Source organism: Okeania hirsuta (assembly GCF_003838195.1).
Lineage (GTDB): Bacteria > Cyanobacteriota > Cyanobacteriia > Cyanobacteriales > Microcoleaceae > Okeania > Okeania hirsuta.
Window position 1 is genome coordinate 1 of the sequence record NZ_RCBY01000046.1, and the last position, 41,739, is coordinate 41,739.

29 protein-coding genes and 2 pseudogenes are annotated in these 41,739 nt (G+C 36.0%); 21 read left to right on the forward strand and 10 right to left on the reverse strand.

Translation table 11 applies throughout. The annotated features are described in order from the left end of the window. Nucleotides 1-1,007: 1,007 nt before the first annotated feature. The 9 genes from D5R40_RS10405 (at nucleotide 1,008) to D5R40_RS10445 (ending at nucleotide 11,565) form a co-directional block, all read left to right on the forward strand. Nucleotides 1,008-1,247, forward strand: coding sequence for a helix-turn-helix domain-containing protein (locus D5R40_RS10405; protein ID WP_124143329.1), 240 nt, complete (start codon nucleotides 1,008-1,010; stop codon nucleotides 1,245-1,247). A 91-nt stretch (nucleotides 1,248-1,338) separates the two neighbouring features. Further along, complete coding sequence (locus tag D5R40_RS10410) at nucleotides 1,339-2,610, forward strand: 3-dehydroquinate synthase family protein (protein WP_124143328.1); 1,272 nt, start codon at nucleotides 1,339-1,341, stop codon at nucleotides 2,608-2,610. A 307-nt stretch (nucleotides 2,611-2,917) separates the two neighbouring features. Further along, nucleotides 2,918-4,117, forward strand: a complete 1,200-nt coding sequence (locus tag D5R40_RS10415) for an MFS transporter (protein ID WP_124143327.1) — start codon at nucleotides 2,918-2,920, stop codon at nucleotides 4,115-4,117. 148 nt (nucleotides 4,118-4,265) lie between these two features. Continuing rightward, nucleotides 4,266-5,102 carry a sugar phosphate isomerase/epimerase family protein gene (locus D5R40_RS10420; RefSeq protein WP_124143326.1) on the forward strand — a complete coding sequence of 279 codons (837 nt, stop codon included), beginning with the start codon at nucleotides 4,266-4,268 and terminating at the stop codon, nucleotides 5,100-5,102. A 476-nt stretch (nucleotides 5,103-5,578) separates the two neighbouring features. Next, nucleotides 5,579-6,346 (forward strand): SDR family NAD(P)-dependent oxidoreductase, encoded by a 768-nt coding sequence (locus D5R40_RS10425; RefSeq protein WP_124143325.1) that lies wholly within the window; start codon nucleotides 5,579-5,581, stop codon nucleotides 6,344-6,346. A 166-nt stretch (nucleotides 6,347-6,512) separates the two neighbouring features. Beyond that, entirely contained in the window at nucleotides 6,513-6,770 is a 258-nt protein-coding gene (locus D5R40_RS34990) for a hypothetical protein (RefSeq protein ID WP_124154612.1), read from the forward strand. A 477-nt stretch (nucleotides 6,771-7,247) separates the two neighbouring features. Continuing rightward, nucleotides 7,248-8,459, forward strand: a complete 1,212-nt coding sequence (locus D5R40_RS10435; RefSeq protein ID WP_205127229.1) for an MFS transporter — start codon at nucleotides 7,248-7,250, stop codon at nucleotides 8,457-8,459. A 606-nt stretch (nucleotides 8,460-9,065) separates the two neighbouring features. Beyond that, the gene (locus tag D5R40_RS10440; protein WP_124143324.1) at nucleotides 9,066-10,058 is read left to right on the forward strand and encodes a quinone oxidoreductase family protein; all 993 of its coding nucleotides are present in this window, start codon (nucleotides 9,066-9,068) and stop codon (nucleotides 10,056-10,058) included. A gap of 313 nt (nucleotides 10,059-10,371) precedes the next feature. Next, nucleotides 10,372-11,565, forward strand: a complete 1,194-nt coding sequence (locus tag D5R40_RS10445) for an MFS transporter (RefSeq protein WP_124143323.1) — start codon at nucleotides 10,372-10,374, stop codon at nucleotides 11,563-11,565. Nucleotides 11,566-11,604: 39 nt separating this feature from the next. Here D5R40_RS10445 and D5R40_RS39425 read toward each other — a convergent pair. Then, nucleotides 11,605-11,835: pseudogene (locus D5R40_RS39425) on the reverse strand (zinc ribbon domain-containing protein); the annotation flags it as partial. A gap of 105 nt (nucleotides 11,836-11,940) precedes the next feature. Between D5R40_RS39425 and D5R40_RS10455 the strand changes: the two are divergent. Together D5R40_RS10455 and D5R40_RS10460 are read left to right on the forward strand one after the other, a co-directional pair. Further along, nucleotides 11,941-12,951, forward strand: a complete 1,011-nt coding sequence (locus tag D5R40_RS10455) for a sulfotransferase domain-containing protein (RefSeq protein ID WP_240038777.1) — start codon at nucleotides 11,941-11,943, stop codon at nucleotides 12,949-12,951. A 195-nt stretch (nucleotides 12,952-13,146) separates the two neighbouring features. After that, nucleotides 13,147-13,983 carry a sugar phosphate isomerase/epimerase family protein gene (locus D5R40_RS10460; protein WP_124143326.1) on the forward strand — a complete coding sequence of 279 codons (837 nt, stop codon included), beginning with the start codon at nucleotides 13,147-13,149 and terminating at the stop codon, nucleotides 13,981-13,983. A 537-nt stretch (nucleotides 13,984-14,520) separates the two neighbouring features. Here the strand turns inward: D5R40_RS10460 and D5R40_RS40920 are convergent. Together D5R40_RS40920 and D5R40_RS10465 are read right to left on the reverse strand one after the other, a co-directional pair. Continuing rightward, a complete protein-coding gene (locus D5R40_RS40920) occupies nucleotides 14,521-14,643 on the reverse strand; it encodes a hypothetical protein (protein WP_282433620.1) in 123 nt (40 codons plus the stop codon). Nucleotides 14,644-14,860: 217 nt separating this feature from the next. Then, nucleotides 14,861-16,624: a serine/threonine-protein kinase gene (locus D5R40_RS10465; RefSeq protein ID WP_124154613.1), complete on the reverse strand. Its 1,764-nt coding sequence runs from the start codon at nucleotides 16,622-16,624 to the stop codon at nucleotides 14,861-14,863. 482 nt (nucleotides 16,625-17,106) lie between these two features. Here D5R40_RS10465 and D5R40_RS10470 point away from each other — a divergent pair, with 482 nt between their 5' ends. The 4 genes from D5R40_RS10470 (at nucleotide 17,107) to D5R40_RS39430 (ending at nucleotide 23,524) form a co-directional block, all read left to right on the forward strand. Next, nucleotides 17,107-17,754 (forward strand): DUF3386 domain-containing protein, encoded by a 648-nt coding sequence (locus D5R40_RS10470; RefSeq protein WP_124154614.1) that lies wholly within the window; start codon nucleotides 17,107-17,109, stop codon nucleotides 17,752-17,754. Between the two features lie 105 nt (nucleotides 17,755-17,859). After that, nucleotides 17,860-18,096 carry a NifU family protein gene (locus D5R40_RS10475; protein WP_124143321.1) on the forward strand — a complete coding sequence of 79 codons (237 nt, stop codon included), beginning with the start codon at nucleotides 17,860-17,862 and terminating at the stop codon, nucleotides 18,094-18,096. A 789-nt stretch (nucleotides 18,097-18,885) separates the two neighbouring features. Beyond that, nucleotides 18,886-21,051 carry a response regulator gene (locus D5R40_RS10480; protein ID WP_124154615.1) on the forward strand — a complete coding sequence of 722 codons (2,166 nt, stop codon included), beginning with the start codon at nucleotides 18,886-18,888 and terminating at the stop codon, nucleotides 21,049-21,051. 46 nt (nucleotides 21,052-21,097) lie between these two features. Continuing rightward, nucleotides 21,098-23,524 (forward strand): PAS domain S-box protein, encoded by a 2,427-nt coding sequence (locus D5R40_RS39430; RefSeq protein ID WP_240041574.1) that lies wholly within the window; start codon nucleotides 21,098-21,100, stop codon nucleotides 23,522-23,524. A 129-nt stretch (nucleotides 23,525-23,653) separates the two neighbouring features. Here D5R40_RS39430 and D5R40_RS10490 read toward each other — a convergent pair whose 3' ends face one another. Beyond that, entirely contained in the window at nucleotides 23,654-25,444 is a 1,791-nt protein-coding gene (locus D5R40_RS10490; protein WP_124154616.1) for a CHAT domain-containing protein, read from the reverse strand. A 434-nt stretch (nucleotides 25,445-25,878) separates the two neighbouring features. Between D5R40_RS10490 and D5R40_RS10495 the strand changes: the two genes are divergently transcribed. Then, entirely contained in the window at nucleotides 25,879-27,066 is a 1,188-nt protein-coding gene (locus D5R40_RS10495; protein WP_124154617.1) for a hypothetical protein, read from the forward strand. Then, complete coding sequence (locus tag D5R40_RS10500; protein WP_124154618.1) at nucleotides 27,048-27,983, forward strand: AAA family ATPase; 936 nt, start codon at nucleotides 27,048-27,050, stop codon at nucleotides 27,981-27,983. The genes D5R40_RS10495 and D5R40_RS10500 overlap by 19 nt, the downstream gene beginning before the upstream one ends. Before the next feature lie 325 nt (nucleotides 27,984-28,308). Here the strand turns inward: D5R40_RS10500 and D5R40_RS10505 are convergent, their stop codons facing one another. Continuing rightward, nucleotides 28,309-28,545: an RpnC/YadD family protein gene (locus tag D5R40_RS10505; protein ID WP_124143314.1), complete on the reverse strand. Its 237-nt coding sequence runs from the start codon at nucleotides 28,543-28,545 to the stop codon at nucleotides 28,309-28,311. Between the two features lie 64 nt (nucleotides 28,546-28,609). Next, entirely contained in the window at nucleotides 28,610-29,410 is an 801-nt protein-coding gene (locus D5R40_RS10510; protein WP_124143313.1) for an Rpn family recombination-promoting nuclease/putative transposase, read from the reverse strand. Nucleotides 29,411-29,582: 172 nt separating this feature from the next. On the opposite strand from D5R40_RS10510, the gene D5R40_RS39435 reads away from it, so the two are divergent. Then, the gene (locus tag D5R40_RS39435; RefSeq protein WP_240041575.1) at nucleotides 29,583-34,355 is read left to right on the forward strand and encodes an SUMF1/EgtB/PvdO family nonheme iron enzyme; all 4,773 of its coding nucleotides are present in this window, start codon (nucleotides 29,583-29,585) and stop codon (nucleotides 34,353-34,355) included. A 171-nt stretch (nucleotides 34,356-34,526) separates the two neighbouring features. Next, a complete protein-coding gene (locus tag D5R40_RS10525; protein ID WP_124143312.1) occupies nucleotides 34,527-36,074 on the forward strand; it encodes an SUMF1/EgtB/PvdO family nonheme iron enzyme in 1,548 nt (515 codons plus the stop codon). A 141-nt stretch (nucleotides 36,075-36,215) separates the two neighbouring features. Here the strand turns inward: D5R40_RS10525 and D5R40_RS42530 are convergent. Beyond that, nucleotides 36,216-36,355: pseudogene (locus tag D5R40_RS42530) on the reverse strand (IS701-like element ISPlag1 family transposase); the annotation flags it as partial. A gap of 244 nt (nucleotides 36,356-36,599) precedes the next feature. Here D5R40_RS42530 and D5R40_RS34995 point away from each other — a divergent pair. Further along, the gene (locus D5R40_RS34995) at nucleotides 36,600-36,926 is read left to right on the forward strand and encodes a hypothetical protein (protein ID WP_124154619.1); all 327 of its coding nucleotides are present in this window, start codon (nucleotides 36,600-36,602) and stop codon (nucleotides 36,924-36,926) included. 99 nt (nucleotides 36,927-37,025) lie between these two features. Here D5R40_RS34995 and D5R40_RS10535 read toward each other — a convergent pair whose 3' ends face one another. Then, nucleotides 37,026-37,379, reverse strand: coding sequence for a Dethiobiotin synthetase (locus tag D5R40_RS10535; RefSeq protein WP_124143311.1), 354 nt, complete (start codon nucleotides 37,377-37,379; stop codon nucleotides 37,026-37,028). 398 nt (nucleotides 37,380-37,777) lie between these two features. On the opposite strand from D5R40_RS10535, the gene D5R40_RS35000 reads away from it, so the two are divergent. Next, entirely contained in the window at nucleotides 37,778-38,020 is a 243-nt protein-coding gene (locus D5R40_RS35000) for a hypothetical protein (protein WP_124143310.1), read from the forward strand. Nucleotides 38,021-38,113: 93 nt separating this feature from the next. Here the strand turns inward: D5R40_RS35000 and D5R40_RS10545 are convergent, their stop codons facing one another. Next, a complete protein-coding gene (locus D5R40_RS10545; protein WP_124154620.1) occupies nucleotides 38,114-39,217 on the reverse strand; it encodes a pentapeptide repeat-containing protein in 1,104 nt (367 codons plus the stop codon). A gap of 201 nt (nucleotides 39,218-39,418) precedes the next feature. After that, a complete protein-coding gene (locus D5R40_RS10550) occupies nucleotides 39,419-40,885 on the reverse strand; it encodes a carotenoid oxygenase family protein (protein ID WP_124154621.1) in 1,467 nt (488 codons plus the stop codon). Nucleotides 40,886-41,739: the final 854 nt, after the last annotated feature.

Below are 41,739 nucleotides of genomic sequence, written 5' to 3' on the forward strand. Positions count from 1 at the left end.
TGACGGCCACACTTGACACAGATATAATTTTGCTTACCTTTTCACGTGACCATTTTTATGGATGTGGTGACTGTGGTATTCTGGACATTCAATTACATTCCTCCTTGAACTTTACACGCTGATCATTCTCTGAATCATCTTCTTTTCTGACAACGCCGCATTTCAGCATTGGTAATTGGTAAGATGATTTTCTGGTAAGGGTCATTTCAGTATTTGCCCGAAATATAGTGTATGTAAGTCTTGGAGCTGCTTTTATCGGAGAAAAGTGTATTGAAAAATACATTTTTTTGATAACTGTAGACAAGATTTTTGCCCCCCACACTCCCCATACTCCACACAAAGAACATTCCATGATAATTGAGAGTATTTAGAGACAATACTTATCCGATCGTTTCCCAACTTTTTTGTTTATTGTAACTAATTAAACAGACATGATATAAAACTGCTGCTAAAAGTTTGACTTGCGATCGCAGACTATTCTTAATAAACCCCAAAGTTATCAATAAAATTGATAACTTAAAAAAATATTGAGAATATATCTCAATTAGTAGCTCCGGTTCTAAACTAAGTTTAAGTAGGGTTTGTTGAAAAAGTCTTATGGGTAAGGGTAGGAGACAGGAAAAATGGAAATTATAGAGGAGGTAGGAGGAAGAATAATCAAGGGATTATTCTGCGCAACTATGCGCCTAAAATGCTAATTTTTTGAACCATTACGACCATTAAGCTTGCACTTTTTTTAACTAAAAAAATGCGCTCAACCTTTATACGTCAATGCTTTTAGATTTAATCAGCAAACCCTAAGTAGAAAATTTCAACAAAATAATGATTTATTTAAGTCGAAGTAGCTTGGAAAAACTTGCTATTAGCAAATCCCGCTTAATAACTTTTTTTATTAATAATTTATCCCTAAGTTTGAGAAAGCTAACTTTGTAGCGCTCGCCGTTAAGGTTTGGAGAAGGTCATTTGAGTTGATTTACCAATGTTGCAAACAAAAGGAAATTGAGATAATGCCTAAAACAATATTCAATTTAGCAAGAATACAAGTATCTGATTATAACCCAGTTCAACTACTCTTTGAACTACAGGAGAAGTTAGAAGGTTTTAACAGAGATGATTTTGCTGAGTTGATGGGAGTGCAACCCCAAACTGTTCGCCAATGGTGTAGTAAACATGGTAATCCCAATCTTCAAGCTAGACAATTAGCTGGTGAAATTAAGGTCAGACTACAACGTGATCGGATATTGTAGGAAATTGTAGATTGAATCTACTGACATTTTATCTTAATTAGTTCACTATCTAAATATAAGCAATTAATACTTTATCAACAAAGGAAAAATCATGGTTGACTATAACATTACACAAGAATGGACTCCAGGAAAAATGGTTGAACTCAGCACCGAGCTGGAAAAACCCAGTCCATTTTATTTCGGATACGATATTAAAGAACATTTTCTCAAAGAATTGTCAAAACACGAGATAGACAAAATCTTTTTCTTTTGTGAGCAAAATATGTTTGGACTTTACGGAGAGGAACTGTTCCACGAACTGAATTCGGAATACAGATGTCTTCTAGAAATGGTTCCCGCTGGTGAGAAAAGTAAGTATTTCTCAGTCTTAGAGCAAATATGTGAAACATTAGTTAATGAAGGTGTATCTAAAAAATCTCTATTAATTGCCTTTGGTGGAGGAACAGTAGGAAATGTCGTCGGTTTGGTTGCTGGATTAATTTATCGTGGAATTCACTTTGTCGAAGTATCTACAACCATGACTGGTATAACTGATAGTACCCTCAGTAATAAACAAGCGGTTAATGGTTTAAGTGGTAAAAATCACTTTGGTATTTATCATAGTCCTCTGTTTATTTGGGCAGATACAAAATACCTCAAAACAGAGCCTGCTTTCTCCAAGCGATGTGGCATTATTGAAGGGATTAAAAATGGTTTTATTGCTGAACCTACCTTCTTGGATTATTTAGACAAAACTCTTAATCCTGAGCTTAATTTTTCCCAGCAGGTGTTAACTGACCTAGCTTATAAAATTATTCTTTCCAAGCTAGAAATACTTAAAAAAGACCCGACGGAAAAACATTATGGAATTATTCTAGAGTATGGTCATACCTTTGGTCATGGTTTGGAATGGCTGCTAAAAGGAAAACTGTCTCATGGAGAAGCAGTTTCTTATGGTATGAAAATAGTAGCGGAACTAGGGCAAGAACTGGGCTTTATGTCACAAGCAGATGTAGATTTGCACCACCACTTTATTGATGACAAACTTGGATTTAATCATCCTTGGCCTGAGCATGTAACTACTGATTTATTGATGAAGGCGATGATTGCAGATAATAAGAAAACAGGAGACGACCTTCGGTTTGTTATGTTAGAAAAAATCGGTCAATGTTATAATCCAGAAGGAGATTATTTGATGACAGTTGATAATAAAACTGTAGAAAAAGTTCTGGATAATTATATTAAAAAAGCAACTGGAAAAGTTGCAGTCTCAACTGCAATTATGGAGCAATCTAACTCTACCAGGAAAGTTGCAGTTGAGACTGCAATTATGGAGGAATCTAACTCTACTTCTCCTCAACAGAAGTCAAAAGTCAAAATTTAAAATTCATGCATTAAGACTTTGTAGACTCAAAACTTTGATACTAACGAAATTCAAATGGACTGTTTCAGCTAAAATAGTGCATTATGGTAGGGACGTTCCATGGAACGTCCCTAGGGGATATGGAGAGATGGGGAGCAAAATTGTTGTTGGGTTACTCTGACGGGATCTTGCTACGTTATAGCTATTAATCCCTATATCCGTGGCATAATTGGTGTGAGCACCTCAACCTAACCTACACTTATTGCAACATTTTAGCTGTGTCAGTCCACTACATTAATGCACTGACAACTGTAAAAAAGGTCGAGCAATGGAAAACAGTAAATTTCTGAGTCACAGTACAAAAATTTACTTAGACAGAAACCTGCAAATCATCATTGGGATAACATTGATAGCAGTCTTAGGTTCAGCAGGTAGTATTGGACCAGTATTGCCAACAATGGCATCAGCACTGCAAATTCCTCCAGAAAAAATAGGATTAGTGATTACAGCATTTGTTGTACCCATCGCCATTGGAACTCCCATCTTAGGAGTATTAGCAGATCGCTTTGGGAGAAAACAAATACTCATTCCCTCATTATTATTATTTGCCATCGCCGGAGTTGCTTGCAGTTTTGCTCCCAATTTTCGCACATTGCTAGAATTGCGGTTTCTCCAGGGTGTAGGAGCTGCTAGTTTAGAATTCCTCGCACTTACATTAATCAGCGATTTGTATGCAGGCAAAAGTTTAACATCAGCAATGGCATTCAACGCTAGTATGATTGGTATAAGTTTGACAGTGTATCCTCTAATAACTGGATGGTTAGCAACATGGGGATGGCGCTATCCTTTTTTACTGCCATTGCTCGCAGTTCCAGTTGTACTTGCTGTTATTTTTTTCCTAGAATTACCCTCCTTTAAAAAAACACCAAAATTCCGTTTGAGAGTATATTTAAGAAATATTTGGCATAGTGTTAATAATAGGCAGGTATTAGGATTGTTGTTTGCAGTAGTTGCTTTATTTATATTACTATTTGGTGCTTATTTTACTTATATTCCGATTTTAGCTGCAGATATTTTTGCAGGTTCTAATGTGGCAATTGGAATTATTTTAGCAACTATGGCGCTATCTTTAGCATTTGTGTCTTCTCAGGTAGCATTATTTTCCCAATCTATATCAGAGTTTACCCTAATTAAAATTTCATTTGTACTTTATACTTTGGCAGTAATAGTTACTCCATTCCTACAAAGTATGTGGTTATTATTAATCCCTAGTATTTTGTTTGGAGCTGCTCATGGAATGTGTTATCCTGCTACTCAGGCATTGTTAGGAAAACTCGCTCCTCCAGATTATCGCGCTGGTTTTATGGCTGTTAATGCTACGGTTTTATCTACAGGACAAGCATTAGGTCCGTTGTTAGCTGGAGTTGCTTTTGGAATTTGGGGAATGGCTGGAGTTTTTTATGCTGCGGCTGGTTTTTCTGTTTTGAGTTTGGGGTTAATTAGTAAACTTTTTGTGACTATTGAATAAGCATTCAGCGGTCGGCATTCAGCTATCAGCTTTATTACCTTTAGTGGACAATTTAAGCTCGTTGTTCTTGTGCTTCAATGTTCAAAAATGTAGTAGAAGTTAAGCAAATACTTTGAGTATTTTTTCATATATTTAGCAATACAAAAAAATGAGTATAAGTATACAGAGAAAAATCGGCGTTACTACCTGGATATTTGGTCATAATAAATTAGAAAAAACTGCCAATATTATTTCAGAGATGGGTTTTGATGGAGTGGAATTATATGTAGATATTAATCAAACTCAACCTCAAAATGTGAAAAATATTTTGGCAGATAATGGGTTAGAAATATTTTCCATGACTCCTAGTAATGTGGATTTGGGAAGTAGCGATCGCCAAACAAGAACAGTAGCTCTAGATTACTATAAAAAGTTAATTGATTATGGAGCGGAATTAGGAAATCCCATCATTACTTGCCATGAATATATTCAGAGTCAGATGGGAACTACTTATGCAGGTTCAAGAGATAATTTAATTGCTTCTTGTCAAGAATTAGCAGTTTATGCAGAAAAAGCCAAAATAAAATTAGGTTTTGAACCCCTGAATCGTTATTTATGTCGTTTCATTATGAATAGCAATGATGTTTTATCTTTACTGGCAGAAATTAAGGAGCCAAATATGACTGTTATTCTAGATACCTATCATGGCAATTTAGAAGAAGCAAATTTAGTTGAAGCTATTCAAAGATGTGGGGATAAACTGAGTGTTTATCAAATCGCTGATTCTAACAGAAAAGGCATTGGTTTTGGCCATACTAATTTTGCCGAACATTTCGACGCACTTGATGAGATCAAATTCTCCGGTCCGATAATTCTGGAATGTGCTAAACCTCGACAAACACCAGGTTCAAAAGAAGAGATAGATTTGGATGAATTAACATTTCATTTGTCAGTCAGTAAAAAATGGATTGTGAATCAAACAAAAGTATTAGTTGCTAATAGTTGATTTATGGTTAGTAGTTTTGCTCTAGCCCTAAATTAATGTTAGGATATTCCCTCTATTTTCTTTTTATACAGTAATGCTGCGCAAATAGTCTAAACTTATTGTACTAACTAAAAAAACGTACTGCTATATTAAGTATTTGAGGAGCCAAAGCCCAACTACTTGTCCTGACCAAAAAACATACTGCTATGTTAAGTATTTGGTAAGCATTCAGCCGTCAACTATTGCTTTTAATTTTAGATAAAAGCTTTACTAATTGAGTCAGAATTTATACTTACTATAAAAGCTGCCTGAAACAGTCTATATTCATTAAAATCCTCTTTTTTTTGCTGAAATATGACTGCTAATAGCTGAATGCTTAAAGTATTTGAGGGGCTAAAGCCCAACTACAAACAATTTTTGTTGGGTTTCCTACGTCTACCCAACCTACGCTTATTGTTTCCTTTAAATACTACGAATTAAAATTAGGATAAAACAAAATGAATCCCATCTATCAAGACTTAAAAGAAAAACATATTTTAATCACTGGTGGTAGTAATGGAATTGGCGAAGCTTTAACTAAAACATTTGCCGAACAAGCAGCAGAAGTTACAATTTTAGATAAAGATTATGAAAGAGGTTTAAAAGTAGCTGAAGAATGCCAACAATATCATTGTAAAGTCAACGTCTATGGAATAGATTTAACTGATAGTGAAGCTTTAACAGAAACTTTAGCTAAAGTTAAAAAAGACAAACCAGTAGTAAATGTTTTAATTAACAATGCTGGTTACGACCCCCGATGTAATTTGCTAGAAATGTCAGCACAACAATGGAATGATTTATTTCAATTAAATGTTGTACATTATTTTATTACCTGTCGAGAATTATTACCAGAAATGATTAATGCTGGTGGCGGTAGTATTATTATGACAAGTTCTCACCTAGTTTGGATTGCCAAACCAGATATGGTTGCTTACAATGCTACAAAAGCAGCAATAGTAGGTATGGTTCGGACTTTAGCAGAAGCAGTAGGCAAACACCATATTCGGGTAAATTCTGTAGCACCAGGTTGGATAATGACAGAAAGGCAACTCCAACAGTGGGTGACACCAGAAGCAAAACATAAAACTGTACATGAGTTACAATCAATTCCCATAGAATTAACACCCCAAGAATTAGTCGGAACATATTTATTTCTCGCTTCCGATACATCCAGAGCAATAACTCGTCAGACCATAGTTGTAGATGCAGGGTATGCACAGACTTAATACACAAGTCAAAAGTCAAAAGTCAAAAGTAAGAATCTGACCAGGTTCAGTTATTCTTCAGTTTTGGCTTTGTTGCATGAAAGTCGCGTTCTTAACATCCATTCCGCACCTATATTGCTCTGTTTCGCAATTATTAATGTTCTATTGATCTATTGTCCAATAGTTATTGCTCTGCACAGAAAGCGATCGCTATACACAAGTCAAAAGTCAAAAGTCAAAAGTTAAAAGTAAGAATCTGACCAGGTTCAGTTATTCTTCAGTTTTGGCTTTGTTGCATGAAAGTCGCGTTCTTAACATCCATTCCGCACCTATATTGCTCTGTTTCGCAATTATTGATGTTCTATTGATCTATTGTCCAATAGTTATTGCTCTGCACAGAAAGCGATCGCTATACACAAGTCAAAAGTCAAAAGTCAAAAGTTAAAAGTAAGAATCTGACCAGGTTCAGTTATTCTTCAGTTTTGGCTTTGTTGCATGAAAGTCGCGTTCTTAACATCCATTCCGCACCTATATTGCTCTGTTTCGCAATTATTGATGTTCTATTGATCTATTGTCCAATAGTTATTTGTCTGTCTATCAAACCTCAAAGCTTTTACCTGTAAAAGTTTCAGCGTTTTTTTGTTAAGCATTGATGTTCTATTGATCTATTGTCCAATAGTTACAGCAGTTTCCGCGCGTTATCAAGTACATATGCGGAGCAAGTGCGACAGCTATATACTTTCATGCAACAAAGCCTTATTTAATTATTAATTATTAATTATTCGGTAAATATATCTATAGCGCTACCCATTAAGGTTAGGATATGAATAGAAGCTGAAACCCTTTTTTATTCCCCTGTTGCCTGTTGCCTGTTGCCTGTTGCCTTGCGCGTAACGCTAAAGCGCAACTACAAACAAAGACTATGTCTCAAAAATCAACTATGGGTATTAACAAAACTTTATTAATTATGGCAATGGTCGGTGGAGCTGCAGTTGCCAACTTATATTACAATCAACCCCTATTAGCAATAATTGCCGAAAGCTTCCATGCTCCCACTCAGCAAGTTGGGTTAATTCCCATGATGACACAAATAGGTTATGCCTTGGGATTACTGCTATTTGTGCCCTTGGGCGATATCATAGAACGACGACGCTTAATTGTGACAATGCTGATAGCAACTGCTCTAGTTTTACTAACAGCAGCTATCTCTCCTAATATTAGTTGGTTAATTGTTGCAAGTTTACTTATTGGTATGACTACAATAGTGCCCCAACTTGTTGTACCGTTTGCTGCTTTTTTAGTAGAACCGGGAAAACGTGGCAAAGCTGTCGGAACTGTGATGAGTGGTTTATTCATTGGGATTGTTTTAGCTAGAATGACTAGCGGATTCGTCGGAGCAAATTTTGGTTGGCGAGCAATATATTTCTTTGCTAGTGGGTTGATGATATTAATAGCAGTAGTATCAATATTTGTACTGCCAAAAGCAAAACCTTCTGTCACTCTCTCATACCCTAAATTAATTCTTTCTTTGGGGCAAATAATTCGAGAACAATTATTATTGCGACAAGTAGCTTTAATTGGGGCAATGTCTTTTGCTGCTAATAGTATTTTCTGGAGTACAATGGCATTTTTCCTGAAAGCGCCACCCCTAAACTACAGTAGTAAAGTAGCAGGAATGTTTGGTTTGGTTGGTATTGTTGGAGCTATAACAGCGATAATTGCTGGTCGAATGGCAGATCGAAAAAATCCTAGATTGATTTCTATGTTAGGTGTTGTGATTTCTAGTTCATCATTTTTAGTATTTTCTTTAGCAAGATATGAATTATGGGGTTTAATTTTGGGAGTGATGTTGTTAGATTTGGGAGTACAAACAACTCAAATCTCTAACCAAGCACAAATTTATAGTTTGCCTGCCAAAATACATAGTCGTCTGAATACAGTTTATATGGTTTCCTATTTTGTAGGAGGAGCTATGGGTTCTTACTGTGGTAACTATGCTTGGAGTAATTGGCAATGGAACGGAGTTTGTGGCGTTGCTTTATTTGTTCTCGTTTCAGCTTTGAGTATTTTATACTTTACAATTTTCTGGAAAAAACCAAAGCAACAACTTTTGAGTCTTAGATCGACAAGATGAAATTTTTGTGCAACCCCCTATAGCTCCAGTAGTGGATTGTTTGATCTTAAATGGTGCATTAGGGAGTAGGGGAGTAGGGGAGTGGGGGAGTAGGGGAGAAAAATTGCTGTTGGGTTTATCCTGCGGATAAGCTCCGAAGATCGCACTTCCTCAACCTAACCTACGCCTATTGCACCATTTTAGATGTGTCGCTCCAGTAGCTTTCGTAGTTGTGCTAAAGCACTCCAAATATCTCTAGCAGCGCTAAAGCGCAACTACAAACTCAGACTTTTTTATAATTATTGCAACCAACTTTACCGAAAAAAGGAGAGGTAATTCTAAATTCTAAATTCTAAATTCTAAATTCTTGAAATCCTATCCGTTTTAAAGGAGAAGTAATATCATGTCCGCTGGTATCGTTTGTGTAAAATCAAGGGTGAATATCTACAGGAAATTTACGTTTTTTCAAGCTTTTAAGCCTTCTTCCCTCTTCCCTCTTCCTTCTTCCTTACTTCACTATACAATACCGATGCTACCGGACATGATATAATTCTAAATTCTAAATTCTAAATTCTAAATTCTTAAAACCTACACTTTTACACAACAAAATAAATAGGAATTTTAACTATGCGTGCTATACGTGCCATTCGCTTTTATAATTTTGGCTCTCCGACGACTCAACTCAAACTTGAAGAACTTCCCACTCCTGTTTTGCAACCAGGTGAAGTGTTGGTTGAAGTTCATGCAGCATCTATTAATCCCAGTGACGTGAAAAATATTTTGGGAGTTATGGAAAATACTACTCTTCCACGCACACCCGGTAGAGATTTTGCTGGAGTTGTCGTCGCAGGTGAGCCAAATCTAATTGGTACTGAAGTTTGGGGAACAGGAGGCGATATTGGATTTATCCGCGATGGTTCCCACGCTTCTCATTTGGTATTACCTGTAGCAGCAATACAACCCAAACCTCAAAATATATCCATGATACAAGCAGCAACTATCGGAGTTAGATATATTACCGCTTGGTTATCTTTGATTGAAGCAGCAAATTTACAACCAGGAGAAACTGTTTTGGTAGTGGGAGGAACAGGTGGGGTTGGCAAAGCTGCAATTCAAATAGCAAAATGGAAGGGAGCTAAAGTTTTAGGTACAGTGCGACGGGAATCAGATTATTCAATAGTTGAAACATCTGGTGTTGATATCGTTATTAATTTGGCAACGGAAAATCTTAATTCTGCTGTTTTAGCTGCTACTGGAGGTAAAGGTGTGGATGTTGTATTGGATACAGTGGGGGGTTCTATGTTGGAAAATAGTATGTTGACCCTCAGTCCTAGAGGTCGTTTGGTCGCTATTAGCGCTCCACCAAAAGAAGCGAAAATTTGTTTTGACCTCCGGGATTTTTATCACCGGGAGTTGCGCTTGTTTGGGGTAGATAGTCGAGCTTTTGACGTAACTCAATGTGGGGAAATTTTGGCAGAACTCAATCCCTTGTTTGAAACAAATGCTATTTTACCACCAGAAGCGATCGTTACTTACCCACTTAGGGGAGGAATAATTGCCTACGAACAAGTACACAATAGAACTAATGTTTCTCAGCTAGTTTTAACTACTAATATGTAGTAATATCATGTCCGGATAATTAGTAGACATCTCCAGAAAAGAGGCAGTAGGCAGTAGGGGGAAAGAATTGATAATTTCTGTATGATAATTGATTTGATTTTTGATTATTGGAGATGTCTAGTGATGAAAAAACTTTCTCCTTTTTTTTCCTTCTTCTTCCCTCTTTTTTTCTCCTGACTCCTGAGTTCCCCTCCTGGGAGGGGGAGGGGCGAGGGGTGGGTTGACTCCTGACTCCTCCGTCGTTAAATTTTTATACCTCCGAGACTCGAAAACTGTTGTAAGATGAGACAGTTTATTGATTAATCAAGGAAAAGTGTCTCAAAGCACAAAAAATTCTATCAAAATTTACCAAGATTCTAATTTTCAGATTATTATTGGAATCACTTTAATCGCACTTTTAGGCAGTGGTGCTATAAGTCCTATTCTACCTTCAGTAGCTGAAGATTTGAATGTTTCTCCCGAACATATTGGTTGGGTAATCTCAGCATTTGTTATTCCTATTACTATTGGTAGTCCAATCTTTGGAATATTAGCTGACCGTTATGGCAAAAAGCAAATTTTGATACCTGCTTTACTCTTATTTGCAATTGGTGGAACCATTTGTTCATTAGCTCCCAATTTTCAGACCTTAATAGAGTTTCGTTTTGTACAAGGAATTGGTGCAGCACCACTAGAATCATTAGTTTTAACATTAATTAGTGACTTTTATCGCGGCAAATTACTGACAGTAGCGATGGCTTTTAATGCCATGAATATCGGTCTTGCTTTAACTATTTATCCTTTAGTTAGTGGTGGGTTAACTACCTGGGGATGGCGCTATCCTTTCTTATTATCTTTGATGGCTATTCCCTTAAGTTTTTGGGTTTTATTTTATTTAAAAATTCCGGCAAGACCTAAGCAAAAATCATTTAACTTAAAAAAATATTTGAGAAACATTTGGCAAAGTATTAATAATTATCAAGTAGGGGGTTTGTTAATAGTAATTGTTTCTATTTTTATTCTCTCATTTGGTTCTTGTTTAACCTATATTCCTTTATTTGCAGATCGCCAGTTAGGAGCAACTCATATTGTAATCGGAATTATTTTAGCAAGCAGAGCTCTTGCCTTTGCATTTGTTTCATCTCAATTAGGGCTATTTGCCAAGTCCTTATCTGAAGTTACTCTAATCAAAGTTGCATTTGTTATTTATTGTATTGCTTTTATAATTATTCCAACAGTTAATAATATTTGGCTGCTATTTATACCTTCCATTTTATCTGGTTTTGCTCATGCTATGATATTTTCCTCAACTCAGTCTTTATTAGGACAATTATCTCCTGAAGAATATCGAGCAGGTTTTATGGCAGTTAATGTAACAGCTTTATCTTTGGGGCAAGCTTCAGGTCCAATTTTAGCAGGAACTATGTTTACTATTTGGGGAATGTCGGGGGTCTTTTATAGCAGCGCAATTTTTTGTTTGGTTATTCTTTTTCTGATTAGTTACTTGCTGATAAATACTGCTTCATAAAACCGATATAAAACGTCATAATTAGTGACATTTTAATGTTTACTTCCTGCTTCCACCGGAACTGTCGGCAGCACTCCGTACACAGGCACCCACGGTCAAGCCGACCGCATTTCTTGAGTGTGTCTTACATTCCAAGGTTTCCTCAGAATTACACACTCGCTTTCTTAAATTAATTGAGGCATTCAAGTCTCGGTCTATTGATAGGCCGCATTCTGGACAGTCATAAGTTCTGATGTTTAAAGGCATATCCTGTACATGACCACAATTCGTTGATTAAGTCAATGCTCCCTCCCTAAAAAGTTGAAAGCAGTTCAAAAGTGTAAGTATTTAACGAGACATGGTATAAGTTGCTAAGTTCACTTATCCCGATATACTATGTCTGTAAATTTATCTCAAACTTCTGAACCACAGATTTCGGCAAATTTATCTCAAACTTCTGAGCCAAAAATGAACTGTATACCTCGTTCATTTGATGTAAATGCAATAGAAAATTTTTACACCTGCACTATTATTACCAAGAATGGGATGGAAAACGTATTTAATCATTTTTTGCCTAGAGATGGTGATATTTATGTAGCAACTTATCCAAAGTCTGGTACAACTTGGACTATATCAATACTTGAACATTTAGTAAAAAAAGTTTGTGAAAAAGGTATTTCACTAGGCTTTTGTACAGAAATTTTTTGTCCTTGGTTAGATATGGCAGCAAGTACAGAAAACTGGCATTCAATATTTTCAAAGTTTGAGGGGGCGACATCCCCACGATTTTTTAAATCCCATGCTAGTGTAGGTTTAATCAAACAACCAGCAAGAATAATTCAATGTTTAAGACATCCTCTAGATACATTTGTTTCTGCATGGCATCATGTGAGAGGAAAAGAAGTTTTTGACTATAACGGATCTTGGTATCATTTCTTTTCCAAAGTAGCGCTAGAAGGAAAATTTGAGTGCGGTGATTGGTTTGACTATCACGAAGAATTTCTGAAAGCTTCTAAAGAAGGAGAAATTGAGGCATTATTTTTAAGGTATGAAGACATGAAAAAAGATAATGCTATTTCCGCTATACATGAACTTGCTAAGTTTATTGGGGTTGAATCCTATGATGCTGAAGAAATATCTAGAGCTACTAATTTTACAAAGATGAAAGAAAAATCTAATCAGGGACACATTGAGAAAGATGGAAATTTATCTGATGTTTTGGTTTCTCAAGAAGTTGGTGATAAAAATACTCCATCTAAGGCACATATACGCAAAGGAATTATAGGAGATTGGAAAAATTATTTGAGTGATAGTGAGCTGAATTTGTGGCGGAATTATGTACAGATCAAAAAAGAAACCTGTCCCCATGTGATAGATTTCTTTTCTTTAGAGGATTTACTTTGTTAATTTTCTGGAATTTTTGCTCCTCGCAATTATTGCATAAGGGAATAGGTCATAGGGCAGAATAATCAATTTATGAGTCACTATTTACTATTCCCTTTAACCGCTGCTCCAATGAATTTAATAGATTTCATATATCTATTTATACCCAAAAGCAGCGATGCTTGATTTGATTTTTTTTGTAATATATTTACCAATAAAATGAGTATAAGTATACAGAGAAAAATCGGCGTTACTACCTGGATATTTGGTCATAATAAATTAGAAAAAACTGCCAATATTATTTCAGAGATGGGTTTTGATGGAGTGGAATTATATGTAGATATTAATCAAACTCAACCTCAAAATGTGAAAAATATTTTGGCAGATAATGGGTTAGAAATATTTTCCATGACTCCTAGTAATGTGGATTTGGGAAGTAGCGATCGCCAAACAAGAACAGTAGCTCTAGATTACTATAAAAAGTTAATTGATTATGGAGCGGAATTAGGAAATCCCATCATTACTTGCCATGAATATATTCAGAGTCAGATGGGAACTACTTATGCAGGTTCAAGAGATAATTTAATTGCTTCTTGTCAAGAATTAGCAGTTTATGCAGAAAAAGCCAAAATAAAATTAGGTTTTGAACCCCTGAATCGTTATTTATGTCGTTTCATTATGAATAGCAATGATGTTTTATCTTTACTGGCAGAAATTAAGGAGCCAAATATGACTGTTATTCTAGATACCTATCATGGCAATTTAGAAGAAGCAAATTTAGTTGAAGCTATTCAAAGATGTGGGGATAAACTGAGTGTTTATCAAATCGCTGATTCTAACAGAAAAGGCATTGGTTTTGGCCATACTAATTTTGCCGAACATTTCGACGCACTTGATGAGATCAAATTCTCCGGTCCGATAATTCTGGAATGTGCTAAACCTCGACAAACACCAGGTTCAAAAGAAGAGATAGATTTGGATGAATTAACATTTCATTTGTCAGTCAGTAAAAAATGGATTGTGAATCAAACAAAAGTATTAGTTGCTAATAGTTGATTTATGGTTAGTAGTTTTGCTCTAGCCCTAAATTAATGTTAGGATATTCCCTCTATTTTCTTTTTATACAGTAATGCTGCGCAAATAGTCTAAACTTATTGTACTAACTAAAAAAACGTACTGCTATATTTAGATATCTCCAAAAAAGATATAAACTTTTTGCAAAAGTAGGGAACAGGGAAGATATTTTTAGGAAAAAACTGCGGGAAATGATTTTGTGAGTAACTTTTACTTCTCTTGCTTATACTCAATAAAGAGCAAGTTTATTTTCTGGAGATGTCTATTAAATATTTGAGGGACTAAAGTCCAACTACAAACAAAAGATTTATTATAACTAATTAATTGCCTGAGTAAGTCATTCCAGTAGGATGCGTTAGACAGCAAAAATCACTCGTGGTGACAGCTATTTAAAAATCTGTCGCAGGGCACCATTTTAGTTATTGTTGTTGGGTTTCCTACCTCAACCCAACCTACGCTTATTGCTTCCTTTAAATACTACGAATTAAAATTAGGATAAAACAAAATGAATCCCATCTATTAAGACTTAAAAGACAAACATATTTTAATCACTGGTGGCAGTAATGGAATTGGGGAAGCTCTAACTAAAACATTTGCCGAACAAGCAGCAGAAGTTACAATACACCTGTTTCTGACTGTCAATTTTTAGCGATCGCCTGATGGTCTGTGATGATAACTTCTTGCCTATGAAGCTAATACACCATTTTAAGCTTGACGCGCCACTAGATTTTAGCCGTATCTAAAATGGTGCGTTACGACGGATTGTTAAATACCACCCGCAATCTAGATTTTAGCCGTCTAACGCACCCTACAAATTTTGCTATATGTGGTGGTTATGCGTAAGTTCTGAATTATTCAACTACTCATTCAAACTACCATCAGGCATAATTGCCCCTTGCAAATTTGCCCCTTGCAGATTAGCATTTTCGATATTTGCTCCTTGTAAATTGGCATTTTTCAGGTTAGCTCCCTTGAGTTTAGCTCCCTTGAGGTCAACACCCATTAACTTAGCACCAGTCAAATTTGCTCCTACTAAGTCTGCTCTCCTGAGATCAGCATCTTTTAAGACTGCCCCCTTGAGATCTACACCTCGGAGATTAGCACGACTCATCATTGCCCCACCTAAATTCGCTCCTCTTAAATTCGCTCCTTTGAAATTCGCTTTAGTGAGTTTAGCATCTTTAAGACTAGCACCTTGCAAATTAGCAGCTTGCAAATTAGAATTCATCAAATTTGCACCAGATAAATTAGCTCGTCGTAAATTAGCATTTTCTAATACTGCCCTCATTAAAGTTGCTCCACGAAGGAAAGCTTTTTCCAATTTGGTATTTTGCAAATTAGAACTCATCAAATTTGCTCCCTCTAAACGAGCGTTAGACAAATTAGCTTGCTGTAGTTTAGCTTTAACTAGGTTTGCTCCTTGCATTTGTGCACCTTTGAGGTTGGCATTTTGCAATCTAGCTTCCCTGAGTTCGATACCTCTCAAATTAGCTTTGAATAAATCTGCTTCTCGCAAATAAGCATCTTCAATTTTGATAGCTGCCAAGTCAGCACCACGAAGGTTACAACCTTGGCATTCTCCAGTTGTTTGTAATTGCTCAACTGCACTCTTACCTGAGATTTTTTTGGTGACAATTTCCTGTTGAGGTCTTTGTGTTTTCGAGAAATTAGTTTGTTGTTGTTGCTGTCGAAACACTGTTAAACTAGTAGCTAATATAGCAACAGCTGTAATACTAGCCATTCCAAATATAGCAGATGTTTTTACAGGTTTCATTGCCATCGTCACATTCTTAAAATTAGCAGCATCACCAAACATGGGAATTGGTTTGAGTGCGGCTAAAGCTGCTGCTGCATTTTCAAAACGGTCTTTGCTATTGGGAGACAGCATTTTTTCTAGCCACATTGTGAATAATGTACTCAGTTGTGGCATTAATTTTTTGACATTAAAACTATAGTTGCGGTCTATTAAGTTTTTGACCTCTGTACTAGGAGTACCTGTTAGCAAACAGATCAAGGTTGCGCCTAAACTATATAAGTCAGAATTTATAGTAACAGTACCATTTAATTCTTGTTCTGGTGACATAAACCCTGGAGTACCACTTATAGCATCACTTAAAATATCTTCTCTTCCTATGCGTGCAGAACCAAAATTAATTAAATGTGCAATAGGGAATCTTTCACCATGGGAGTGGGTATCAACTAATATATTTTCTGGTTTGATATTACCGTGAATAATTGGTGGAGTTTGCTTTTGTAAATAAACTAAAATTTCTAAAGTTGAAATCGCAATTTGCTTGATTTGTTCGGGAGTAAAACTTCTTCTTTCTGCTAAAGAATTGCCTTTTTGATATTTTGTAATTAAGCAAAATCCTTCGGTGGTTTCTAAAGAGTCTACATAATTGGGAATACGAGGATGTTGTAGTTGTTTGAGAATTTCTACTTCTCGTTCGTAAGCTTCAAACCCTGCCCAATTTGCATCACTATCTGCAAAACGAAATTCTTTAATGACCACCTCTTGGTCTTGTTTGAGAGCTAGTCCCTGATATGTCACTTCTCCTTCGTTTTGGTGACGTTCTATTTCTCTAATAATTTGATAGCCGTGGCTAGAAAGGTCTTGGTTCATGTTAATAGTACCGCCGTTTTTTTCTACCTGTAAATGGGGTGCTAATGCAATAACTCTATTTAATAATTATACCATATTTTTTATTGAGTAGCAATTACAAATTACCGCTATTCCTCATTTTGGCAATAATATTTAAGAATTATAATTTTTTTTTGATGAAATAAAAATTAGGTACATCAGAAGTTATTTAGTTACTTAGTTAGCTGGCAAACTTTTATTATACTTGTACTTAATTATGCTAAAAATAAGTGGCATAATCGAGCTATATTAATTGCTGTTTATAGCTAAAGTATTTACAATAAATTTTTTCCTAAAAATGGTATTTTTTTATACTTTTTATACAATCGTAAGTATCGATATACCTGAGAGACTGTTTTTGATTACCTAATTATTGAGATGAGTTGAACACAGTGCTAATAAATTTCAAAAGGACTCTTTTATGGTAAAATAATGCAAAACAATTTTGAGAAAAAGAGGTTTCTATGACAGAACAAAATGCTCGTGATTTATTTAAAGCTGCCTACGAACATCGCTACACTTGGGACTCTAATTTTCCCGGTTATAGTGCCGATATTGAACTAAAACAAGGGTCAGAACTGTACAATGGCCAAATTTCGATAAAAGCAGACTTCAGTGTAGAAGTCACAGGTATCTCAGACGAGGAAGTACAACAAAGCGTTTATACTCAATTGCGGGACGTAGTTACTCACCGCAAACGTTCATCCTTTGAAGCATCCCATGGTAAAAATAACTTCAGTCTAGGCGATCAGGATGAAACTGGTGCAGTTGAAATTCTTGTCGAAGGTGATGCGATGGGGTCAAATTACAAGGTTAGAGATCGGGAAATTTGTCTAGTTAGTCGGGTAATGGGCCGAATGGCTTTCGTAATTAATACTCACAAAAGCTTGGATACAGGAGAAGGTTTTATTGCTACTCACTATAACGCCATTTTCCGCAACCCTCAAACCAATGAAATCATCAGAGAACTAGAGTTTGAGGACAGTTATGAAAAAATTGGCAGTTACTACATAATGACTCGTCAGGTAGTCAATTCTACAGAAAAAGGTCAAGTAACAACAACCGAATTTAACTACTCTAATATCAAATTGCTAGAACCAGCAGTTGTGTAGAAACAATCTGAGCTTTTGGTCTATTTTGATGTTAATTCAGCTAAGATTAATTTAGGACAACCATAGTTCTAAATATTATAAATTCAACAAAACAAGGAGAAAAAAATGGCTAAAGCACTAACCCCGGAAAATGTGGAAAATGTATTAGATGAATTACGTCCCTATCTCGTTGCAGATGGTGGTAACGTGGAATTAGTAGAAATTGAAGGTCCGATAGTAAATCTTAGACTAATGGGAGCTTGTGGTTCTTGTCCTAGTTCTACCATGACTCTCAAAATGGGTATTGAGCGCAAACTTAGGGAAGAAATTCCTGAAATTGTTGAAGTTGTTTCTGTGATGTAGATATATTTTCCCCACTCACATTATTTTTGGTGTGGGTGGGAAATTTCTTGAAGTAGCAGTCAGCACTCAGCTAGCCTCCTGTCGGAGGAACTACGTTATCAGCTATCAGCTTTTCCAGGTGTATAATGGGGGATACTCAAGGGTAGCAAAACAGAGAACGGAAAACTTTAAACCGAAAAATATCTGAGTAGTAAATATACAAATAATTTTGCCTATCTACTAAGAAAATAATCTGTTAACAATAACTCTAAATCTACTTAAAAAAACATACAGTTGATTATCTAAAAATCTACTTAATTACTCCTAAACAACTGTATCTTAAGTATCTTGATTTGACAGATAAAAAGCTTCAAAATCTGGCGTTGTCTGATTTTTCTTTCTTCCTTCTTCCTTCTGCTATACAAATAAATCTTGATAGTTAGATTGTAACTCAGATAATCACACATAAATAGTCAATATCAGTAGCTAAATAAAGTTCTACAAAGCTGTTTTTCCTAGAATTAAGTATTAATTATTAGGTCAATTTTTCTCATCTACAAACCTGCAAGCATTGTTTGAGCCATTGCCAATTACTTATTACCCATTACCGAATAATTAAGGTTTAAAGCCTCTCCTTATAAAGGAGAAAAAAGCGGTCGTTTGCGGAGCATGACCTTAGGATGGGATGGCGAGGTCTCCTCGCTGGCCGACCATCGAGCAAGAGAAGAAAAAATTTTTCCTACCACGTCAATACTCTTCTTTTCAAGGAGAGATAATGGTTAATTATTAATTGTTTAACGACCTTTATCAATGAAAATTCTAGTTGTAGAAGACGATCAATTTATCGCCGAAACTTTAGCTGATGCCTTAACTGAACAACTTTTTGCAGTTGATATAACTACAGATGGTCAAGCAGGTTGGGAGCAAGCTCAAGCCTGCGATTATGATTTAATTTTATTAGATGTAATGCTGCCTAAATTAGATGGTATTACTTTATGTCAGAAATTACGTTATTTTAATAAAAACATTCCTATTTTACTTTTAACTGCTCGTAATAACAATCAAGATAAAGTAAAAGGTTTAAATGCTGGAGCTGATGATTATGTAGTTAAACCATTTAATTTAGAAGAGCTTTTAGCAAGAATTAGAGCATTATTGCGGCGGGGAAACGAGTCTGCTTCTCTCATCAAAAAATGGGGTAATTTATGTTTAAATCCTCAAAATTGTGAAGTTACTTACAATAACAAACAGTTAAATCTTACTCCTAAAGAATATGAAATTCTAAATCTTTTTATGCACAATAACCAAAGAGTTTTTAGTTGTAGTGCAATTTTAGATAAAGTTTGGAGTTTTGAAGACACACCTACAGAAGATACAGTTAGAGCGCATATTAAAGGTTTAAGACATAAATTAAAAGCAGTGGGCGCGCCTAGTGATTTAATCGAAACTGTTTATGGTTTAGGTTATCGGTTAAAACAAGTTGAAGAAGGAAGAAGAAGGAAGGAAGAAGAAGGAAGGAAGAAGGAAGAAGGAAGAAGGGGTACGACCCCGTGTCGGCGACAGACGCAAGCTGTCAGACCCCGCGACGACGACAGTCGCAAGCGGTCGAAACCCAGCGAGGTCTCCTCGCCATGGGAACGCCGACCAAGAGAGGGAACGCTGACCAAGAGAGGGAACGCTGACCAAGAGAGTAAAAAGTGGATGGGGACTCAAACTCCAACCAATTGTAAACACTGTTTATGCGGCAAGGTATTAAATTCAAAAGAAAAAGATAAAGAAAAGTCTCAAAAATATCAGGAATCTCAACAAAAACTACAAGATTCCATCAGTAAAATATGGGATAGATTTCAAGGAAGCATTAATGAGCGGATTGGTGTATTAGAACAAGTAGTAGTAGCTGGAAAAAATGAAATATTAGAGATTGATTTACAAAAAAAAGCACAACAAGAAGCTCATAAATTAGCAGGTTCTCTAGGTACATTTGGTTTAGTAGATAGCTCAGATTTAGCTAGAGAAATAGAAACTTTATTGGCAGCAGAAAAAACTCTTAATTCTGACGAAATATTTAATCTATCTAAATTAGTGAAAAGTCTATGCAACAAGATAGAACAGCATAGTAATATCGACAAAGAAAAAAGTGATAATCAACAGATAAAATATCTCGATCGTCAATATTCTATTCCTATAGTTCCAGAATGTAAATTATTATTAATACTAGACAAAGATAGTTTATTCGCAAAACAATTAGTTGAGGATGCTGTCACAAAAAAAATACAATTTAAGCTGGCTTCAGATGTTTTAATAACCACAGATATAGATGCTTATATTAATCAGGATTTAAACTATAGTTTGCCAGATTTATCATTCTCTCCTAATGTAGTTTTACTTGACCTTGAAGTTGCTGCTAATTCAGAGAAAATATTAGCCAAAATTTCAAGTCAGATACCATCCTTACCTGTAGTTGTACTTAATACTAAAGGTGAATTGAACGATCGCGTAAAAATTGCTAAACTAGGAGCATCAGCATATCTAAAAAAACCATTACCAGCAGCTCAAGTTATAGATATAGTATTAGATATCTGGCGAAAAAATCAGACTTTAGCAACTGTGATGATTGTAGATGACGACCTGCAAATTTTGGAGACCATCGAACAGATACTAACGCAATGGGGAATTAAAGTTGTAACCCTGAGTGATGAGCGATATTTCTGGAAAATCTTGGAAAATAAAGTGCCAGATTTATTAATTTTAGACATAGAAATGCCATATTTTAATGGAATTGATTTGTGCCAAGTTATTCGTAACGATCCACATTGGAATTGGCTGCCTGTGATATTTTTGACAGCTCATTACAACCCTATTATTTGTCATCAAGTTTTTACTGCTGGTGCAGATGATTATATCTGTAAACCATTTAAATATTCTGATTTAATTACTCGTGTTATTAATCGGATTAAACGTAGTATCAGTGTTTGATTATGCAACTAATTAACTGTAAAAACAATTAAATAGGATAAAAAAAATGCAAATTGTAACTAAAAATCCAACCAATTTAATAGAATCTTTAAAAAATGCTAATGCTCAATTAAAAGCAGAAATTAGGGAACGTAAAAGAGCAGAAAAAGCACTACAAGAGCTAGTAGAAAAATATCAAAAAACATCTTTACAACTCCGAACTTTGATTAACGCTATGCCAGATATTGTCTGCTTTAAAGATGGTACAGGCCAATGGCTAGAAGCTAATCAATCAATGCTGGAATTATTTGAAATAGAAAAAGTAGATTATCGTGGTAAATCAGATATAGAATTGGGAGAAATTAGTAGTTTTTATCGAGAGGCTTTTTTATCTTGTCATCATAGTGATAGAGAAGCATGGAAGAAAAGAACTTTGTCTAGGGGTGAAGAAATAATTCCCAAACGAGATGGCAGCATGAAAATTTATGACGTAATTAAAGTACCGTTATTTTATGAAGATGGAAAACGTAATGGAATAGTTGTTTTGGGGCGTGATATTACAGAGCAAAAACAAACAGAAAAAGTGATGATTAGATTGGCTTCTATAGTAGAATCCTCTAATGATGCAGTTATTGGTAATACTTTAGAAGGAATTATTTATAGTTGGAATTCAGGAGCAGAAGCAATTTATGGTTACTCTATTTCTGAAGTAAAAGGCCGTTTTATTTCTATGTTAGCTGTGCCAGAAAGGCCAAATGAAATTTCCCAAATTTTAGCAAATATTAGGGCAGGAGCTAGTATAGATAATTATGAAACTGTACATATTAGAAAAGATGGTAAACATATAGATGTAGCTTTAACAATATCTCCAATCAAAGATACTGAAGGTAATATTATAGGAGTCTCAACTATTGCTCGGGATATAAGCGATCGTAAGCAGATAGAAAAATCTTTTGAACAGCTTCGTTACCAACATCAATTAATATTAAACTCAGCCGGAGAAGGGATTTGTGGAATAGATATATTGGGAAAAATCTCTTTTGCTAATCCAGCAGCAGCAAGAATGACTGGTTATACAATTAAAGAGCTGGTAAATAGTGACTGGAGTTTGATAATTTCTGGGGTTGAAGAAGGAAGAGGGAAGAAGGAAGAAGGAATAGGGAAAAAGTTGATAGGTACTCAAACTCCAAGCAATTGTAAACATTCTGTAGACGGCGGAGTATTAAACCACAAAGAAAAAGATAAAATTAACAACAAAGAAGAAGGAAGAGGGAAGAAGGAAGAAGGAATAGGGAAAAAGTTGATAGGTACTCAAACTCCAAGCAATTGTAAACATTCTGTAGACGGCGGAGTATTAAACCACAAAGAAAAAGATAAAATTAACAACAAAGAAGAAGGAAGAGGGAAGAAGGAAGAAGGAATAGGGAAAAAGTTGATAGGTACTCAAACTCCAAGCAATTGTAAACATTCTGTAGACGGCGGAGTATTAAACCACAAAGAAAAAGATAAAATTAACAACAAAAATGATAAATTTTCAGCACAAAAAAATAACTCAGATAGTCAACTTACAACAACTTTAAAAAAAGGTATAGTTTGCCAAGTTACTGATGAATTTTTTCAGCGACGAGACGGTTCACATTTTCCCGTAGAATATGTAAGCACACCTATTTTAGAACAGGGAAAAATTATTGGTGCAGTTGTAACATTTAAAGATATAACAGAACGTCAAGCAGTCGAACAGATGAAAAACGAATTTATTTCTGTTGTGAGTCACGAGTTACGCACTCCTCTTGCTTCTATTCACGGTGCTTTAGCTTTATTGAAAAGTGGATTACTTAATCAAGCGCCAGAAAGAGGTAACAGGATGCTAAATATTGCCATTGCTAACACAGACCGTTTAATACGGTTAATCAACGATATTCTAGATTTAGAACGCCTTCATTCCCAGCAAGTAACAACGCTGAAACAAACTTGTAACATTGCTGAATTAATGCTCCAGACAGTAAATGAAATGCAACCTATTGCAGAGGAAGCAGGAGTTAATTTGTCAGTAAGAACAGTCGATACTAAGTTTTGGGGATGCCCCGACAAATTAATTCAAACCTTAACTAACTTACTTAGTAATGCCATCAAATATTCCCCAAAAGGAACAACAGTCTGGTTGACTGCTAGCAAACAAGTTATAAATAGAAACCATACTATTAGCTCCGATAACTTCACTTCAACAGTTAAAACAAAATGCTTATATAGTTATCAAGTTTTGATTGCAGTTAAAGACCAAGGGCGAGGTATTCCTGCCGATCAGATAGAAAGTATTTTTGGTCGCTTTCAACAAGTTGATGCTTCTGACTCTCGCCAGAAGGGAGGCACAGGTTTAGGTTTAGCCATTTGTCGCAGTATTGTCCAACAACATCAAGGCAAAATTTGGGCAGAAAGCACTTTAGGAGAAGGTAGCACTTTTTTTGTAGCCTTACCAATTTTGGATGAGATATAGAACCAATTTGGGATCTATTTAAGGGGAGATGGGGAGATAGGGAGATGGGGAATATGGGAAGTGTGCAAGGAACAAGTTGCTGAGGATTTACAGCGTATTTCATATGTTTTGGGCTTGTTTTTGTTTGAATTACCAGGGACTACCAACCATAGTAAACCCTGCCCAATAATAAGGATGAGATAAATTATCATTCTCCAGATTTGCTAACGCCGACGGTAACACCACTACCCTATGCACTCCACTTCCCCTTAACTCTCCTTCTGCAATAACCACTTTCCCTCGTAACATTGCGAACTGTGCTCGTCTCAACGCTTCTGCCTTAATCTTTGTATCATTCAAATGACTATAAAACTCCGTCATCAACCCCAATGTACCCTCATCACTCACATACCATACACTAGCTAACACTGACTTCACTCCTGCTGCTACCGCTAACCCTGCGAACCCTAATTCAGCATTTCTATCACCCAAGGCAGTACGACAAGCTGATAATACTAACAGTTCAACAGTAGATTCATTCCAACCAAGTTCTCTCATTTTGTCTAACTTTATTTGTTCAGTTCCCCACAATTGAATGTAAGAATTACTAGCTTTTCCTGGGAGAAAATCAGCATGAGTAGCTAAATGAATAATTGGGTAAGAATAACTCTCTGTTTGAATAACTAGATGATCAAGAGTAAAATCTTCATTGAGGAACATATCACCCTGCCATAACCGTTGCGCAATGTTTTCTAATTCTACAGGTACTGCTGGTAAGGGTTTGTGTTCAACAAATTCACTTGCTCCCATTGCTAATACTTGAGTATCTTGAAGTGGGCGATAGTTAGCATCCATTAAACTCACACTAGGAATTAAACTGAGACTGTATTTTTCTATGAGAAATTGTTCTCCATCATGTAATGCAGCAATAGGTAAAGTTCGTAAACCTTCATCCATACTAAATAGTAAAGTCTCAATATTTGCTGCTTTTAATTCTGCTAATATAGGTGCGATCAACCAATCATATAATTTTTGTGCTGGTGAGAGATAGCTATCAGTATAACGGTTATTCGGATCTGTAATTTGAAGTCGTAGTTCTAGTACAACTTCCATAAGTTTTTGGCGGTTAGCTTCGGCAATAGTTTTAATAATTGGTTGACCCGATCTGGTATATAAAATTATTTGTAATTGTTCGGGATAGGCATTAATATAAACAACGGCTGATTCTTTTCCTGTTTGGTTAGCCATATCAGTTAAGATATCTCGGACATTTTTTGTCTGGAGTAATGTTTCGTCAAAATCTTCTCCAAAATAATCTGAATATTCTTGGATTCGATTTTTTTCTAATATTGTTACTACTGGCTCAAAAGTTGTATTCAAGGTAAGATTTGAAGTCAAATTAGCATTATTAGAGTTTGATAAAGTCTTATCTTTTAAAGAATTTGTATAAATCATTGATAATTCGATATTTTTGGTTGAATGTATTTGTTGAGTAACACCATAAATCTTATGTTCCCACATAATATCTGGAAAATTTTGTCTAGAAATAATACCAGTAAAAAAAGTTATTTCATGTTCTTTATCTGATTGGAAATATATTTCTCTAGACAACTGATTTGTTGAAAACTTTTGATAATTTTGATGATTTTTAATTACCAAATCTTCTTGATGTCCCCTACTTTTTTCCTGATGATTTCCCAACGATAAAATGCCTCTTTCTAGGTTGGTATCTAAAGATTTATCTGCTGGTGAAAGTTGGGATAAATCTTGATTTTTTTCTGTGAAAAATGATCTACTTGTTATTGGTAAAGCCCAGATTAATGCTAAAAGATAATTCAGTAGAACGAAGGAAAAAAACAACTTTGGCAAACTGCAATAATTTAGAGTTTTAATTAATTTGAACTGACCTTGATAGAGTTTCAATAAATCTGCTTGTGTCATTGGTCTTGATTGAGTAAAATATTTGTACTTGTAGTGGCTGCTCTGCAATAAGTTTTGAACTACATTACCTTTTTAGAGCCTTTCACAGCCACTGTCACAATCTGATCAGTTTTCTGATCAGATCGGGGCTTGACAAAATCAACTTTATGAAGTAAGGAAAAAAATGGAGAGAGGGAAGAGGGGGAAGAGGGGGAAGAGGGGGGAGAGGGGGAAGAGAGGGGTTGGGGGAGAGGTCTTAAATTATGAAACCCCAAAAAAATCTAGAGGTGCTACTAGCTTCACTCAGAGGTACTATTAATATTTGCGTAATATTTGCGTAGCATGACAAACGGAAAGTTCCAACCCAGGAGGCTAACTAATAACTAATAGCTGATAACTGATAACTGATAACTGATAACTGAAAAAGCTGATAACTGAAAAAGCTGATAACTGAAATGACAAGACGGCAGAATACGTTGAAGGCATCTGAGTCGGAATGCCAACAAATAAAACAACGAATTCAAAAACTTAATTGGAGAAGGGGAGAAAATAGTCAAGCACTTGTAGAGGCGAGTAAAAATTTAATATTTGACACAATTATTACGGGTTATGAAATTACTCTAGAAAAACTAGAAGAATTAATTGATGAAGAAGCAGTTTATATCCCTAAAACTCAGAAATCTGAATATCGCCAATTTAAGCAGAAAATTAAAAAATCAGCTAATCAAATAATCAGCAGTTTTAAATTAGAAGAGTTAATTGAATCAGATATTATTTTGGCAAAAAATATTTCTTATCGCACTTGGAGTAATTTCCAAAAAGGAACTCCCATTGATAAATCAGCTTTTGTAGCTTATTGGAAAGCTTTGGGTTTTGAAACAGAAATTATTCAAGAATTAGGTACTAAAAAAAATTCCTCAGATTTCCATAATCGTTCCACTCTGTTATATCGGATATTACTAAGTGTAAATCATCGACCTCAAATCAATATTTTCCAAAATTTAGCCAAACATAAACGGCGAGTAGGCGGATTTTTCATCCAAGGAAATTGTCACTATTGTCGAGCTTGGTTAATGCGTAGAATTGAAACGGAAATTATTAAATATGGAGCAGCAGAAGTTAAAAAGTTAAGTTTTGACCTAGCTTCTGATTTGACAGAATTTTCTATTCCTACTATTTGGATGAAACTAGGTGCAGAGTTACAGTTAACAGGTGCAGATTTTATCCAAAAAAAGCATATTATTTTGGTATTCAAAAATGTAGAGACTTTAGACAAAAAACGCTTAGAAGAATTATTAGAACAGTTTTGGTTTCCTTTAGTTAAACAAATCCCAGCAGGTAAAAACTTTTTGATTATGTTTTTAGAAGACTGTGGCGGTCAAAATGATTGGCGAGACAATACGGAAATATTTTCACAAGTTATTAAAATGCCAATTGCAGAATCTATATCTGAAACTGATATTCGAGAAGCTATTAATCAAGTAGAGATAATTTTACAGATGCAGTTACCATCAATAAATGATGCCATTAAAGATTTATTGACATATAGTAAAAATGGCAAATCTCGCCTAGTCCTAGAATATATGTACAAACTTTTTCAATGTCAATTCAGTCGGGAAACAAGATGGCAAACTTACCCCTAGAATATGAAGGAAATATCCAACCGCTGACGGGTGAATGGAATAATTTAGTACAACAAAATTTATATCCCTACTATCCGGACGACTTTTTAAAAGAAGCAGTTAATTTATCGATCAGATTAAATCGTCCTTTATTATTAGAAGGAGAACCAGGTTGTGGTAAAAGTCGTCTTGCATACTCCATTATTTATGAATTTAGTCAAAAATATCCCAGTCTAAATTGGAAATTTCGTCTCTGGAATGTTCAGTCAATTAGTAAAGCACAAGATGGTTTTTATACTTATGATTATATCGGACGTTTACAAGCAGCACAGTTAGCAAAGTTAGGGATAAAAAATCAGGAAACTGACCCTACTAATCTAATTAAATATCTAGAGTTAGGACCTTTAGGTTATGCCTTTCAAGAAAAAAAATATCGAACTGTAGTCTTAATTGATGAAATAGATAAAGCAGATACAGATTTTCCCAATGATTTATTATTAGCACTAGAAGAACAACGATTTGAAATTAAAGATTTACACCCCCGGCGTTGGTTAAAAGCTAATCCAGATGCTCCACCAATTGTAATTATTACTAGCAACCAAGAAAAAACTTTACCGAATGCTTTTCTCCGCAGATGTTTGTATCATTACATTGAATTTCCCGGTCAAGAACAACTAATAAAAATTATTAATGCTAGGTTTCAAAATCCTCCGAGCGAAATTGTGGAAAAAGCAATTGATAGATTTTTAGAATTGCGAGAAATGATGGAAGATGAACGAGGAGAAACTGGGAAAAAAGTAAGTACCAGTGAATTAATAGATTGGTTTGCTATACTGAATGAGTATCGCCCAGAAGAAATAATAGAAAAATTAGAAACAGGATTACCCTTTCCCAGTACATTATTAAAAAGTCGTAGCGATCGCGAAGATTTTTTATAATAAGGAATAATTTTATTTCCGTTTAATTAGGGTTTACTGAATAAGTAGGTAAACACGAATAAAACTCACTATATACTATATAAAGAAATGTTGATGCACCTCATACCCTTGATATTGCTTCCTTCCACTCCGTTACAGTCGCTTCGGACATACTTGTAAATTTTCCCACCTATTAATTGTCGAGCAAACTTAATTGTGCTGGCACAGATAACTCCTGAATATTTAAGTATATTTTCAACTTTCCGAAGTCAGGTTGATGAGAAATATTTGATGGAAACAAATCAACCCAACTTCGAGTATTAGCCTATGTTTTATCAGGAATACTTTAATTATTTTCTCCATCAATAAATTGACTGACTTGTTCAACTTGTAATTCCATAGCCAAAGCTATTTGTTCTACAGTTAAACCCAGATTTATTAGATTAGGAACTACAGAAAATTTTTCCAATAAAATAGCCTCTTGTTGTACTTCTAGTTTGCCTTCTTTACGCCCTTGTTCTTTTCCTTCTAAAAAAGCCTCTTGATAGAATCGAGTTTTTTTTAAATCCCTCAGGTAAAACATCGCTTCAATTTCCTCCCTACTTTCTTGTATGAATTTCTAAATTAGAATGCTTTAAAGGAATATTTTAATTATTTTCTCCATTAATAAATTGATTCACTTGTTCAACTTGTAATTCTAAAGCTAAAGCTATTTGTTCTATAGTTAAGCCCAGATTTATCAAATTAGGAATAGCTGCCCTTTTGGCCAATAAGCTACCCTCTTGTCGGCCTTCTGAAAAAGCCTCTTGATAGAATCTAGTTTGTTTTAAGTCGCTCAAGTTAAACATGGCTTCAATTTCCTCCCGACTTGCTTGTGGTAATTTATAAATTAGTATGGTTTTAATCAATTGCAACCAGCTTTCCTTCTGTTTTGGTTCTGGTTCTTCTTGTTGTACTCTATCTAATAATATTCTAGCGTCTGACATAGTTTGATTCTGGTCACTCACGACTAATTTTAGCGTGGCCAACCCTAATGGTTCTGTTGTAGATTTACCTAATTCTGATAAATAAATACGAGAAACTCGGCTGTTTTCTAGGATTTCTGTATATCCATAACTATCCCCTTTATCCACATCATGACTAGGATAAATTACAACTGCTTGCCAATTTCTTAATTGTTTTGTATTTTTGAGATAAAGAAATATTTCTCCAAAGAAACGGGCATAAAAATTATTGTCTGGTTGAAACTGAACTTCAACAAAATAGATAGGGGTTTCGGGTGTGACTTCAGTAGGCACAAATACACCGTCTATTCTAAAGGATGTTTCTTTAACTTCAATGGAATCAAATTGATAGTTTTTTGCTATAGTTTCAGGTAGTGAAATTAGTTCAAAGAAGGCGTTAGGTACAGATTGGAATAGGGTGTAAAAAATACTGTCTGTTCTCAAGGGAATAATTTGGATATATGGTTGAATTGAATTTAATTATACAACAATATATATCTCGGAATAATAATATAGAAAACAAAAACTTTTTTATCACTAATTATCCGGATATGATATAACATTGAATTATACTAGGCTACTTGTATTTTCCATTACCTATTTCTCACAAGTTGTTATGAAAAATCCCCCGTTAATAAATTTATTTTGGCGACTCAGAGAAGCTGGAATGAAACTCGATATTTCACAATACGAGTTAGCAACTCAAGCTTTATTAGCATCTCTGGAAATGGGGTTAGATATTTCTGATAAACAAGCTATTGCTAGAATCTATCGTACAATTTGGGTGAAGTCTCGTGAGGAACAAAAATTATTTGATAATTGTTTTAATGAATTATTATCGCAGCAGAAAAATGTCTTTTCAGAATTTCATCAATTCATCGAAACAGCAAATAATAATTCTATTTCTGAATCTGAAGTAACTGCAGTAGAAGAGGAAATAGTAGAAAGGTCATCTACTTCTAATTCAGAAATTCCACCAGAATCTACTTTTGAATCTGAAACTTTTTCAGAAGTTCCGCCTCAACCTAATTTTCAACCAGAAAGTTCACCTCAACAACAAATTCCTGAAGCTGAAATTTTTCCAGAAATTTCACATCAACAAATTCCTGAATATGAAACTTTTCCAGAAATTTTATTACCGCCTACTTTTAATAATCCTCAAGTTGCCACTGCTATTCCTAAAACTCCTAAAGATGGAGATTATTTTCCTGTTAGTCTTGCCCAAATACAGCAAACAAAACGTTTATTATTTCAGCCTCAATTAACAGAATTTTCTAGCGATATTAATGTAAAAGCTACTGTACAAGAAATAGCTAAAGAAGGTTTTTTTGTACAACCTATCTATAAATATGGTCGAGGAAAACCCAGAAAAATTATCTTATTAATTGACCAGTCTGAGTCAATGATGCCTTTTAATCCTTTCTGCCGTCAAATAATTAATTCTTGGCAAGAAGCTAATATTTATTACTTTGATAATGTGCCCAAAATAAGAATTTATGCTGACCCTGATTTTTCCGAAAAGAAATCTTTGAAAACTCTTTTATCCGAATTAGTTAAAGAAGAAATTTTAGTTTTAATTTTAAGTGATGGGGGTGCTGCGAGGGGTAGGTTTGTTTCAGAAAGAGTTGAAAAAACTGAGAATTTTCTCAAATTTCTCTCGCGAAAAGTGGAACGGGTGGCATGGTTGAATCCTTTGCCTCGCAAAAAGTGGTGCGGAACTTCAGCACAGGAAATTTCCGCTATTGGTAATGATAGTTTTAATCTGAAAACGTTCGGTCTAAATTATCAAGAATTTAAGACGATGTGTCAGTGGTTAATTTATGGGAAATTGGGGATAAATTTGCCTGTTGTGAAAACTGATATTGAGGAGGTAGAAATTGTCAATGAAAATGTCGATCAAATTGCTGCTTTTACTGAATATTTCGGCGAACCTCATTTAATATTTGCTCAACACGCTGCTTTTCCTTTGGCATTAACTCCTGACCTTTTATATCGTTTATGGCAACGGTTTTTTGCTAGACAGCGCAATTTTAATATTCCTTGGTATGCGGTGGCAGATATTTTGTTGTCAAGTTTTTGTCATCCTGTGGATAGGGAACTCTATGAAATGGATCGGGGTATTCGGAATCAGTTGTTGCAGCTTTGTACAGAAAGGTTTGGGCAGTCTCGACTGGAAGAATTATCTCGGTTTTTGGTCAGTTATATTGATTCTCAAGTTAATCGTGGGGAGTCTGTATCCAGTATTTGGCAGGGTCAAAGATGGACTGCTTTAGCTTATACTCGCCCGGAATTGGCTGCCCGTCAGTTGGCGGAGTCTTTGCAGGAAGCTTATGGACGGGATGATAAAGCGGAGTTGGTGAGGTTGTCGTCTTTGATGGAAACTTTGGCAGAACCTTTGAGAGAATATGAACCTTTGTTAGTGATGTTAGGGCAGGGGTATGGTGGTTATGCGCGGGGTGATGTTGCTGGAGTTGAGAATGTGAGGAGAGAGTTGGGAAAGAGTGAGGTTGATGTAGGAGGTGTGTTGTTGAGAGTTCCTGTTGCGTTGCCTTTACAGACTTTTTCCTTTGAGGTGGTGACGGTTAATAGGAAGGGTGAAGAAATTAATCGTGTTTCGAGAGAGGCTAAATTTTTTACTGAAGATTTGGGTAATGGTGTGATTTTGGAAATGGTGGCTATTCCTGGGGGAACATTTATTATGGGATCTCCAGAAAGTGAAGAAGGAAGACTTGATCAAGAAAGTCCCCAACATGAAATTACTTTGCAACCTTTTTATATGAGTAAATATCCCATTACTCAAGAGCAATATCAAGCCATTATCGGTGAAAATCCCTCTCACTTTAAAGGAAGAAACCGCCCTGTAGAAATGGTAACATGGCACAATGCCACAGAGTTTTGTCAACAGCTATCCAAAAAAACTAGGAAAAATTACAGACTGCCGAGTGAGAGTCAATGGGAATATGCTTGTCGAGCAGGAACAACTACACCGTTTTATTTTGGAGAAACTATTACTACTGATTTAGTGAACTATAATGGCTACGATACTTATGGCAATGCACCTCAAGGTAGATACCGAGAACAGACTACCGATGTAGGAAGTTTTCCTCCTAATGCTTTTGGTCTATTTGATCTGCACGGCAATGTATGGGAATGGTGTCACGATATTTGGCATGATAACTATGAAGGTGTACCTAATGATGGCAGAGCTTGGATTGATAGTAATGAAGGAGAAAAAATCAATAATGAAAATGATTTAGATTCTCACAGTAATGATGAAAAAGAACTGTATTCTGTGCTGCGGGGTGGTTCCTGGGGCGATTTTTTTATGAGCTGCCGTTCAGCTATCCGCAGCTACAGCGTTAGGCGTGGCTACCGTCACAACTATCACGGTATTCGAGTAGTCGTCTGTAGTTCTATTGAGTTTCTAACTAATTATGGTGACTCTACTCCTAATATTCAACAGAGACAAAAACCAATTATTTTACCAAACAATAATTTAGAGAATCTATTATTAAAGCCTTCTGGTACTTCCCAAGCAAAATTACCTCTGAAAACTTTTTCATTTGAGGTTGTTAAGGTTAATAGGAGAGGTGAAGAAATAAACCGTGTTTGGAGAGAAGCAGAATTTTTTACTGAAGATTTGGGTAATGGTGTGATTTTGGAAATGGTAGCTATTCCTGGGGGTAGTTTTATTATGGGTTCACCGGAGAATGAAGCTCAAAGACGTGATACAGAAAGTCCCCAACATGAAATTACTTTGCAACCTTTTTATATGAGTAAATATCCCATTACTCAAGAGCAATATCAAGCCATTATCGGTGAAAATCCCTCTCACTTTAAAGGAAGAAACCGCCCTGTAGAAATGGTAACATGGCACAATGCCACAGAGTTTTGTCAACAGCTATCCAAAAAAACTAGGAAAAATTACAGACTGCCGAGTGAGAGTCAATGGGAATATGCTTGTCGAGCAGGAACAACTACACCGTTTTATTTTGGAGAAACTATTACTACTGACTTAGTGAACTATAATGGCAATTATACTTATGGTAATGCCTCTAGAGGTAAATACCGAGAACAGACTACCGATGTAGGAAGTTTTCCTCCTAATGCTTTTGGTTTGTACGATATGCACGGGAATGTCTGGGAGTTGTGTGCTAATCTGGGAATTTTTCCTTCCTATGCTGATATGCACGGCAATGTCTGGGAGTGGTGGCTAGATATTTGGCATCATAATGAAAATAATCTAGATTCTCAAGGTAATGAAGAAGAAGAACTGTATCCCTTGCTGAGGGGCGGTTCCTGGTTCAACGATCCTGATTTATGCCGTTCCGCTTTCCGCGACTACATCAATAGGCGCGACCTCTGTTACAACAATTACGGTTTTCGTGTTGTCTGTAGTTCTGGCGCTCTAATTAATCAGGGTGCCTCTATTCCAAATACTCAACAGAGACAACAACCTATTATTTTACCTACCACTAAACCAGAATCTATTATTACTCCCCAACCAAAATTACCTCTGAAAACTTTTTCATTCGAGGTGATCACAGTTAATAACAGAGGGGAAAAAATTAATCGTGTTCGCAAACAAGCCGAATATTTTACAGAAGACTTAGGTAAAGGTTTGATCTTGGAAATGGTGGCTATTCCTGGTGGAACATTTATGATGGGTTCGCCGGAGGATGAAGCAGGAAGGCGTGATACAGAAAGTCCTCAGCATGGAGTTAGTCTCCAACCCTTTTATATGAGTAAATATCCTATTACTCAAAACCAATATCAAGCTATTATGGGAAAAAATCCCTCTTACTTTAAAGGAGGAAAACGTCCTGTAGAAAGGGTTACATGGTACAACGCCACAGAATTTTGTCAAAAGCTATCCCAGAAAACCACTAAAATCTATAAACTACCAAGTGAGAGTCAGTGGGAATACGCCTGTCGAGCAGGAACAACCACACCATTTTATTTTGGAGAAACTATTACTACTGATTTAGTTAACTATAATGGTAACTATACCTATGCCAATGCACCTAAAGGTAAATATCGGAAACAGACAACTGATGTGGGAAGTTTTTCTCCTAATGCTTTTGGTTTATATGATATGCACGGTAATGTCTGGGAGTGGTGTGCAGATGACTGGCATGATAATTACGAAGATGTTCCCACTGATGGAACTGCTTGGGTTAATAGTCATGATTTCCAAAATATCAATAATGAAAAAGAGCTGTATCCTTTGCTGCGAGGAGGATCGTGGTACGATAACCCTTATGTCTGCCGTTCTGCTATTCGCGGTGGCAGCGATAGGCAAGCCTCCCACGTCTACATTTTTGGTTTCCGTATTGTCTGTACTTGTATAAACCTAACCTTACAGGATGACTCTACTCCTAATATTTAACTTTAACCAAAATAACAAAAAATTATTCTACCAAGCACTAAACCAGAACCTATTATTATTCCCCAACCAAAATTACCTCTGAAAACTTTTTCATTTGAGGTAATCACAGTTAATAACAGAGGTGAGGAAATTAATCGCGTTCCCAAACAAGCTCAATATTTTACAGAAGATTTGGGTAATGGTGTGATTTTGGAAATGGTTTATATTCCTGGAGGGAGTTTTATTATGGGTTCGCCAGAAAGTGAAAAACGAAGATTTCACACAGAAAGTCCCCAACATCAAGTTATTCTCCAACCTTTTTATATGAGTAAATACCCCATTACTCAAGACCAATATCTTGCTATTATGGGTAAAAATCCCTCTTACTTTAAAGGAGGAAACCGCCCATTTGAAAATGGTATTACTTCCAGAGATTTTCCGACTCCCTGCTCTCTGTTTCCTGTTCTTTGTTCTTTGTTCTCTGTTCCCCATTACCTTCTTAAAATGAAAAATTCCCCAAACATTAATCCGAATCAAAACCCAGAAAAACAACCACAAATGCTTAACCCTAATGGTGCAAAAATCATTCTCGGTACACCATCCTCAGATTCCCTAGTTGTACCACTCGCACCTAGTCCAACTACAATGTTCGGACCCCGTGGAGCTTGCTTAATCTCAGAAACAGGACCTCTGTGGGTTGCTGATACCGGACATCATCGATTATTGGGATGGCGAAAATTTCCCGAAATTGACACGCAACCTGCTGACTGGGTTATCGGACAATCTGACTTTTCTCAAGAAGGGCAAAATGCCAATGGTACAACCACCGCAGCAACAGTAAGCGTCCCCACTGGTATCTGTGCTTGTGGAGAAGGGTTAGCAGTAGCTGATGCTTGGAATCATCGGGTATTAATTTGGAAGCAGTTACCCGAAGATAATAATGTTCCTGCCGATATCGTTTTAGGTCAGGCAGATTTTTCTCAAAATGAATCTAACCGGGGTCAACCAGAAACTGCTGCGGACCGAATGCACTGGCCTTATGGTGTCGTCTACCATCAAGGAAAACTCTGGGTAGCAGATACGGGCAACCGTCGGGTGTTGATGTGGCATCAGTTGCCAGAGGTTAATGGACAACCTGCCGATCTCGTTTTGGGGCAGGCAAATATGAGTTTTCGGGATGAAAATGGAGGGAGTGAAGCGACGGCAGCGAGTATGCGTTGGCCTCATGCAATTACTTTTTGGGGCAATAATGTTCCGCAACAGTATGGCGATCGCTTGATTGTGACTGATGCTGGAAATAATCGGGTAATGATTTGGGATGCCATCCCTACTGAGAATAATCAACCTTGTTCTGTAGTTCTCGGTCAATCTCAATTTAATACAGTACAGTTAAATCAGGGAGTTTATTTTCCTTCTGCTGCTAGTTTGAGTATGCCTTATGGTGTAGCTGCGGTTGCTAATTGGTTGATTGTTGCTGATACCGCTAATTCTCGGTTATTGGGTTGGCGGGATACTGTGGATATTGGCACTCCGGCAGTTGCATTAATTGGTCAGTCAGATTTTCAGAGTAAGGGTGAAAATGCTTTGAGTTTGTATCCGACTCGCCAAAGTTTGTGTTGGCCTTATGGGATTTCGGTTTGTGGCAATACTGCTGTTATTGCTGACTCTGGTAATAATCGAGTATTGTTGTGGTCTCTGAATCAGGACTTACGCAAAGACACTATATATAGTACATACTAAATCAGAGCGATATTCAACTGTAATTCTGCGCGATCGCTTAACTATCTATTCAAAAAGCTTCAGTTATTTAGAGTTAAATGAGTTTCATTTTATTTGAATTCTTTTACCTGATATTTTTTCTAATTCATTCCAACTTAATTATCCAATATTTTGATCTTTCTCGATTGCGACCAGTATCATCTACTAGATGATTTCTTTTTAAGAGACAGTAATAAAATTTTCCGCTTGTTATCTACCAATGCCATTAATCTTTGTGTTCCATACCAACTATCCATTAAGACAGTTTTATTGTGATCGTATTTTTCTCACTTAATGATATTACAAATGACTGTTTAAGATTTTTTTATTAAGTCTAAATACTTACTCCTGTTTTTTGGTTTTTACATACTGCATTTTGTAGCACCAAATGTGGGTTTATAAATAAACGGTAAAGCCTTTTTTATCTTTTTATTTTGGGTTTAATACCCCGCCATCTACACGGTATTGACAATTGGTTGAGGTTATAATACCAAGCGTGAAAAAATAATGTTACGAATAGTCAGAGGAATAAAAAGACAAATGCAGGATATGTCCTTTGACAAAGCGGTCGTTAGCGCAGCTTCCCGTAGGGTGGGATGGCGTACTTCGGAGCGGGTCTGCACTCTTCGGGTCTCCTCGCCATATCCAATCGACCAAGAGAGCGGTGCGACCCCGCGACGACGCCAGTCGCACCTGGTAGCGCACCAAGAGAAAAGAATTATTTCCGACCTGAAAAATGGTATTGAAGCTATTAATTCTGACTCAGTCCTCCTAACTTCCCCTCCTGGGAGGGGGAGGGGCGAGGGGTTGGTTGACTCCTCAGAAATATCCTAGCTATTTGTAGCAAATATTTATTAATTTGGTATAAGACACGAAGTAGCTTGTCGAAGACTTTCCCCATCCACTTTTTCCTTCTTTCTTCTTCAAGGATGATTATTTATCTGTAGGCCAAACTCCAGAAAAGATATTTTTCACCGCAATTGAAATTCGTTCAATATCTTCTTTTAAAAGTGGCGGCCACATTACTCCTTTTCGTCTACCAGCTTCAAATAATTTTAGACTTTCTATTGCTAATAAATATAATCCGGCAACTAATTCTCGGTCTAGAAGAGGATCTCCTTGCAACATTTCAAAAGAGATTTTTAGAGCTAACAAAATATTAGTTGCTTGGCCAGGAATAGGAGGTTTACCTTGTTCGAGACGCATGAGGAAAGCATCTGGATTAATTTTAGTTTCTAAAGCTGTTCCTTGATCTATGAGAAATTGACGGGCAGTTTCATAATTCATATTAATAATTAGGTGGTAGGTTTTAGGTGTTATACCAATTTTATGTGAGGTGGCACAGAATGGGAAAAAGCATAAGTAATTTGTAGGTTGGGTTAAGCGATAGGGCAACCCAACAAAAACTCATATCGATTAATTACTGATCATAAAGTTTTTGTTTTTTTGTAATTAAGCCCTAGCCCTTACAATACTTAGTATTATTGCTCCAGCAAAATTACGAGCCTAATTATAACTGTTCTAATGAACATGATATTATTTGCTACTATTGATAATTTTCCGGCACTAGAAAATTACGATTTTATAATTAGATAGGAAAAAATTTTATCGTGACAAATCAATGTTGCTTAGACCGTTAAACTACGTCAATTATTGTTAATTAGGGTCTGCTGAATAAAGTCTTTTTGCTCTTTGTAGGAGACAGGAGACAGGAGACAGGAGACAGGAGAAATGGGAATGTAGAGGAGGTAGGAGCAAGAATTGTCTCTCAATTTTTCTGCCATAATCATCCTAAAATACCAGCATGCATGAGCTTTTTCCACCAAAAAGTTGGTACTTTTTTCAACGCTAAAACGCTAAAACCTTTATCTGTAAATACTTTTAGAATTAATCAGCAAGCCCTAATTAATTATGGTGAGAGACTTTGATTAACTTTGCTTAGAGTTTTGGACAATACTCCCAATTTTTAAACTAAACTGTGGCTAATATTAGCGACGCATTGGAGCTAATACTGGGTCTTCCTAAGAATCTTCAAAAATAGCTCCTTGTTGAATGAGGTCTTGTTTGAGTTGTTCATTCATTCCTTGGCTATTGCTGCTGAATTTTGTATTTATTACTTTACTGTTTTCTAATTTAGCTCCACTGAGGTTAGCTCCACTAAGGATAGCTCCACTAAGGTCGGCTTCTCTGAGGATTACTCCACTGAGGATGGCTTTTCTGAGGTAAGCTCCACTAAGGTCGGCTTCTCTGAGGTCAGCTTCACTGAGGTCGGTTTCTTCGAGGTAAACTCCTCTAAGGATGGCTCCACTGAGGATAGCTCTTCTGAGGTAAGCTCCACTGAGGATGGCTCCACTGAGGATGGCTTTTCTGAGGTCGGATCCATTAAGGATGGCTTTTCTGAGGTAAGCTCTACTAAGGTCGGCTTCTCTGAGGTTAGCTCCTCTGAGGTAAGCTCCACTAAGGTCAGCTCCTCTAAGGATGGCTCCACTAAGGTCGGCTCCTCTGAGGTTAGCTCCACTAAGGTCAGCTCCTCTGAGGTAAGCTCCACTAAGGTCAGCTCCACTAAGGTCAGCTCCACTAAGATTTAATTTTTCGCTCCTTCGATAAGTTCTAATTTTTTGAATTAATAGTTCTTTTTCATCAACTCCAGTAACCGCAGCTTTAATTTTTGCCACATCAGTGTCAGAAATATCCCCAGTAATTGAAAATGCTAATTTTTCCTTTTCAGGCTCGATAAACTCAACATTTTTTATTGGCACATCAAATATTTCTGTTAATTCTTCAGAGTTAAATAATTTTTCTATTTTTTCCAAACCTTCTGGAGAACCTTTTAACACAAACTTTAAACTTCCTTCATCAACATCAACAATTGTTAATTCTGCATCATCCGCATCAGCAGCAATTTTTTGTAGATGTTTTTCAATTACTTTTAATGTGAGCTCGTGTGTAATATTGAGACTGCCAGTTATTATAAATGCTAATGCTATATTTTTCTCTTCTTTTGGATTCGGATTTTTTTCAGATGCATAGGCTGTAGAATGATTGTTATTCACTTGAATTATTATATTTTTGTCACCCTGAATAATTTGATTATTGTTTTTCTTGTTAGATTCCTCGTTATTCATATTATTAATTTAGATAGATTGTTTTGATTTACTTTTACTTTAAAAATCCATCTAAATCAGGAAATATTAGGTTGTCTACTTCATCTGTCCCTAAAGTAAGCTGTGGCTAATACCCCTCTATAAATTGGGGGAAATATCATATCAATTCCCCCCAATTAAACAGCCGTTTGCCTCTAGATTTTAAAGTCAACCAAACATCAATTACTCCCAAAAATAATGAGGTGTAAAACTCCCATGTAAACCATAAGGAATATGATGCTTTAAATGCAACCTCGCCACAGGTTTTTGATTCAAATCTCTAGCATCCAAAATCACAACATCTGACCGATGTTCCGCCGCATCATACATCAACATTAATAACCAACCATCATCTTCATTCACCCCATTCGGAAAAGGAACAAATAAAGGTTCTCCGGCAAAACCTCGCGGTGCAACACTAAAAATTTGACGTTCTCCTGTTTGCCAATCAATCTTTAATATTGCTTGTAAAGGAGCATTTCCGCTTGGTTGTTCTGCTAGTCCAATAAATAAATATCGATAAGCTTCTCCCACATTATTCGGATTTAGATTCGGAAAGTCACAACAACGACTTTCAAGCAATTTATGTTCTACATTATTCTCTGACAAATTAATCTTAAATCGCCATAATTGACTTGCTGGAATTGAGTCAAAATCTAATTCACGAAAATCATCACCCATGTCAACTTGTGGGAAAGATTCATAACAAATAGAATCTACATAAATTTCCCCATTCTTTTCCCAAGCATTAGCATGATGAAATATAAAGCAAGGTTTCGTTTCCAAAATTTTCATAGCTTTACTACCATCACGAGGAATTAAAATAACCTGTGTTGATTTATTAGGTAAAAATTCCAAACATTGACCTGCACTTTGCAATCCCAGGAAGAAAGGAAAAGGATTAAAAGTAAGAGGATTTTGGAAAAAGATACAGTAATTTGGTGTAATTGCCATATCGTGTAAAAAGGCAAAACCAGGAATAGAATTAGAGTAACGTTTGAGTAATTTTCCCTGACTATTAAGTTCAAAAATAGTGATGGTAGTTGACAAACCTGGTTTGACAGAAAAATTAACTAAAACATCTCCTTTCCCATCCTTTCCTTTATCAATTCTGGGGTGAGCAGAAAAAGCTTGACCTGGTTGTAAAACTCCATCTAAATCGCTAAGGTTAATAGTTTCTAAATTCTGGGGATTTAAATGATGAGGTTGCCCTGGTTCCCACAATGCCAAAAGTTTATCACCCCAATAAAGAATACCAGTATTAGCACAATTTTTAACGTTTACATCGAAAATATTCGCTAACCAACCGCCTGGTTTTTGAGCACCAAAACCTCGATATAGAATTTTTCCTGCTGCTTTTTCTGTCACATATCCTTCCGTTTTAACAAAGGTATTTCGGAAGTAGGCACGACCATTTTTAAAGCCAATAGCACAAACCATTCCATCACCATCAAAAGGATGAGCGATCGCTTGACCATTAATATCTAATAAACCTGGTCCGTTGCGGAAAAAAGTACCATTCAAATCTGCTGGTATTTCACCTTCTATATCATCAATCCAATAACTATATTCATTGGGTTGAGATTCATATCCTTTTTTCCAATCTTCACGAGTATAAGATGTAGATTTTTCAATTTGTAAATTTGTCATAATTAAATCCTAATTTCTCAACTTTTTAAAGTTTTACACGAAATATCAATTTGAGGGAATTAAACTATCTCTATCGCTCAACACAGAAAAATCTGACTTAATTACAAATCAGAAACCAAAAATTTATTCACTACTGTTTTGCCATACGCAATAGTAAAATTTCACACCTTCCCACAAAATAGACTCCAAACCAAAGGCGATCGCTCAACACAGAAAAAATCTGACTTAATTACAAATCAGAAACTAAAAATTTATTCACTACTGTTTTGCCATACGCAATAGTAAAATTTCACACCTAAGAAAGAAAGGGATAATATCATGTCCGGAAATTAGTGATGAAAAAAACCCAACTGTGTATACATGGCAAATCTCTTTATTCTCCCTACTCCCTATTCCCCTGTACAGACGAAAATGTCTTCGCCCCTAGTTATAGCAATGTGCGCTGGGATATTTACAAATTACAAGAACTGTCCAATAGCTAAAAGCCTTATATTATCGGTTTTTTATTCCCCCTGTTGCCTGTTGCCTGTTGCCTGTTGCCTGCGCACAGCGCTATATTGATAAGTATTCAACCGCACATGATATTACACCTACGACCTACCACCTATTTTTAGTTTCTGATTTGTAATTAAGTCAGATTTTTTCTGTGTTGAGCGATCGCTCAACACAGAAAAAATCTGACTTAATTACAAATCAGAAACTAAAAATTTATTCACTACTGTTTTGCCATACGCAATAGTAAAATTTCACACCTTCCCACAAAATAGACTCCAAACCAAAGGCGATCGCTCAACACAGAAAAAATCTGACTTAATTACAAATCAGAAACCAAAAATTTATTCACTACTGTTTTG

Bases quoted from the DNA above. Each gene is read 5' to 3' on its own strand.
- D5R40_RS10405 (WP_124143329.1), top strand. From the start codon at position 1,008: ATGCCTAAAACAATATTCAATTTAGCAAGAATACAAGTATCTGATTAT.
- D5R40_RS10410 (WP_124143328.1), top strand. From the start codon at position 1,339: ATGGTTGACTATAACATTACACAAGAATGGACTCCAGGAAAAATGGTT.
- D5R40_RS10415 (WP_124143327.1), top strand. From the start codon at position 2,918: ATGGAAAACAGTAAATTTCTGAGTCACAGTACAAAAATTTACTTAGAC.
- D5R40_RS10420 (WP_124143326.1), top strand. From the start codon at position 4,266: ATGAGTATAAGTATACAGAGAAAAATCGGCGTTACTACCTGGATATTT.
- D5R40_RS10425 (WP_124143325.1), top strand. From the start codon at position 5,579: ATGAATCCCATCTATCAAGACTTAAAAGAAAAACATATTTTAATCACT.
- D5R40_RS10435 (WP_205127229.1), top strand. From the start codon at position 7,248: ATGTCTCAAAAATCAACTATGGGTATTAACAAAACTTTATTAATTATG.
- D5R40_RS10440 (WP_124143324.1), top strand. From the start codon at position 9,066: ATGCGTGCTATACGTGCCATTCGCTTTTATAATTTTGGCTCTCCGACG.
- D5R40_RS10455 (WP_240038777.1), top strand. From the start codon at position 11,941: ATGTCTGTAAATTTATCTCAAACTTCTGAACCACAGATTTCGGCAAAT.
- D5R40_RS10460 (WP_124143326.1), top strand. From the start codon at position 13,147: ATGAGTATAAGTATACAGAGAAAAATCGGCGTTACTACCTGGATATTT.
- D5R40_RS10465 (WP_124154613.1), bottom strand. From the start codon at position 16,624: ATGAACCAAGACCTTTCTAGCCACGGCTATCAAATTATTAGAGAAATA.
- D5R40_RS10470 (WP_124154614.1), top strand. From the start codon at position 17,107: ATGACAGAACAAAATGCTCGTGATTTATTTAAAGCTGCCTACGAACAT.
- D5R40_RS10475 (WP_124143321.1), top strand. From the start codon at position 17,860: ATGGCTAAAGCACTAACCCCGGAAAATGTGGAAAATGTATTAGATGAA.
- D5R40_RS10480 (WP_124154615.1), top strand. From the start codon at position 18,886: ATGAAAATTCTAGTTGTAGAAGACGATCAATTTATCGCCGAAACTTTA.
- D5R40_RS39430 (WP_240041574.1), top strand. From the start codon at position 21,098: ATGCAAATTGTAACTAAAAATCCAACCAATTTAATAGAATCTTTAAAA.
- D5R40_RS10490 (WP_124154616.1), bottom strand. From the start codon at position 25,444: ATGACACAAGCAGATTTATTGAAACTCTATCAAGGTCAGTTCAAATTA.
- D5R40_RS10495 (WP_124154617.1), top strand. From the start codon at position 25,879: ATGACAAGACGGCAGAATACGTTGAAGGCATCTGAGTCGGAATGCCAA.
- D5R40_RS10500 (WP_124154618.1), top strand. From the start codon at position 27,048: ATGGCAAACTTACCCCTAGAATATGAAGGAAATATCCAACCGCTGACG.
- D5R40_RS10505 (WP_124143314.1), bottom strand. From the start codon at position 28,545: ATGTTTTACCTGAGGGATTTAAAAAAAACTCGATTCTATCAAGAGGCT.
- D5R40_RS39435 (WP_240041575.1), top strand. From the start codon at position 29,583: ATGAAAAATCCCCCGTTAATAAATTTATTTTGGCGACTCAGAGAAGCT.
- D5R40_RS34995 (WP_124154619.1), top strand. From the start codon at position 36,600: ATGTTACGAATAGTCAGAGGAATAAAAAGACAAATGCAGGATATGTCC.
- D5R40_RS10535 (WP_124143311.1), bottom strand. From the start codon at position 37,379: ATGAATTATGAAACTGCCCGTCAATTTCTCATAGATCAAGGAACAGCT.
- D5R40_RS10545 (WP_124154620.1), bottom strand. From the start codon at position 39,217: ATGAATAACGAGGAATCTAACAAGAAAAACAATAATCAAATTATTCAG.
- D5R40_RS10550 (WP_124154621.1), bottom strand. From the start codon at position 40,885: ATGACAAATTTACAAATTGAAAAATCTACATCTTATACTCGTGAAGAT.